This window comes from Streptomyces sp. NPDC028314 (genome assembly GCF_055565795.1).
The window spans coordinates 222273-278006 of record NZ_JBVHTP010000001.1 but is presented as its reverse complement, the minus strand read 5'-3'; the positions used below and the strand labels follow the sequence as shown (position 1 = coordinate 278006).

Genomic DNA, 55734 nt, shown 5'->3' with positions numbered 1-55734 from the left:
CGAGCGGAACCACCGGACCGACGGCGTCGTAGGTCCCGGTGGTACCCGCCTCCGCGGTGTCGAGCAGCCAGCCGGTGAGGTCCCGTACGTCGACGGCCTGTGTGGGCAGGGCGGGCGCGTCGGGCACCAGCATCGGCCCCTGCGGATCGCGTGCGGCGCGGGTCGCCCAGTAGCCGGTCCGTCCGGTGTGATCGCCGGGTCCGCCGATGAGGCCGGCCCGTGCGATGAGCAGGCGGTCGCCCACGGCCGCCCGCGAGGCCTCCTCGCAGGCGGCCTTCGCCTCGCCGTACAGCGCGCGGTCGACCTCGCTCAGAGTGGTCGGGGGGAGGAGGGCCGCGGACTCGTCCGCGTCCAGGGCGGCGTGGGAGGCGTAGGCGCTGACGGAGGAGACGTAGGTCCAGTGCCGCGCCCGGCCGGCGAGGGCGTCGAGGGCTCCGCGCACGAAACCCGGCTGCCACGACACCTCGACCACCGCGTCCCAGGTGCGGTCGAGCAGTGGCGCGTACGCCGAGGGGTCGCGCCGGTCGGCGGCCACCAGCCTGGTCCCTTCCGCCGCCCGTCCGCTTTCGCCCCGGGCCAGGCACGTCACGCGATGCCCGCGCTCCACCGCCTGCCGCGAGATCTCCCGGCCCACCCATGCCGTTCCGCCCAGCACCAAGATTTCCATTCCCGTACCCAAGCACCGCGAGCGCGCGCGGCCCAGACGGGTTCGCTGACGGCGGACCTCCGCTGCACGCGTCGTACGGCACCTGGGGGCGGCGTGAGCGCTCAGGCCGCCGGCGTACCCGTGCCCGGCGTACCTGTGCCCGGCGAACCCAGGGCGGCGACCGCCGCCACCAGCCGGTCCCAGAACAGGTCCGTACGCAGCCCGACGGCGACCCGGGCGTTCACCGGCCGGCCCAGCTGCCCGTGGAGGTCGACCACGGTGGCCCCGCGGGTGTGCCGGCCGTGCAGCTCGACGGCCACGTACGCGTCGACGCAGGCGACGATGCCAGGATCGATGACGCGGGCCACCGCCACCGGGTCGTGGACCGGGGGTGCGGGGAAACCCCACAGCCGCCGGTAGGTGCCCGCGAAGTAGCGCAGCAACTCCACGCAGATCCGGGCGAGTTCCGTGTCCAGCGCCTCGAAACGGGCCAGCACCTCGGGCGTGGCGAGGGCCTGATGGGTGACGTTCAGCCCGCACATGGTCACCGGTACGCCGCTGCGGAAGACGATGTCCGCCGCCTCCGGGTCCACATGGATGTTGAACTCGGCGGCCGGGGTCCGGTTCCCCCGGTCAGTCGAACCGCCCATCAGCACGATCTCCTTGATGTGGCCCGCCACTTCGGGGTGGCGGGTCAGCAGCAGGGCGATGTTCGTCAGCGGCGCGGTCGGTACGAGCGTCACCGGCTCGGGGTGCCCGGTCAGGGTCCGCCGGAGGAGCTCCACGGCGTGCTCGGGGACGGCCGCCACGGTCGGCGCGGGGAACCGCGGGCCGTCGATCCCCGACACGCCGTGCACGTCCTCGGCCACCTTCAGCGGCTCCACCAAGGGGTGCGCGCACCCCGAGGCGACCGGTACGCCGGTGATGCCCGCGACCGTGCACACCCGGAGGGCGTTGAGGGTGGTCTTGTCCACGGTCTGATTGCCCGCCACCGTGGTCACGGCCAGCAGGTCGACCGCGGGATCGCCCGCCGCCAGCATGATCGCGAGGGCGTCGTCGTGCCCGGGATCGCAGTCGATGATGATCGGAACGGCCAACGTCGGCCACCTTTCCTCGGCCCGCCGGCACGGCGGACAGCCCTGGTCTGTCGCCCTGGTCCCAGTGTGCTCCCTCGCACCCGTCCGGCGGCCCACTCGAACCGGCCTTCCGGCGCGAGCCGACCGCCACCGGCGGGGAGACCGGCTGCGGGACCCCGGACCGCCCCCTCGCGGCGCGGGCGCGGCGGCCGCCGGAACCGCCCGGTACCAGCTGACGGACCGCCCGGTACCAGCTGACGGACCCGCCCCGATACCAGCTGACGGGCCGCCGACACCAGCCGCCGGAACCGCCGGCGCCACACGTACGGCCGCCCCCGCAGACCGCCGCCCGGCCACCGGTACCGCCCCCCCGCCACCGGCCGGCCGACGGGCCGTCACCGGACGCTCCGTCACCCCATCGGTGCGCCCGCCTCGCGCGTCCCCCGCCCATCGCCCAGGGTGATGATCATCGGCTGTCCCGGCCCGCCTTCCCGGAGGCGTCCGGCCACGCACTCACTCTCCCTGCTCGGAGGACCTGTTGCACACCCCGCCCTCCCCGCTCTCCCCGCACCACCCCACCCGCCGGACCGTCGTAGCCGCGGGGGCCTGCGCGGCGGCCGCGCTCGCCGTCGGGACTCCCGCCGCCGCGGCCACCGCCGCCACCCCCGTACTTCCCCGGGCCATGCCTCCCGCGGCGCCCCGGGCCGCGGCCCAGGACCTTCCCCTGCGCGCCGACACCACCACCCAGGGCGACATCCTGGCGGGCTTCCGCAAGGACCACGTCTGCCTGCTCCTCGTCCACTTCCACCGGGCCGACGGGGCCCGCCGATGGCTCGGCGGACTGCTGCCCGAACTCTCCACCACCGATCAGGTCGCCCGCTTCAACACCGACTTCAGCCGGGCGCGCAACCTCCGCGGCGGCGTCGACCCGACCACCATGTCCGTCCTGTGGACCGGCGTGAGCCTCACCCACCCCGGCCTGAGCCTGCTCGCGGGCAAGGACCCCTTTCCGGCCGTCCCCGCGGGCAGCACCGCCGAAGCCTTCCGCGAGGGGCCGGCAGCCCGCGCCGAGCAGCTCGGCGACACGGGGGCCAGCGCCCCCGGCTCCTGGCTGTTCGGCGCGGCCGAGGACGACGTGCACGCGGTCCTCACCCTGGCCGCCGACGACTCCGGGCGCCTGGCCGAGGCGGTCGACCGCCACCGCGAGGCACTGGACCGGGCCGACGCCGCGGTCCTCTTCCGCCAGGACGGCGCCACGCTCCCCGGCGACCTGCGCGGGCACGAGCACTTCGGGTTCCTCGACGCGATCAGCCAGCCCGGAGTACGCGGCTTCGACGCGGCCGACCCCGGGAACGCGGCGACCGTACAGGGCAAGCCCGGCACCCGCCTGGTGCCCGCGGGCGAGTTCCTGGTCGGGCACGAGCGGGTCGGAGGGCGCCCCGCAGGTCTGCCCGCCTGGGCCACCGGAGGCTCGTTCCATGTCGTACGGCGCCTCGCGCAGGACGTCCCCGGATGGTGGAACCAGGCCGCCGAGTGCCTCGCCGCACTCAAGAAGTCCGGCGCGGCGCCCGCCGACGCCGACCCCACCTGGCTGGCCGCCCGCATGATCGGCCGGTGGCCCGGCGGGGCTCCCGTCGCCACGTGCCCGGCCGCCGAACGGGTACCCGTACCCGGCCAGGACATCGACGGCGCGCTCGACTTCCACGACGACCTGCAGGGGTGGGTCACGCCGCTGTTCTCGCACATCCGCAAGAGCAACCCGCGCGCGGGTCTCACGCCGGCCCCCAGCCGCCCGGCCGAGCCGGCCGCCAAGATCGACTCCCGCCGCATCATCCGGCGCGGCATCCCCTTCGGCCCCCCGCACCTGCCGGCGTCCGGCTCGCCCGCCGACGGGGACGACGGCGCCTCGCGCGGGCTGCTCTTCGTGAGCCACCAGGCCGACCTCGTCGAACAGTTCGAGTTCATCGCGAAGCGCTGGGTCAACGAGTCGGACTTCCCGCCCGGCCGGCACCCCGTCACGGGCGCGGACCCGGTCATCGGACCCGGTTCCGCGGCCGCCTTCGAATCCCCCTCCGCGAGCGGCGGCCGCGCCACCACCCTCGCCTTCCAGCGGTACATCCGCACCGAGGGTGCCGTGTACGCCTTCACGCCCTCCCTGCCCACCCTGCGCGCCCTGGCCGCGGGCGACCTGGACGATGCCATCGAAGTCCACCCCGGGACGGTGCTGCGCCCCGGCGACACCCTGGACGCCGGAACGGTCCGCCTGAGTCTGGAGACCACCGGCGACCTGGTCGTCCACGACGGTGACGGCCGGGCCGTGTGGCACACCGGGACCGCCGGCACCGGAACCGAGGCGCGCTTCACCGCGGACGGCGAGCTCACCGTCCTCACCGCGGCCGGCACGTCGGCCTGGTCCTCCCGGACCGCCGGCCACAAGGGCGCCCGGCTCCTGATCCGCCCGGCGGGCGAGGTGGTCATCACCCAGGGGGGCAAGAACCTCTGGCGCCTCTCGCGAAGGGGCCAGGAGCGAGGGGGCTCGGTCTGGGGGACGTCCGGGGGCTGAGACCCCGAGCGGTGCGGGGCCGCCCGCACCGCAGCTGTTCCGCGCACCGCACGAGGGGAGGACCCCGGCAGGGGTCCTCCCCTTCTTCGCGCCCGGGGGCGGCCGCCGTGCTCCGTGTCCAGCCGTGCTCCGTGACCGGCGTTGTCAGTGGCCGCAAGTATGTTCAGCCGTGTCCCGCCGATGTGGCGCGGAAACCCCCTCGGTGCATAGGAGATGGTGCGTTGTCAGATTGGGAGAGGTCGAGCACGGCGCGGGTGATTCCGCCCGCACGGCCGCGCAAGCTCGCCAAGGTCCCGTTCGTCGAGCTGGCCGACGGACGCTTGCAGGGTGTGGTGTCCAGCGGCTCGGACATAGAGCGGGTCTACGTCTCGTCGGTCGCGGCCGGCAGCTACGCGTACACCTGCAGCACGAACAACAACCGGCCCTGCGGCGGCGCACGGGGAGGGTTCTGCAACCACATCCGGGCCCTGATCAGCGAGGCGGTGCTGCAGTACGGCGCCGTGCGCGTCGGCCGCTACCTGCGGGTCGAGACGGTGGCGGGGGAGCCGAGCGCGCAGACCGTCACCGCCGGCATGAGCGACACGCGGCCGGCGCCGGGGGACTCCAAGGCGGCCGCCCCGGTCTTCATCCGGTTCCTGCGCCACCTGGCCTACCTGGAACTCGCCCCGACCACCGCTCCGTTGCCGGAGATGCAGTGGTTCCCGCCGACCAGGTCGGTGGCGTGATGCGCGCCGATCTGCTGGGCGAGTCCATCGCCGGGCTCGACGAAGCACTGGCGGCCGTCGACTCCTTCGACCGGGCTCTCGTATCGGGCCTGCTCCGCCCCCACCCGGACAGGGCCGCCGAACTGGCAGAGCTCGCCGACGCCGTCGCGGGGACACCGCTCGCCTCCAGGGTCGCCGAGGCGGCCGCGAAGGCGGCGGGCGCAGCCGCGGGCGAGGACGACTTCCTCGCCCTCGCCGCCGCCCGCATCGCACTGCTCGGCTCCGTTCACGACGCGCTGATCGCCCGCGTCGAGGAGGCGACCGGCCGGGGACACAGCGGCGAAAGCCTTCCGGTGCCCGGCGGGCAGCAGGGCGTCAACCTCCTCGTGGCCGCCCGCGCCTGGCTCTGCGAGCTGGCGCGCTGCGGGTGGCAGGGCATCGACCACGACGTGGTCTCCGGGGCGGCGCAGGTCGTCTCGGCGATGCTCCCGGATCCGGCCCTGCGCCGTCTGGCCACGCTCCTCGACGGCTTCGCCGCCGAACTCGCCGCGTCGTGCCCGGGCGCGGCGCTGGAGATCGTCCCGGCCCGCCGCTGGGCCGATCTGTGGTCGCGGGCGATGCTGCTGACGCTGCCGGGTGCGGCCGACGTGCCCGTGACCGGCACGGCCACCGGCCGACTGCTGCCCCTCGGCGTCGACCTGCACGAACACGCCACCGCCGTACAGGCGCAGGTGCACGCGGTGTTCGAGCCCGCGGACGGCGCCGCCCCCGTCCTGGTGCGGGCCGGCGTGTCCGTGCCGAAGCCGGACACCGTCGTCGGGGCCGGCCTCTGGCAGCTGCTCCGTCCGCACATGTCCCTCCTGGCGGCCTTCAGCGAGGGCCGCGCGATGGCCCTCGCGGACATGCCGATCACCGCCGAGGGCGACCTGATCTGGAGCGACGAGCACGCCCGCCCGAGCGAGCCCGCCGACGCCTTCACCACCGCCCGCGTGGCGCTGCCCACCGCGACCGTCCTGGCCACCGCCGCCCTGGACCGCCACCCGGCGCGGATCGCCGTACCGGTCTTCCTGGAGGGCTATGCCGCGCAACAGGAGGAGGACGACGCCCTGACGCTGACGGTCGCCGGGCACCGGCTGGCCGTCGACGCCGACCGCGTTCCGACCGCCGGGCCGCTCACGCCCGAAGCCGTCACCGCGTCGAACGCGTGCATCGGCCTGCTCCGCTGGGACGCCGGGGCGTACCGGATCCAGCCCCTCGCCGTCGAAACCACCGTACGGAAGAAGGCCGTCGCGATCCACGCCGGAGCGTGGGCCGGAGGTACTGCCGACAAGGCCGGGACCAAGGCCGAGAAGGCCGCCACCGACGCCGCGTCGGTACTGCGCGAGCGCGCCGGAAGGCTGTTGCGGAAATGACCGGACCGAACCCCCTGCCGACCGCGGACGACAACCGCCGGCAGGTCCTGTACTGGCGCCTCCTCGCCCGGCTCTTCGACCCGGAGGAGCAGCCGACGCTGGAATCGGCGAGCCTCGCCGTCGTCGAGGACACCGGCCTGCCGACCGCACTCCTGGACCCGCAGGCCTCCGTCGACTCGATCGTGCAGCGCCACCCCGAGCTGGCCGCCGAGTTCGACGGCCTGATGGTGCCCGAGGCCGAGGCCGGCTCCGAGCCGGACGCCGAAGGCGACGGCGCCGGCGGGCGGGACCGCGCCGCCGAGGTACGGCGCGCGGCACTGGTGTCGAAGGTGCTGCTCAACGTCTACTCCTCCCCCTCCGGCACCGTCACCGCCGGACAGCTCTCGCGCTGGCAGTCCGACGCGGGCTGGCTGGAGCGGGCGCTCGGCTGCAAGCCGGGGGAGCTGCGCGGCGGCCGCGCCGGCGGGCGCGGCGTCAGCCCGACGGGCACCGGCGGCCGCGGCACGGCACCCGACCTCGGCCGGCTGATCCCGGAGATCGGCCCGGAGCTCGGCGCCATCGAAGCGGGCCTCGTCAAGCGGATGCGTCTGCGCGAGGTGCTCTCCGACCCCAGGCTCGCCGCGCAGCTCACACCGAGCATGTCGCTGATCGAGCAGTTGCTGCGCGACAAGGACAACCTGTCGGGCGTGGCACTGGCCAATGCCAAGGCCCTGATCCGCCGCTTCGTCGACGAGGTCGCCGAAGTACTGCGCACCCAGGTGGAGAAGGCCACGGTCGGCGCCCTGGACCGCTCGGTCCCGCCCAAGCGGGTCTTCCGCAACCTGGACCTCGACCGGACGATCTGGAAGAACCTCACCAACTGGAGCCCCGAAGAGGAGCGGCTGTACGTCGACCGCCTCTACTACCGCCACACCGCGCGCAAGACCACCCCACAGCGGCTGATCGTGGTCGTCGACCAGTCGGGCTCGATGGTCGACTCGATGGTCAACTGCACCATCCTGGCCTCCATCTTCGCGGGGCTGCCCAAGGTGGACGTCCACCTGATCGCCTACGACACCCAGGCGCTCGACCTCACGCCGTGGGTGCACGACCCCTTCGAGACCCTGCTGCGCACCAACCTCGGCGGCGGCACCGACGGCACGGTCGCCATGGCACTGGCCCAGCCGAAGATCGCCGAGCCCCGCAACACCGTCGTGGTGTGGATCTCGGACTTCTACGAATGGCGCTCCGAGCCGCTCTTCGAGAGCATGGCCGCCATTCACCGCTCGGGGGCCAAGTTCATCCCGGTCGGCTCGGTGACCAGCTCGGGCCGCGGCAGCGTCAACCCCTGGTTCCGAGAGCGGTTCAAAGACCTCGGTACGCCGGTCCTCTCCGGCCACATCCGCAAGCTCGTTCACGAACTCAAAACTTTTCTCGCTTAGAAAGGCCCCGATATGTCCGACCTGTTGCGCGCCCCTGCCGAAATCAAGTACGCCGAGGAACTGGCCTGGCTGGAATCCGTAGACGACGGCCCCAAGCCCTTCTCCTGGCGGCTGTCCCCGAAGATGGTCCGCCTCTTCATCCTGGGCTCCGAGCGCTCCGACGGCCTCGACCGGGAGATCGCCCAGAAGTGGTACGGCGACCGGAGTTTCGTCGAGCGGTCCATCGTCACGCTGGCCTCCGACCGGGGCCTGCTGCTGATCGGTGATCCGGGAACCGGCAAGAGCTGGCTGGCCGAACTGCTGTCCGCCGCGATCTGCCGCAACTCCACCCTGGTCGTGCAGGGCACGGCCGGCACCACCGAGGACCACATCAAGTACTCCTGGAACGTGTCCATGGTGATCGCCAAGGGACAGTCCAGGGAGTCGATGATCCCCTCGCCGATCATGACCGCCATGGAGTCGGGCGCGATCGGCCGTTTCGAGGAACTCACCCGCTCCACCAGCGACGTCCAGGACGCGCTGATCTCGATCCTGTCGGAGAAGTACATCTCGGTCCCGGAGCTGGACAGCGACAACATCGTCTTCGCCAAGCCGGGCTTCTCGATCATCGCCACCGCCAACAGCCGCGACCGGGGCGTCAACGACCTGTCCTCGGCCCTCAAGCGCCGTTTCAACTTCGTCCGGATCCCGGTGGTGACGAACAGGAAGAGCGAAGCGGAGATCGTCCGCTTCCGCACCGAGGAACTGCTGCGCCGCCACCAGATCGACCTGGACGTACCGCCGACCCTGCTCGACGTACTGCTCCAGAGCTTCGGCGACCTGCGGGCCTCCGCCGCCGCGGCAGGCAGCGACGACGAGAAGCTGGAGTCCGCGCTCTCGACCGCCGAGCAGATCGGCGTGCTCGAAGACGCGATCCTGCACAGCAATTTCTTCGGCGAGCGCGCCCTGACCGCCCACACCCTCGCCTCCTCGCTCGTCGGATCGCTGGCGCGGCGCGAACCGGAGGACCTGGCCATCCTCAACAAGTACCTGCACGGGGTCGTCGAGCCGCGCAGCAAGGAAGAAGGGGGCTCCTGGCCGGAGTTCCTGGAGGGCGGCCGCGACGCGATCGCCACCCTGTCATGACCCCCGTGCACGAGGGGTCGGCCTTCGCAGCGCTGCGCGCGCAGCTGCAGGAGGCGGCCACCGCCTTCGCCGACGGGCCCGACGCACTGGAGGGCATCCTCCTGGGCATCGTGGACGACGTCGACCGCGCGGTGCGCGAACCGCTGGAGGTCTTCCCCGTCTGCCACCACTCGCCGGCCTCCGCGATCGCGATGGCGCGGCGGCTGCGGGAGAAGCAGCCCAAGGTGGTCTACCTGGAGCTGTGCGAGGACATGGCGCCGCTCCTGACCGAGCTGCGCAACTGCCGGCTCCCGGTGGCGGTGCAGGCGTACGCCAGCGAGGTCCAGGGCTTCCCGGCCGAATGGGCGCCGCTGTCGGTCGTCGCACCGATCACCGAGGCCTCCGCCGAATACCAGGCGATCGCCTACGCCCTGGACACGCCCGGCGTCGAGCTGGTCCTGGTCGACCGCTCCTCGGACCACGTGTTCCAGTGGCAGGCACGCGGGATCCACTCCGCCGAACCGGCCGAGGGCGCCGACCCCGACGTGCCGCCGGCCGAGGAGGAGGCCGCGCTCCACGGCGACGCGGTGGGCGTGGAGATCGGCGACCTGCGGCCCCGCTTCGCCGAACTGGAGGAGCACCTGCTGCACCACGGCCGGGTGCGGCACTGGTCGGAGTGGTGGCACCAGTACGTCGAGCTGCCGCTCGGCGACAGCGACCACGACACCTACCGGCAGGTCATGCTGCTGATCGGCAGCCTGTTCCGCCGCCTGGCCCCCGGAGACCCGGAGCGGGTACGGGTGGACGAGGACCGCGAGCGCCACATGTGGACCAGGATGCGCGAACACCTCGCCGCGTCCGGCACCGATCCCGCGGACTGCCTCTACGTCTGCGGCGCGTTCCACGCGGCCAGCCGGGTCGAGGAGTTCGGCGTCCACGGCGCCGACGCGTTCGAGATCAGCCCGCCCAGCGCGAGCACCTGGCAGCACGGCCTCATCCCGTCCAGCCACGCGGCGATCGAGGCGCAGTTCGGCCTCGCGGCCGGCTCGGTGTCGATCGCGGCCACCCAGTGGGCGAAGAACCTCCGGCGCACGCGGGTGCAGCCGTTCCGGCTCGCCGGGCAGGCGGGTGCAAAGAAGGCCGCGAAACCGGGGAAGACCCCGGCGCGGCCGGCCCCCGCGGCCCCGGACGCAGCCCCGGACGTCCCCTCGGACAAGCTCTCCGGCTTCCTGCGGCGCCCGCCCGTCCTCGACCGTCTGGACGAGGCCGAACTGCTCAACTGGTCGGTGGAGATCGTGCGCGCCGCGCGCCGGGCCGGGTACCTCGCCTCCACCGCCGACGCCATCGCCGTGTTCGAGACGTCGATCCTGCTCGCCGGGATGCGCGACCGGGCCAACCCCACGCCGTACGACTTCCAGGACGCGGCGATCACCTGCATCGAGAAGGACACCGTCCCGGGACGGCGCGACGTCCGCCGCCTCGTGGAGATCATGATGGGCGGCGACCGGATCGGCCAGGTCGGCTACGAGGCCCTGCCCCCGCTCGCGCGTGACGTGCACGACCGGCTCGCGCCCCTGAACCTCAAGCTCCAACAGCGCGGTGTCCGGCGGGCCCTGCTGGACATGGCCTCCCGGCCGGAGCTGGAGCAGTGCTCGGACGTGCTGTGGATGCTGCGCCATCTGATGCCGGAGGGCACGGCGCGGCCCATCATGGGCGAGCGCAGGCTCGGCGAGCGGCCCATCCAGGAGTCGTGGGACCTGGCACTGGGCACCCACCAGCGGGCACTGATCGAGCTCGGCTACGAGGGCGTCAGCATCGAGCAGGTCCTGGAACAGCGCCTTCGGCGCACGGCGTACGGCCCGCAGGCCACCACGGCGACCGTCCTGCAGGCCGTCGAGGACGCGACGCTGTACCTGCGCAGCCGCCGCCTCGCCGACGAACTGGGCACGCGCGCCCTGGAGATCCTGGCGACCGAGCGCAGCGTCGACGGCGCGCCGGAAGTGCTGCGCAGGGTACGACGGCTGCTGGCGTACTACCGGACCAGCGAGCCGGTGCTGCCGGCCTGGATCGAGGCCTTCGTCAAGGCCGGCTACGCGCACTACTGCACCCTGCTGCCGACGGCGTTCACCGACGAGGACGCGACCGTGCGCCAGGTCGCCGCGATGCTGGGCTTCCTGTTCAGCATGGAGGGTCTGGCGCTGTCCCTCGGCTGCGACCGGACCCAGCTGGAACTGGCCTTCGCGCAGTCGCACCCCGAGGAGCCGTCCAAGACCGCGCTGCTGTGGGCGGCCCAGGTACAGCTCGGACTGCTCTCGCGTGCGGACCTGCGCGAGCGGTTCGACGACCTGCTGGGCAACCCCCTGGTGGTGCCCGCCTACCCGCGCTACCTCAGCGGTCTCCTGCACGCGCTGGAGCCGGTGCCGCAGCTGGTCGACTTCGTCGTGGAGGCGGTGTCGAACGCCTTCGGACGGCTGCCCGATCCCGTGCTGCTGCCATGGCTGCCCACCCTCATCAGGACCCTGCGGGCCGAAGGCGCCGAGCTGGCCCCGCTGCTGATCCGAGAGGCCGGGCGGATCTTTCCCGGCCGGCTCGCGGCGCTGGACGCCTGGGTGCCGCCGTGGCGGGAGCGGCCGGCGGCGGGGGCGGCGCTTCCCGCGCAGCGCGCGAACAGCGGCAGCGTGCTGCTCGCCGCGCACCCGCAGACGTGCGACGCGGTGGCGGCTCTGCTGGGCTGCGACGGGACGTGGGAGACGGCGGATCCTGCCCCGTCGGGCGCGGCGCTCGCCCATCGCCACCCGGATACGGCGCTGGCGCTGGAGGTGCTGCTGGCAGGCCCCTGACCTCGGCGGGGTCAAGATGCCGTTGTCCGGATTGTGAATATTGGGCTGAGTAGGGGGTGGATAAACGGGCAGAGGCGTGGGTGAAGGCTGCCTCGTGTGCCGGTCCGGCGCACCACAACTGGGAGGGCGCCATGCTCATCATTCTCGGCCTGGTCATCCTGATCGTGGCGGTCGTCGTCGGGCTTGCCGGTGTCCTCGGCAACGCCGGCAGCGGCCACGGGATCGGGGAGGGGTTCGAGGTCTTCGGCTACCACGTCACCGGCTCGACCGGCACGCTGTTCCTCTACGGGATAGTGGTCGGAGCGGTCGTGCTGTTCGGCCTCGGCCTGCTGCTGGCAGGTGCCCGCCGGACCCATCGAAGGGGCCGGGCCGCACGCGCCGAGCTCCGGGACGCCCGCCGGGAGGCGGCCGCCGTTCGAGAGGACCGGGAGGCGGCCGCCGTCCGAGAGGACCGCGACGACCTGGCCGTCCGGCGCGACACCGCCGGGGCGGAGGCCGCGGCGGAACCGGTGAGCGGTCCTCCCCCCGAACCCGTTCCCGTCGACGCCCCTGCCGACCGAGGCGGAGGCCACCGACGGCGGCACCACCTGTTCGGACACTGAAGCGGCGGGGGCCGCACGCCAGAACATCTCGCGAGATCGGAGAACACCGTGATCGTGCTCGGAGTCATCCTGCTCATCATCGCCATCGTGGCCCACATCAGCATCCTGTGGACCATCGGGATCATCCTCATCGTCGTGGGCGTGATCCTGTGGATCCTGGGTGCCATGGGACACGCCCTGGGCGGACGCAAGCACTACTGGTAGGCGCATACCGGCTGCGCCTTCGGGTCCCACCCCTTCGCGGGGGCGGGACCCGCGGCCGTGCCGCGAGGGGGCGGCCGCAGGGATCGTCCCGTGGTCATCGCCGGCCTGAGCGCAACGCCGCCACGGGGTCGCGTACGCGCCATTGAGGGACACATTGCGGCCAAGCGCCGACGGGGTGGTGGCACCCGGGTGGACAGTGGTCCTGACCGAGGCCCTTCGGCCCCGGCGAAACGAGAGGCCGCCATGTCCTACGACGTGAACGTCCGGCTCACCGGCAAGTCCGCCAAACCGTACACACTGACGCTCGAGGGCTTCGGATACGCCCCGGTGATGGACGAATCGGGGGACGGCCGCTACACCGCGGTGACCCTCGGCGAGCACTCCTCCGAAGGCGTGGACATCCTGCACGTCACCGTCCGCGAGCGGTCCTGGCCCGGGCAGGTGGTGGCCAACGGCTCGTTCTACTTCGTCTGGAACGAGGACTCGAAGAGCGTGGACCACAAGGACGTCGGCGCCCTCCCGGAGAACCTCTCGGTTCTCCGCGACGGCCCGTCCTCCTTCACCCTCCAGCTCGACGCGGCGGACTAGACCCCCGCCCGCCGGGGCGCGCCGCGGCGGTAGGTTGGACCGGTGATCGATTTCCTTGTGGACGCCCCGGTACCCGGCAGCCTGGACACCGTCTGGCATGCCGGCTGGCCTTCGCCCAAGCACGATCCGGCCCCGGAGATCCAGGTCCATCCGTACACCGAGCACACGGTGATCCTGCGGCAGAACAAGTCCGTGCACTACGAGGCGCCCTTCCTCTTCCTCCTCTTCGGCAACGAGCGCGCGCTGCTGCTCGACACCGGCGCCACCTCCGACGCCGCCCACTTCCCGCTCCGCGCCACGGTCGACGGCCTCATCGAGGACTGGCTGCTGCGCCAGCCGCGGGAGGACTACGGCCTGGTCGTCGCCCACACCCACGGCCACGGCGACCACGTCGCGGCCGACGGCCAGTTCACGGACCGACCGCACACGACGCTGGTCGGACCGGCCCTGGCCGAGGTCACGGCGTACTTCGGACTCGAGGAATGGCCGGACCGGGCAGGCGAGCTGGACCTGGGCGGCCGCGTCCTGGACCTCGTCCCCGGCCCCGGACACCAGGAGGCGGCGGTGGTCTTCCACGACCGCCACACAGGACTGCTGCTGACCGGCGACTCGCTCTACCCGGGACGGCTCTACGTTCCCGACCGGAAGGCCTACAGCGACACCGTCGACCGGCTCCTGGACTTCTGCGCCACCCGGCCGGTCACCCATGTCCTGGGCTGCCACATCGAGATGACCACCACGAAGGGGGTCGACTACCCCCGGGGCACCACCCACCAGCCCGACGAGCCGCCGCTCCAGCTCACCCCCGGCCATCTGCGCACCCTGCGCCGGGCTCTCGACGAGACCGCGGGCCTGCCGGGCTCACACGCCTACGACGACTTCATCCTGGCGTACACCGACTGACCCGGGCGGCGCCCGGGGCACCGGCCTCGCGGCAGCCGTCAGATCCCGGAGGCGAGGGCCGCGAGTTCGCCGTCGAGCTTGTCGGAGTCCGCGCCCGCCCCCCGGTAGGCGACCTCGCCGTCCTCGTCGAGCAGGACGTAGGTGTTGATGCCCACCGCGCGGAACCGGTCGCGCACGGCGTGGTCGCCGTCGGAGAGGTGCGGGAGCCGGCCCGCGCCGGCGGGGGCGGCGAAGCCCTGCAGGCCGTTCCCCCCGCCCGGTTCGGCGACCGCCACCACGTGCACGCGGCCGACGTAGCGGTCTGCCCTGGCGGCGGTCTCGAAGGCCTGGGCCGGGCACTCCGCGCACGCGGCACCGTAGAACCAGAACAGCACGGGCTTGCCCGCGAGCGTCGAGGCGTCGAAGGACGCGCCGTCCAGGGTCTTGGCGGTGAAGCGCAGAGCGGAGGGGACCGCCCTCTGCGGGGCGGCGGCCGGTGCTCCGGCGGCCCCCCGGACCCCGGGTGCGGCTTCGCCGGTCGAGCAGCCGGCCAGCGGCAGGGTCAGCGCGGCGAGCAGGACGGCGGCGGCGACGCGAGATCCCATGGCACTCTCCCGGGCAAGGCCGGCCCGTACGCCGACGGCCGGAGCGAAGGAGCCGGGCCGGCCGGCCGGAGCTCCCAGGACGGTATGGAATCTACGGTCAGGCCGATAATCGGATGGGATGAAGCGCGGTACGCGCGGCGGCTTCACCCTGATGGTCCCCGCCGGCTCCCGGCTCCCGGCCCCGGCCCTCACCTCTCCCGCCCCGAGGAGTCCCGCGCCAAGTGACTCGTGCGTACTGCACACCCGATCGGTGACAGCGGTGACTGTCGGCGCCCGCGCCCCGCGTGACACCGTCGTTCCTGCCGCCGACCGAGGGAGCAGGAGTGAACAAGGGGTACGCAGCCTTCTGCGACGCCGACCGTTGGTTCTACGACGCTCCGTACCGACGGGCCGACGAGAACTACGGCCCGGCGCTCGCCCCCGTACCGACCGGGTGGCGCTCGCACCGCACCGGGGACTGGTACGCGCTGCGCCCCCTCGGCGACGAACTGCCCTCCCAGGGCTGGAAGATCCACGTCTCGGCCACCCTGGACAATGCCGAGTCGGTACTCACCCGCGTGTACGAGTACTGCGTCGCCCGGCGCATCGCCTTCAAGTTCGTCCCGAGCCGCCACCTGCTGCACCTGCGCAACGCCAAGTACGCCGACCGCTCCGCGAGCGGGAAGTTCATCACCGTGTACCCGGCCGACGAGGAGCAGTGCCGGCGCATCGCCGAGGACCTCGACGGCATGCTGGCCGGCGAGCCCGGACCGTACATCCTCAGCGACCTGCGCTGGGGCGCCGGACCGGTCCACGTGCGCTACGGCAGCTACACCCTGCGGCACTGCTACGACCCGCGGGGCGAACTGGTACCGGCGATCGAGGCCCCCGACGGCAGGCTCGTCCCGGACCCGCGCGGACCGGCCTTCCAGCCGCCCTCCTGGGTCAGCCTCCCCGCCTTCCTCAAGCCGCACCTGGACGCACGCTCCGGTGTGACCCTGACCGAGGTGCCCTACACGATCGAGCGCGCCCTGCACTTCTCCAACGGGGGCGGCGTCTACGCCGGGACGGACGGCCGTACCGGTGAGCCCGTGGTCCTGAAGGAGGCCCGGCCGTACGCGGGCCTCGCCGCCGACGGAGCCGACGCCGTGACCCGGCTGCACCGGGAGCAGGCCGCCCTGGAGCGGCTGGAAGGCCTGGACTGCGTCCCGTCCGTCCGCGGCACCTTCACCGTCGGGGATCACCACTTCCTGGCCCTGCAGTACCTGGAGGGCAAGCCGCTCAACACCTACTTCGCCCGCCGCCACCCCCTGATCGAGGCGGACCCCGACCCGGCCGAGCTCGCGGCGTACACCCAGTGGGCCCTGACGATCCACCGGCGCGTGACGGAAGCCGTGGACGCCGTACACGCCCGCGGCGTGGTCTTCAACGACCTCCACCTCTTCAACATCATGGTGGCGGAGGACGCAGACGGAACGCCCTCGGTCGCACTGCTGGACTTCGAGGCCGCCGCGCACATCGACGAAGGGCTGCGGCAGACCGTCGCCAACCCGGCGTTCGTCGCCCCGCCGGGACGGCGCGGCTTCTCCGTCGACCGGTATGCGCTCGCCTGCCTGAGACTCGCCCTGTTCCTGCCGCTGACCAGCCTGTTCGCCCTGGACCGGGCGAAGGCGGCCCACCTGGCGGACATCGCCGCCGAACAGTTCCCCGTACCGAGGAGCTTCCTCGACGAAGCCGTCGAGGAGATCCTCTCCGACCCGCCGCCCGGCGAACCGGGCCGGCGCCCGACCGCGGCCACCGGACCGTACCTGCCCGTCGAACCGGGCGACTGGCCCCGTGCCCGCGCGTCGATGACCGCGGCGCTGCGCTCCTCGGCCAGTTTCGACCGCGAGGACCGGCTGTTCCCCGGAGACATAGCCCAGTTCGCGTCGGCCGGAGGCGGCACCGGCTTCGGCTACGGCGCCGCCGGGGTCCTCTACGCCCTCGCCGAGACCGGCGCCGAGCCCTGGCCCGAGGCCGAGAAATGGCTGCTCAAGCAGACCGAGGAGACGGCCTCCGGCACCCCCCTCGGCTTCTACGACGGGCTGGCCGGCACCGCCTGGACGCTGGACCGCCTCGGTCACCGCGACCGGGCGCTCGACCTCGCCGGACTACTGCTGCGCCAGCCGTGGCAGACCATCGGCCCCGATCTGCACAGCGGACTCGCCGGAGTCGGGCTGGCACTGGACGCCCTGGGCACCTCGACCGGCGAGAGCAGGCTGCAGAACGCCGCCCTGCGCTGCGCCGAGCTGGTGGCCGGCTCCGCACCGGACCTCACCCGCGCGGGACTCCTGTACGGCAACGCCGGTCCCGCACTGCTCTTCCTGCGACTGTTCGAGCGTACCGGCGACGAACAGCTGCTGGCCCACGCGAGGGACGCTCTCCACCGGGACCTGGACCGCTGCGTGACGAGCGCGTTCGGCACCCTTCAGGTCGACGAGGGCTGGCGCACCATGCCGTACCTCGGCGAGGGCAGCGCCGGAATCGGCATGGTGCTCGACGACTGGCTGGAGCACGGCGCGGACGAGCGCTTCGAGGAGGCCCGGCGCGGGATCGTGCGCGCCGCCCAGGCCACCTTCTACGCCCAGCCCGGCCTGTTCCGCGGCGCCGCCGGAATGATCCTCCACCTCGCCCGGACCACCACACCCGGCCCCGGAACCAGGCCCGACGACATCGCGCGCCAGATCGAGGCCCTGGCCCGGCACGCCGTCCCGTACCAGGGCCACCTGGCCTTCCCCGGCGAGCAGATGATGCGGCTGTCCATGGACCTCGCCACGGGCACGGCCGGCGCACTCCTCGCCCTCGGCAGCGCCGCTCCCGGCGGGCGCGCGCACCTGCCGTTCCTACCGCCGCCGCGCAGCGCCGCGACGGCCCCCAAGCCGGTCCCGCACGGGACCGTGACCCATCGGAACACCCCCAGAGAAGAAGAGGAACCGACATGACGCTTCTTGACCTGCAGTCGATGGAGACCCCCAAGGAAGAGACCACCGAGGCCGCGATGACCGGCGGCGGAAGCCGGGCCAGCCTGCTGCTCTGCGGTGACAGCAGCCTGAGCGTCACGACCTGTAACTGACCGGGTCGGCAGGCCATATCCGGGGCTCGGACGGTTCGCCGTCCGGGCCCCGCACCCCATGTCTGGAGCCGCCGCGGATGACCCCGCACGACGACCCGCCGGAACCGGCCCCCGTCGGCCCCGGGACGCCCGAGGACAAGGACGCGCGCCCGGCCGACCGAGCGCTCCTGGCGGCCGCCAGGCACAGCGCCGGACGCCTCGCGGCCGTCCTCGGATGCGCGACGGCAGCCTCGGCCGCCGCCCTCGCGGAACCCGCGATCCTGGGCCACACACTCGACCTGCTGCTCCGCCACGATCCGTCCGCCCCCCTGTGGACCCTGCTGTGCGCCGGGGTCATCGCGGCCGAGGTACTGCTGGACGCGGGCACGACCCGGCTCACCGGCGGGACGGACGCGCGCTCCACGGCCTGGCTGCGCCGGCTCGGCCTCGCCCGGCTCCTGGACACCGCCCCGCACCACGCGGCCCGGCACGCCCCCGGCGACATCGCCGCCCGACTCACCGCGCACGCCACCGAGGCCGGCACCGTACCGGCCACCCTCGCGACCGGAGCCGCCTCCCTGCTGCCCCCGCTCGGAGGCCTCGTCGCGCTCTTCGTCATCGACGCCTGGACGGCCCTGGCCTTCCTCGCCGGCCTGCCGCTGCTGGTGCTCCTGCTGCGGGCCTTCGCCCGCGACTCCTCCGCCAGCGTCTCCCGCTACCAGCAGGCGCAGCTCGCCACGGCCGGCCGCCTCGTCGAGGCCCTGGCCGGGGCACGCACCATCGCCGCCGCCGGAACCGCAGCCCGGGAACGCGCCAGGATCCTCGCGCGGCTGCCCGAACTCGACACCGAGGGCCGGCGGATGTGGCGGGTCTACGGCGGCACGATGGCCCGCACGACAGCCCTCATGCCGCTGCTGCTGTACGTCGTACTCGGCGTGGGCGGCATCCGGCTGTCCGCCGGAGCGCTCGACGTCGGGGAACTGCTCGCCGCCGTCCGCTACGCCGGCCTCGCCGCCGGCATCGGGGCCGTCACCGGAAAGCTGAGCGCCGCCGTGCGCGGGCGGGCCGCCGCGCGGCTGGCCGCCGGACTGTTCACGCTGCCCGCACTGGAATACGGCGGCTCGCGGCTCCCCGAAGGCGGCCCGGGCACCCTGGAGCTGCGCGGCGTACACGTGGTGCGCGGCGGCTCGACGGTGCTGCGCGGCATCAGCCTGCTGATCCCGGGCGGCACCACGGCCGCCGTGGTGGGTAGCTCCGGCTCGGGCAAGACGCTGCTCGCCGCAGTGGCCGGCCGTCTGGCGGATCCCGATTCCGGTCAGGTGCTGCTGGACGGCGTGCCGCTGCGGGAACTCACCGCCGAGGCGCTGCGCCGCGAGGTCGGACACGCCTTCCACCGGCCCGCGCTCGTGGGCGGGAGCGTCGGGGAGGCCATCGCGTTCGGGGCCGGCCCCGAACCGGGCCCCGAAGCGGTACGGACGGCCGCGCGGGCGGCGGGCGCCGACCTGTTCGTACAGCGGCTGCCCCAGGGATACGGCACACCGGTCGGCGACGCCCCGATGTCCGGCGGCGAGGTCCAACGCCTCGGCCTGGCAAGGGCGTTCTGCCATGCGGGACGGCTGCTGGTCCTCGACGACGCCACCTCCAGCCTCGATACGGTCACCGCCCGGGAGGTCGAGCGGGCCATCGCGGAACAGGTCCGGGCCGGAACCCGGCTCTTCATCGCCCACCGGGTCTCCACGGCGGCCCGGGCCGACCTCGTGGTCTGGCTGGAGCAGGGGCGGATCCGGGCCACCGGCACCCATGCCGAGCTGTGGCGGGACCCGGGATACCGGGCCGTGTTCGCCGCCGACGCCGCCGAGGCCGACGCCGCCGATGCCGATGCCGCGGTCGACCGGGCCGCCCCGAGGAGCCGGGGGGCGGCCCGGTGACGGAGCACGGCGCCTGGCGGCGGATCGCCCCCGACGCCCGGCGGTTCCTGCGCGAACGTACCGGCGCCCTGGGGAGGCTCGCGGGCTGGTCCCTCCTGGAGTCCGCGCACACCTTCCTCACCGGCTACGGCGTGGCCCGGGCCCTCGACGACGGCTTCCTCGACGGCCGCACCGGAACCGGCCTCGGCTGGCTCGCCGTGGCCGGACTCGGCGCGCTGCTCGGCGCGTTCGCGCTGCGGGGGGTGTTCGCCGGACTCGCCGACCTGGTGGAGCCGCTGCGCGACGGACTCGTCCGCAGGGCGGTGCGCCACGCGCTGGACCGGGCCCTCGCCGACCCGGCCAGGGCCGCCGACGCGGGCGCGGTCTCCCGGCTGACCCAGCAGACGGAGATGGCCCGCGACTCCTTCGCCGGCATCGTGCTCACGGCGAGGTCGTTCGCCTTCACGGCCGTGGGCGCGCTCGCCGGCATGGCGGCCCTGGCCCCGGTGCTGCTGCTCGTCGTACTGCCCCCGCTCCTGCTGGGGCTGGGCCTCTTCCTGGCGACCCTGCGGCCCATGGCCGCCGTACAGCGCGACGCCCTGGACACCGACGAGGCGCTGTCGCGCCGGCTGGGCGCGCTGGGCGAGGGGCTGCGGGACATCGTGGCCTGCGGCGGGGGAGCGGCGGCGGGCGCCGGTGTGGAGACACTGATCGCCGCCCAGGAGCGGCTGGCCCGCCGCCTCTCCCGGTGGGCGGCTGTCCGCACGATCGCCCTGGCGGCTGCCGGCCGGCTGCCGGTGATCGCCCTGCTGGCGGCGGCCCCGTGGCTGCTGGGGCGAGGGATCACCGCCGGAACGCTCGTGGGTGCGCTCACCTACCTCGTACAAGCCCTGCTCCCCGCCCTCAACTCCCTGATGACGGCGCTGGGTTCGGCGGGCACCCGCCTGCTGGTGGTACTGGAACGCTTCTGCGAGCCGCCGCCGGAGGCAGCGGCCCGGACGGCGGACCACGGGCTTCCGGCCGAGGCGGCCGCGGACCACGGGCTTCCGGCGGAGGCGGCCGCGCACCACGGGCTTCCGGCAGAGGCGGCCTCCCCGCCCCCTGCGGCCCTCGCCCACGCCGTCGAGCTGCGTGACGTCACTTTCGCCTACGGCCCCCGGGCGGTCCCCCTGCTCGACGGCCTCGACCTGGTGGTCCGCCCGGGGGAACACCTCGCGGTGGTCGGACCGAGCGGCATCGGCAAGTCCACGCTCACCGCCCTGCTGGCCGGCCTGCTGACGCCCGGCCGGGGCACGGTCCTGGTCGCCGGCGCAGCCGCCCGCGCCCGCTCCGGCGCGCCGGGACCGGACCCGAGGCGCACCCTGCTGCCGCAGCAGGCCTACGTGTTCACCGGCACGGTCCGGGAGAACCTGACCCACCTCTGCCCCGGCGACCGGACACCCGACGAGGCCCGGATCAGGAGCGCGGTGGCCGACCTGGGGCTGGACGGCCTCGTCGAACGGCTGGGCGGCCTGGACGGGAACGTCTCCCCGCGCCGGCTGTCCCAGGGCGAGAGCCAGCACCTCGCGCTCGCCGCCGCCCACCTCTCGCCTGCTCCGCTGCTGCTCCTCGACGAGGCCACCTGCCATCTCGACCTCAGGACCGAGGAGCGCGCCGAGCGGGCTCTCGCCGCCCGCCCGGGCACGCTGGTCGTGGTGGCGCACCGCATCTCGTCCGCGGCGCGGGCCGACCGGGTCCTCGTACTGGACGGAACCCGTGCGGTGTGCGGCACGCACGCGGAGCTCCCGGCCCGGTCACCCCTGTACCGGGACCTGGTGGGGCTCTGGGAGGGTGCGGGGGACGGCTGAGGGCGGGCCGCGTGCGGGCCGTGCTCCGCCTCAGACCCAGCCTTCCCTGCGGGATATCCGGATCGCGTCGATGCGGTTGCGCGCACCGGTCTTGCGGGTGACGGCGGCCATGTAGTTCCGTACCGTTCCGCTGGCCAGGTGCAGGGCGCTGGCTATCTCGGCGATCGAGTCGCCCTCCGCCGCCCGGGCCAGCACGCTCAGTTCGCGCGGACTGAGCGGTACCGGATCGGCTTCCATGCAGGCGGAGGCCAGTGCGGAGTCGACGAAGCGCTCGCCTGCCGCGACCCTGCGGACGGCCCGTACGAGCCGTCCCGGCGAGCCGTCCTTGTCGACGCAGCCCAGCACGGGCGCCCGGAACGCGCGCCGCAGCGGTCCCGCGGTACCGGCCGAGGCCAGCACCAGTACCGGGGTGGGCGGGGCGAGGTCATCGCGGTCCCGGCGGTCGGCCCCCGCCAGGAGCTGCGCCGCGCCCGGACAGTCGAGGTCGACGACCGTCACGTCTGGTCGTAAGGCCTCGGCCTCGCGTCCTGCGGCCCTCCAGCCCGCGGAAGCGACTTCGAAGGGTCCTTCGGATCTCAACAGGGCGGCGAGGGAGGACCGGACGAGCCGGACGCTGTGCAGGACCAGGACCTTCGTCATGGCGGATGGGCTCCTTCGGTAGTCGACCACGGCATGATGCGGCTGCCCGCGTACCGGACTGATGGAACGTCACTGTGGGGGTCGCTCTGGGGTGTTCGGTGACGTTGGCCGAGATCCGTACGTGAATCAGGTCCACGTTTGGCGGGGAAGGGGCTTGAGCGCGGCGCGACACCCCGGCGGAAACCAAGAAGGCGGCCCGTGCACTGATGCTGGTGGCGGTGAATCTGCTGGCTGCCGCGACGGCGTCGACCGGGCAGGTATCGGCCGCGACGCTGCGCCCCGTCGGCGTCGAACGGGCGGATTGCCGCAACATCGGAACGGCGTTCGGGGCAGCGCCGAGTTCTCGGGCGACTGGCGGCCCGACTCGCCGTACCTGTCCCTGGAGTCGCAGTTCGGGCAGCTCCGCAAGTACCGGGGCAAGTACACCGGACTGCACAGGACGGGTGAGGTGGGCATCAACAGCAAGGGTGAAGTCTGGATCGCCTACGGCAAGTTCGTGAGCTGCTGAGGCGGGAACCGAAGCGGCAGCTCCTGCACGGCGGTTCGACGCCTGTACGACGCGCGACAGCCTGGGCGAGATCGCCAACAACTGTGTGTCGCCACGGCCGAGGGCGGCGGTCAGGCGCCCCTCTACCAGGAATCCTTCTTCCTGCTGACCGCCGGATCCGAGAATGAGGCCAGGGAAAAGGCCCAGGCTCATGTCCGGGGCCTCGAAACGAGCTACCGGAACGAGAGCGGCGCCCTGATCAATTGGGCGTTCCGGGGAATTGTCGATGTCGCCGAGGTGGCCGAAGACCGCCTCGGCGACGGAACAGACCTCTACACCAGGCACTTTCGAAACCATGCCGCCTATGCGGCGTTCGAACCGCTGTTGTCGGGCGAGGAACTCTGACCCTCGCGGAGCCGCGGATGCTCAGTTGGCGCGGGTGTAGCGGGCGTCTCCGGTCCAGATCCGCTCGAGCCGTACGCGGGTGCCGGGCCGTGGAGCGTGCCAGATCCTGTCCTGACCGGCGTAGATGCCCACGTGGCCTATGGTCGCGCCGGTGGGGAAGAAGACCAGATCACCCGGCGTGCGCTGGGACCGTGAAATGTGGTGTGTGCTCGCGTACTGCTCATCGGCGGTACGGGGAAGCACCCGTCCGGCCTCGCGGAAGGCGTACAGCGTGAGGCCGGAGCAATCGAACTTCTTGGGCCCCGTCGCGCCGTAGGCGTAGGGCGCCCCTCGTTTGGAAGCGGCGATCTTGACGGCTTTGGCGCCGTACGGTGAAGCCGCCTCGGCGGGTGTGGCGCGGGCCGTCACGGTGGCCAGAGAGATTATGAGGAGGAGGGCGGCGGGAGTGGAGAGTCGCCGGGTCTTCCGTCGGTTTTTCGCGGGCTCTTGGTGATCCGTTCTGGAGTGGAGCAATCGTGATACCTCCGCATTAGGGAAAGGAACAGCTCCTGGAAATGCTGTTCTCGACGACATGCGTAACGGCTCTCGATGACGGACAAGTTATCCCCGAAGTGGATGTTTTTCCGGCAATGGGACACGGGAAGAAACGTCTAGGTTAAGCAAAAGAACCCGAGATGGTATGAATTGAATATGGTGCGCCAAGGCGGAGGGGTGAGGGTGGCGCGGGCTCAACAGACGAGCGCCGCAAGGCCGTCCGGCCGGGGACGCGGGTGATCCGGCGCAAGGATCTCCGAGCGGTCCATCCGGCGGAATGGCTGCGTCCCCGGCGCGCACCGGGGACAATCCGTGGGGCTTGGTCAGGCAGCGTCCGCACCACCACACCCCATTGGAGAGCCGGTGTCGTCGCAAGAGATCCCCATCACGCTCACCCCGCAGCAAGCTGCCTTCGGAGTGATCCTCACGGCGACCCTGCCGACCGGCCCCGCCCGCCTGAGGATCCCGTCCTGCAAGGACGGCGACCTCGTCCAGGCCCGCGTCGGCGACGCCCAGGTACTCCTGCGCATCCGGGTGGCCCCCGCAACAGGCGCGACCCCGGCGCAGCCCCGGCCCGCGGGGCCGTCACGCGCACGGGGGTGGCTGGTGGCCCTCGGGGTCCTCGCCGCGGTGGTCGTCGGCCTCGTCCTGCTGAACAGCGGGAACGACGACGACCGAGGCGGTACCGCCTCCTCCGCCTCCTCCGCCTCCTCCGCCACCCCGACGCCCACGCCCTCGCCCAGCACCTGGTCGCCCGCCCCGGCCCCGCCCCCGGCGGACACCCCCACCGGCACCACGACCGACACCGCGCCCGATCCGGTCGCCTCGCCCTCCCAGGCGGCCCCCAGCCCGTTCGACCGGGGGACCTGCCTCAACGGCACCCTGCCGGACTCCACGACGGCGCAGCGGGTCACCGGCGTGGAGGAGGTCTCCTGCTCGGCCTCCGACGCGCACTACCGGGTCATCGAGAGCATCCCGCTGACCTCGGACCTGAACCGCTGCGAGGACAACCCCAAGACGGAGTACGCGTTCTCCTACCGCTACACCCGCAACGGCATCCCCATCAACGAGTACGTGTACTGCCTCGTCGGCATCGGGTCGTACGCCCGCGGATGACCAGGCGGGAGCGGCCGGGAGCGGCCGGCCGCGGGGCCTTTCCGGCGCCGGGCCGGGCCGCGTTCCGCGTGGCGGACACCCAGGGCCGAAGCGTGCGGCCTACGGTGATCCGGTGCGCCACACCACCGCCGTCGTGGCAGCGGTCGCCCTGCTGTGCACCACGGCCCTGTCCTGCACGGCGTCACCGCCCGGGCTTCGCCTTCAGGCCCCGCGCCCGGAACTCGCCACCCGTGTCACCGCCGTGTCCCCGGCCGAACTGGGCGCCACTCACCGGCCGGGCTGCCCGGTGCCGCCCGACCAGCTGCGGCTGATCCGGATGAACCACTGGGGCTTCGACGGGAAGGTCCACCAGGGTGAACTGGTCGTCCACCACCGGGTGGTCCGCCCGCTCCTGCACGTCTTCGGGAAGGCCTTCGAGGCCAGGTTCCCGATCCGGCGGATGCGGGTGACGGCCGAATACGGCGGTGACGACGACGCCTCGATGGCCGCCGACAACACCTCGGCGTTCAACTGCCGCCAGGTCACCGGCGACCCCAGCCGCCTCTCCCGGCACTCCTACGGCGACGCGGTCGACATCAACCCCGTCGAGAACCCGTACGTCGACCGCAACGGCGCCGTACGTCCACCGGCGGCCCGCGCGCACCTCGACCGCGCCCGCGCCACCCCCGGCCTGATCCGCCCGGGGGACGCCCTCAGCCGCGCCTTCCAGGAGATCGGGTGGCACTGGGGCGGGCGCTGGAGCAACCCGGACTACCAGCACTTCTCCGAGGCCGGCCGCTAGCGGCAGCCGCAGCCCGTCGAATGACCGTGCGGGCCGGGTGACCCCGGCCCGCTTCGTCGGCGGTCAGTCCAGGTCGAGGTAGTACACGCCGGCCTTGGCGTCGGCGAAGAGGGTGAACTGGATCTCCGAAGCCGGACCGTCGGTGCCGGAGAGGTCCATCTCGACGGGCTCCGCGTCCACCAGTACGAACTCGTTGTACCCGTCGAAGTCGCCCGGCGCGTCTGCGACGCCGACGTGGATCGGGGTGTTGTCGGGAAGGCCGACGAGGGCGGAGCGCAACTGCCCCGCCGTCCAGACCTGGGGCGTGTGCTCGAACGTCTCTGCCATGCGTCGAGGGTAGTAGCGGTGGTGCGGCGCCGTGCGCATCGCCGCGCCGAGTCGGCGTACGGAGCTTGCACCTGATTGCTGCCGTTATGCACCCACCTTTTCGACCGTTATGGTCCGGGCACGGGCGACCCACGGCCGGGTGGCCACGGTGAGGGCGACGGACACCGCGGCGACCCCGGCGATCGCCGCACCGGAGCCGAGGTACTGGGCGGTGCCTCCGGCGATCGCGGCCCCGAGGCCCTGCCAGGTCATCCTGCCGGCGGCCTCGACACCCTGGACCTGGCCGCGGACCGGATCCGGGGTCAGTTCGAGCAGCTGCTCCTGCAGGGGCAGGGTGGCGGCGAACCCGGCACTGGCGGCGAACACCGCGACCGCCGCGAGCCAGTGGGGCGGGTGGAACGCGAACAGCACGTACGGGGCGGCGAGCAGCAGCCGGAGGGCGAACGCGTAGCGCCGCCGCTGGTCGGCTCCGAGCAGCCGGCCGACGGTCAGGTCGCCGATGAGCATGCCTGCCGAACCGGCGGCCAGGAGGGTGCCCGCGTGGCCGGGGTCGTAGGAGATGAACAGGGCCTCGCAGCCGACGATCAGGCCGTTGGGGACCCACAGGTTCAGCAGGAGGGCCCGCTGGCCGGACCGGGAGAAGAGCGCGCGGTTCGTCGTCCAGGTCTGGCGCAGCCCGGGGCGAGGGGTCAGCCGGACGGAGTGCTCCCGGACGGTGGCCGCCACCACGACCAGTCCGAGTCCCGTCAGGACCGCGGAGACGAGGAAGACCTCTCGCGGGCCGATGTGCCGCAGCAGCACGGCGCCGACGGCGAATCCGGCGATCGCCATGCCGCCGGAGGTGATGTTCATCAGCGAACGGGCCAGCGCGTAGGCGGAGTCCGGCACCACCTCGGCGAGCACCCCCATCCGCGTGCCCGTCCCCAGGGACTGGAAGAACCCCAGCACCAGGAGCAGACCGAAACGCACGGCCAGCGGCAGCCCCGGTAGCGCCTGCGCGGCGATGCCCGCCAGCGACAGGCACTGGAGCACGAGGATGGTGCGGCGCGGGCGGCGTCCGTCCGCGACCGACATCAGCGTCAGCGCCCCGAGCACCGCCGCGAACGTCGCGCCGTACATGCTCACGGCCGTCAGGAATGGTGAGTGGGTCTGCCGGTCGACCAGGGTGCCGAGCGCGAAGCCCGACAAGGTGCCGGAGGCGACGGTCAGCGTGAAGCTCGCGTACAGGCCGGCGAATTCGGGGTTGCGGAGCAGAGTGCGGTAGGTGGCGGTGGCAGGCGCACTGGGCGCGGGGGCGTCGGATGTCATAAAAAAAGCCTCCGGACATCCACGGATGGGAGACGCCGAAGGCCAGCCAGATGATCATAGCATTCGGCCGTCCCCGACCCACACCGGTCCGGCTCGGCCACGATCCACCGGTGGGGCGGGAGCGCGGCGCGCGCTCGGCTGACGGGTGCTGCTGGTGCAATGGCTTCTTCGACTGCGCGGGCCGGGGAGTGTGACGTGGCGGAGCATGACGGGAGGCCCCACGGGCCGGCCGGGGGACATGGCGCGCTGCTCGCGAGGCTCCGGGCGATGGAAGCCGCGGCCGAGGAGATCGGGACGACCCCCGACGCGACCACCACCTGTGAGGAACTGGCCGCTTTCCTGGTCAGGGCCCTGTGCGACGCGGCCGCCGTGGACCTGCGGGCCGCGGACGGCGGGCTGACCCGGCAGGCCACGGCAGGGGCCGTCGGGCTGCTGACCGCCAGCGCGGGGGAGCCCGGGTCGGTACGTGCGATGGACGGCGGGCACCCCCTCGCCGAGTGGGCGGTGGTCTCCGGCGGAGTCCCCGTGCACCTCGTTTCCGTGCCGCTGCTGGCCAGGGACCGGGTCCACGGCGTGCTGCTCGCCGTACGGGCCCGGGACGGCTTCAGCGACCACGAGGCGGCGACGATCCACTTCACGGCCCGGCTCGCCGCGATGCACCTGGCCCATGCCCGACAGCTGGCCGCCGTCGAGGAGACGGTGTCGAACCTCCAGCGGGCGCTGGTGTCGGAGCCGGGCCGGCCGCATCCCAATCTGGAGATGGCCAGCCGCTATCTGCCGGTCGGCCCGCGGGCACTGGTGGGAGGCGACTGGTTCGAGACGGTCCGGCTCCACTTCGGCCGCACCCTGCTGGTGGTCGGGGACGTGATGGGCCACGGACTCGATGCCGCGGTGGACATGAACGCGTACCGGTCCACGCTGCGCGACGTGGCCTCGACGGATCTCGCCCCGCACCGGGTGCTGCGCCAGCTGGACGCACTGGTCGCCGAGGACGCGGCCCGCCGGCCGGCCACCTGCCTGCTGGTCCGCATCGACCCCGCGCGCGGGGTCGCGATGTTCGCCAGTGCCGGCCATCTGCCGCCGGCCGTGTTCGGGGCGGACGGCTCGGCCGTCCTCGTCGACGTTCCGGTCGGGCCCCCGCTGGGCACCGGGCTCGGCGGCTACGAGGCCGTCAGCCGGACCCTCACCCCCGAGGAGACCCTGCTGATGTTCACCGACGGGCTCGTGGAGCGGCGGGGCGAGGACATCGACGTCTCGCTGGCCCGGCTGGCCGGGCTGCGGCCGCCGACGGGCGCGGGGGTCGGGGAGCTGGTGGACGCCGTGGTGGTGGGCCTGGACGCCCGGCACGCCGAGGACGACGTCGCCGTACTCGCCGCCCGCGTCCGGCACCGGCCGCCACAGGCGTGATCCGCCGTCGCTCCGGATGGTCAGCGCGATCGGGCCGGGGCGAGCGATACGACGGCCGAGCAGGTCAGAGGTGGACCAGGCCCAGGGCGACGGCCCCGCCGAAGAGGACGGCCACGTGCGAGGTGAACATGGTGACCCATTCCCAGATGCCCATCCGGAAGCGGGCCCGGACCAGCACCGTCCACTCGTACGAGAGGGCGATGAGCGCGAGGACCAGCAGCGGGGTCCACAGAACCGTCCACCAGCCGTCCGTTCCGCCGAGACGGACCGAGGCGAAGAAGCCCGCACCGAGCAGGCTCACGACGGTCCAACCGGGCTTCTCCGGCCGCGTGTCGAGGTCCTCCGGAGGCTTTTCCGCTGTCGTGTCCATGTTTGGCAAAGATACACGCCGCCCGGCGGCGGGTCGGAGCTCGACGGTCAACCCGCCCTGCGGGTGGACGATCTCGCTCTGGCAGGATCATAAGCAATACATAAGTTCCGGTTGTGGGAGAAGTGAGGAAGAGATGCGTACGTCGACTCGTGCCGTTCCGGCGGCGGTGGGTGCCCTGGCGCTTGCCCTGGCACTGACCGGCTGCAACGACCCGGGTTCGGGGAAGCCGAAGCGGGGCGGCGCCGGTTCCGCCGCTTCGGGCGAGAAGAAGACCTTCCGTCTGGGCGAGGCCAGCCCGCCGCAGGAAAGCACCATGCAGAAGTCCTCGGGTGCCAAGTTCACGGTCACGCCCACCAAGGCGGAGACCGGTACCACGGCCGACATGGACAACTCCGGACTGAAGAAGGACGACAAGGAGGGCCCGCAGGTCCCGGTCTACGTCTGGTCGACGCTCACCCACAAGAGCGGCCCGGCCATGGAGGTCGGGGACATGGACGGCAACCTCGTCCTCAGGACGGACAAGGGCCAGCGCACCCGCGCCCTCTTCGTCCTGATGGGTTCGGCGAAGTGGCCCAACTGCCCGTCGGTGGACACCGCCAAGCAGCTGAGCCCGGGCCAGTCGGAGCAGATCTGCACCGCCTTCCTCATCCCGGAGGGCCAGAAGGCGGCCGCGGTGGAGCTGACGCAGGGCTTCTACAAGGAGCCGCTGGAGTGGCCCGTCGCCAACTGACCTGAACCGCCGGGCGGGGGAGCGGGGCCGGGGTCGGCCTGTGAGAATGGCGAGGTGCCGTTCTCACCTGAACCGATCAGTGTCGAGCCGCCCTTCTCCGTCTCGCGTGCCCTCCTGACGCAGTCCTGGCTCGACCTCGTGTTCCTGCACTGGGCGGCCGATCCGGCGGACGTGGCCCCGTTGCTGCCCGCGGGGACGGTGCCCGACACCCTCGACGGCGTCACGTACGTCGGCCTCATCGCCTTCCGCATGGACCGCGTGGGCTGGCTGGGGCTGCCCGGAGTGCCGTACCTCGGATCCTTCCCGGAGACGAACGTCCGGCTGTACTCGGTGGACCCGCAGGGGCGCCGGGGCGTCGTCTTCCGCTCGCTGGACGCCTCGCGCCTCGTCTCGGTGCTGGTGGGGCGTACGGCGTTCCGGCTCGCCTACCAGTGGTCGCGCATGTCCGTCGCGCGCACCGGTGACCTCGTCACGTACACGGGCACGCGCAGATGGCCCGGCCCTCGCGGAGCCCACTCGCGGATCACCGTCCGGGTCGGCGAGCCGATCGAGGAGCCGACGGAGCTGGAGCACTTCCTGACGGCCCGCTGGTGCCTGCACAACGGCTTCCACGGCGGCACGCTCCAGGTGCCCAACACCCACCCGCGCTGGCCGCTGCGCCGCGGGGAGCTGCTCGAGTGCCGGGAGAACCTGATCGCCGCGGCAGGACTCCCCGCGCCGGCCGGGGACCCGGTCAGCGTCCTGTACTCGACAGGGGTGCCCGTCCGCTTCGGGCGTCCGACCCGCTTCGGTGACCGGTGACCGGTGACCGGGTGAGCGGGGACGGGGCGATCTCGCACGCGCACGGCATCACCCCCGACGACTACCGCGGGCTGTCGGCCTGCTCGATCGCGGCCGGGGTCAACGCCGGTCGACTGTCGGCGCGCGCAGTGGCCTCGGCCGCCCTGGCCCGGATCTTCCGCGACGACGCGGGTCTGCGTGCCTTCAGCGAAGTCTGGCCGCAAGTGGCCGTCGAACAGGCGGACATGGTCGACCGTCGGGTCCGGCAGGGGGAGCGGTTGCCGTTGGCCGGGGTGCCCTTGGCGGTCAAGGACACCGAGGGGCTGGACTCCCTCCAGAGCGCCCGGCTGGTCGCGGCCGGCTGCGTGCCCGTGGGCGCGACCTCGACCCCCGGCCCGGGAACCCGCTGGCAGACCTGGGGCACCACCGGCCGCGGCGCCACCCTCAACCCGCTCGACGCACGCTGGAGCCCGGGCGGCTCCAGCGCGGGTTCGGCCGTGGCGGTGGCCGCCGGGATGGTGCCGCTGGCCACCGGGAGCGACGGGGCAGGGTCGGTGCGCATCCCCGCGGCCTGGTGCGGGGTCGTCGGACTCAAGCCGACCAACGGGCTGGTACCCGCCAGGGACAGGGCGGGCCTGAACATCGCCGGCCCGCTGGCCCGCCACGTCCGGGACGCCGCCGCGTACCTGGACGCGCTCGCCGGGACCACGCGGTCCCGTACGCTCGCGGCGCCCGCACGACCCGTACGGACGGCCTGGTCGCCGACGCTGGGCTTCGCCGGGACCGAGCCCGCGGTCGCGGCGACCGCGCAGGCCCACCTCGGCGTGCTGTGCCGCGCGGGTGCGGTCGACGTCACCGGTGTTCCGGTCCGCCTCACGGACCCCGCCGAGTGCTGGCGGAGCCTGCGCGGGCACTCGGCGGCGGACACGGACCTCGTCGTACGGACCCGAGCCGCCCTCGCACGCGCCCTCGACCGCGTCTTCGCGGAGGCCGACCTCCTGGCGACGCCGACCACCCCCAACGTGCCGCACGGCCACGACGGTCCGGGCGAGACCCTGAGCGTGGCTCTGACCTGGGCGTTCAACATCAGCGGCAACCCGGCCATCAGCATCCCGGCCGGTCTCACCCCGGCGGGCGAGCCCGTCGGGCTCCAGCTGGTCGCCCGCCACGGCCGGGAGGCCGACCTCCTGTCCGTCGCCCTGGCCGCCGAAGCCTGCCGGCCGAGGGTCCGGGCCGGGCTCCGTCAGATGTCCAAGCCGGTCGCCAGGCCCGGGTAGTCGAGGACGAGTCCGGTGGCGTCGAAGAGCAGGTCGCTGGTGAAGGAGCCGGAGGAGTAGCGCACCCGGTGACCGCCCAGCGGGGTGTAGGACTGCGCCGACGCGGTCACGACGAGGTCGGGCACGGACACCCAGGCCATGAGGAACTGCTGCGCCGGGGCGCCCTCTTGGCCCAGGTGGAGGCCGTGCCGCAGTACGGGCATCGTGTTGGTGAGGGGGCACAGCCCCAGGTCGCAGTCGAGGGCGCCGTCGAACTTGGCGCGTGGCGCCCCGTCCACGGTCCAGCGCCCTTCGTCGTCCCGGCGCAGGTCGAGCTCGCGCGTGGTGGGGCCGGGGCCGTCGACGGTGACGTGGAGGGCGCGTGTGACGTAGCGGGGGCCGGTGGCGAGCCGGTACGTCACCCAGTACGGGCCGTTCTCCAGCGCGACGGCCCGCCCCCGCGCCTGGAGGCGGTCCGACGCGAACTGCCCCCAGACGGTGTCGTACCCCTGTCCGGCCGATACCCGCCAGGTGCGGGTGAAGTGTGCGGAATCATCCATGGGGCGATCTTCGCGCAGGTTACGGCCCGGACCTCGGTGTCGTGGAGGCGGATTCCATGGCGGCCTTGAGATTGGCCAGGGTGGTCCGGATGTTGCGGCGCTGGAACACGGCGAAGGTGTGGCCGCGGGTCGCGATCCTGTCGAAGGTGTTCGCGACGAAGTCGGGCCACGAGCGGCGGTCGTCGGTCCACGTCTCCGTCACCCGCGTGCCCTCCGGGACCGCCTCGAACCGGTACTCCCAGGTCGCGATGGGTCCCTTCAGCCGTGGCTGCTTGAGGCCTATCGCGTGGACCCGGAAGCGGAACAGCTCGTCCTGATCGGCTGCGGTCACGGTGCACCGGGTGGTCCAGCGGAAGGAACCCCGCCTGTTGTGGCCGTCGAAAACCGTCCCCACGCGGGCCGGGCCGGGCGCGCCGCCGAGGGTCGCGCCGAGGTTCTCGGGGCTCCAACGGCCCATGAGCGAGGGATCGCAGACGTGCCGGTAGACCGTCGACGGGGTGGCTTCGATGGTGATGCTGTCGGAGACGCTGAGCGTGCGGGCCATGGGACTCCCATCCTTGGAGGCCTGAGGTTACCGCCTGGTAGTAAGGATGGGCGAGGGGCCCCGGCGGCCCTCGGACGGGCGTCAACGCGTGCGGGCGCCGATGCGGGCGGTCAGCAGGGCGATGTCGTCGTCGGCCGAGGCCGGGATCAGCTGGGAGATCAGGGAGTCGCACAGCTGGTCCAGCGATTGCTGGGGGTGGGTGAGGAGGCGGATGAGTTCGGCGAGGCGTTCGTCGATGTCGCTGTCGCGGGATTCGATGAGGCCGTCGGTGTAGAGGACGAGGATGCTGCCGGGCGGCAGGGTGATGTCCGTGGTGGTGAACTCGACGCCGCCCACGCCCAGGGGGACACCGGGCGGCGTGGCCAGCAGGCGCACGGTGCCGTCCGGCAGTACCGCGGCCGGCGGCGGGTGGCCGGCGCGGGTGAGGGTGCACTGACCGGTGGCGGGGTCGCAGACGACGTACAGGAAGGTCGCGAGCATGGGTTCGGCCAGGTCCGCGAGGGTGGCTTCGAGCTGGTTCAGGAGCTCGGTGGGGGAGAGGCTCAGGCGCGCCAGGGCGCGCACGGTGGCGGACAGCCGTCCCATGACGGCGGCGGCGCCGGTGCCGTGTCCCATGACGTCCCCGATGAGGAGGGCGGCCTTGCCGTCGGCCAGGTGCACGACGTCGTACCAGTCGCCGCCGACCTCGTTGACGTCGCTGGCGGGCAGGTAGCGGTGGGCGATGGTGAGGCCGGCCGGCGGGGTGATGTGCTGGGGCAGCATGCTGCGCTGGAGGATGACCGCGGTCTCGTGCTCGCGGTGGTAGAGGCGTGCGTTGTCGATGCTGATCGCGGCGCGGGCGGTGAGTTCGCCTGCGAGGGTGACGTCATCGGAGCTGAAGGGGCCGATGGGGCGGGTGCGGTAGAAGGTGGCGAAGCCGATCACCATGTCCCGTGCGACGAGCGGGGCCATCATGAACGAGTGCACGCCCACGGCCAGGATTTCGGCCGGCTTGCTCGTGTGGCGGGCGGCGGGGGCGACGGACTGCTCGTCCAGATGGGGGATCAGGAAGGGCTGGCGGTCGGCGAGAGCCTGGGTGTACGGGGCGCCGAGCGGGAAGGTCAGGGTTCTGCCCAGCGGGGCGAGGAGTTCGGTGACGGGCGTGCCGGTCAGCGGGGCCTTGCCCACGCGCCGCAGGGCGACGCCCCCGGCGAGCCCGGGGCCGGGCTCGTCTCCGACGGCGAGGGTCTCCAGCACGTCGACGGACACGGCGTCGGCCAGGTACGGAACGGCCACACCGGCCAGTTCCTGGGCGGTGCGCTCCAGCTCGAGGCTGGAGCCGATCCGGACGCTGGCCTCGCTGAGCAGCGCGAGTCTGCGGCGGCCGGCCTCCGCCTCGGTGTGGGCGCGCTGCTGCTCGGTGATGTCCAGGAGCGAAGCGATGACGCCGATCGGCTGCCCGCTCGGGTCCTCCACGCGCACGTAGGAGCAGGACCACACCCGGTCGTGCTCGTGATCCGCCGGTGTCCGGCCCACCCGGCGGCGGTCCAGGACCGGGTGCCCGGTCGCCAGGACCTGCCGCATCGCGTCCTCCATCTCGCCCGCGTTGACCTCGGGCAGCACCTGCGCCAGGCGCCGGCCCAGGTGCGCGGACTCCGGCAGCCCGTTCATCGCCTCGAGAGCCGGGTTGACCTGGAGGAACCGCAGCTGGGTGTCGAGGACGGCGATCCCGACCGGCGAACGGGCGAACAGCCCGTCCCAGACGGCCGACGACCCCCGGATCCGGCGCGCCGCGTGCGCGTCGACGGCGAAGACGAGCACCGCCGAGGCGCGGTGCCACTGCCCGGACACGGGACAGGCCCAGATCTCCACCTCCAGGGGGTGCCCCTCGCGGTGCCACGCGGTCACCGTGCCCATGACCCCCCGCCCGTTCGCCGCGCTCTCCCACAGGGACCGGCCCAGGCTCCGGTCGGCCCCCGGGTGCAGCAGGTCCGAGATGTGCCGCCCCACGATCTGCGGCGGGGTGTACCCGAGGAGCTCCTGGGCCGCGCTGTTCCAGCGGACGATCGTCCCGTCGGCACCGGTGGCCAGCTGCGCCACCAGCAGGGTGCCCAGCCACCCGCCGGCGTCCTGAGCAGCCCCGCTGATCAGCTCACCGATCGGTACCTGCTCGTTCATCCGGCGCACGCTTCCTCTCGGACCGAACGGAGATCAGCACCCGGCTGGACACCTCCTCCTCGGATTCCACGATCCGATCATTTGGAGAAGTGCACAAATGCTGGCAGAGCCGGACCGCCGGGACCCGAGGGGAGCTGGTCCTGCCCTGTCGGCCGGCCCGTACCCCGCTCGCCGCGGCGACCGCCTCGGTCGCCGCGGCGCTGGACGCCCTGGCCGGCCCGGTGGAGGAGTCGGCCACCGGACCGGGGATTCCCCTGCGCCGGTCCGTACTGAACGCCGTGCGGGAGGCGTACGGCGCCGCGCCCGAAGCGGTGGTGGCCGGGACCGAGATCAAGGACGCCGTGGCGCGGCTGCGCGACAGCCCGCTGGCCATCACATACGTCCCGGAGCAGCACGGGAAGCCCATCGAGGCACTGGCCCACCAGTTGCGCCGCCTGGAGATCGTGTCCCAGCTCACCCCGGTCTCCGAGCTGCCTGGCTTTCCCGCGAGCCTGGAGGAGCTGCGCCGCGCCCGCAAACGCTCCGTCGAACTCCCCGGTCCCACCGGGCTGGAGCCGGCCCTGTCCACCGTCGGGGCGGCCCGGCGTCAGCGCGCCAAGGAACTGGAGCAGGCCGCCGCCCGGCAGCGGCGGGCCGGAGAGCTGCTCCAGAGCCACGGACAGCTGCGCTCGGCCATGGCCGAGCTGACCTGCCTCACCGGCGATGTCTTCCACGCCCTGACCCGGCAGCCGGCGGGCACGGTACCGCCGCCCGCCGCCCCCACCGACGAACTGCTCCGGCAGATCGGCTTCCACGGCAAGCTGGCCGCGACCAACCTGCGCCGCGCCCTGGAGACGCGGGCCGGTGGCGGGACACCGGTGGCGGCCGCCGATCCCGAACCGGCGCCCCAGTCGCCTTCGCTGGTGGCCGGGGTGTGCATCTGCGGCCCGACGACACCCTTCTTCGGGGTGGTGCTGCGGGGTGCGCCCACTGCCCCGACGGTGGCCGCCATGAAGGCTCTGCGGCTGAACTTCGAGGTCATGGCCGTGGAAATGACCAACGCCGAGTTCAATGTCGCGGTCAAGGAGATGCTTCCCCTGGCGAGGGAACTGGCGCAGGAGAAGCTGTGAGAGTCCGAGTGGGCCTCGGGCGGGTCCGGTGCTACCGCATCGCGAGCAGTGCCTCCTCCGCGGCGCGGCAGAGTTCCTCGTCGCCGAGGACGTCGCCACCGTAGCGGCGTTCCGAGGCGGTGACGGCGGTGAGCACGGGGGCGGCCGCGGCGGCCGGGCGGCCGATCGCGCCCAGGATCCTGACCGCCCGGACCACGAGCGGGGTGACTGCGTGGTCGGCGAGCGGGCGCAGCTCGGGCAGCAGGACCCTCACTGCGCTCTCGGCATCCCCGGTCAGCCGCCACCAGGCCCCGGCCGCGCCGACCCGCGTCCAGTCCCCGGGCGAGTCCAGCAGCGGCCGCAGGGCATCGGTGTACGGGGCCGCCAGCGGGCCCAGGTCAGCCAGGTGGCTCAGCACGGGACGGCCGAAGCCCGCCCGGGTGGCCGCGCCGACCAGACGCAGCGCGAGGTCCGGGTCGCCCGTTACGCGCCAGTGCGCCCAGGCCGCGGTCTGGGCGCCGTGCCAGCGCCGCGGCACGCGGTGGGTGCCGAGCTCGTCCCGCGGCGGGCGAAGGTCCCCGCGGGCGAGGCCGGCCAACAGCTCACCGGCGGCCCCCGCGGCCGGACCGATCCGCCCCAGCACCTCGGCCGCCCGTCGCGCGTGCGGGGTGTCGAGCAGCCGGACCAGCTCCGGGAGCGCGGGCGCGGCGGCCGGACCCCACCGGGCGAGGGTGCTGAGCACCGCGGGTACGCGGGACGCGGTGACCTCCGTGCCCAGGTGCACCCGAACGGCCGGCAGCAGCGCCTGCGCCCAGTCCACGGGCAGCGACTCGGGGAGCTTCCACAGGTGGGGGAGCTGCCCGAGGTACCAGGGCAGCGCACGAGGGTCAGCCGAGGCGATGAGCGCCCGCCCCGCGTCCTCCGCGGTCGAGTCCTCCCGGTCCAGGAACGGCGCCAGTCGGTCGGCGTAGGGCGCGAACGCGGCACCGCTCTTCACGAGGATGTCGCCTGCGGCGTAGGCGGCCCGGCCCTCTTGGCCGAGACCCGCGACCACCAGCTCCCACACCTCCGCCGGCGGGCGCCGCCATCGGCGAAGCCGCTCCCCGGCCGCCACGACCGCATCCCGGTCCGCGACCACGGCCGTGCCCGCCGTGTCCGCCGTGCCCGCCGAGCCTGCCGTGCCCGCCGTGCCCCCCGAGCCCGCCGTGCCACTCGCCGTCTCCCCGGCAGCCGGTCCGCGCAGTCCCCAGCGGACGTCGGCGGCGCCGGCCACGCCCGCCCCGGCGATCACCTCGCCGACCCTCACCCCCACCCCCTCGGAACGGCCCGCCGCACCCGTGGCCAGCAACGCCGACGCGGCGGCCAGCCGCACGTGCGCGACCGGATGCAGGAGCCACGGACGCAGCCATGCCTCGGGCTCGGCCGTACCGGTTCCTGCCAGGAGCGCGCCCGCCGCAAGCAGCTGCCGGCCCAAGGCGACCGGGTCGGTCTCCACGGCCGCCTGCCGCCTCAGCGCGTCCAGCACTTCGGGGTCGGCGGCACGGATCTCGGCGACCACCCGTGCCGCACACGAACGCACCGCGACGGCGGGATCGTCGAGCAGCGCTGCCGCCTTGGGCTGTCCGGCGGTCAGCACGGCCATCACACCGGGACCGTCCAGGCCCATCGCCCTCCGGTGCGCGGCCCACGCCTTCCTCGCCAAGAGGGTGAGGACCGCGGCCCGGCGCTGCTGGTCCATCCGGGGCAGCAGATCGAACAGGCAGGCCATGACGGGTTCGAGGAGCTCGGGGTCGTAGGACCACTGCAGTTTCGGCCCCAGCCGCGCCCATGAGAAAGCCTGTTGGCCCGGCGCAACCAGCCCGGACAGCAGGGCGGGTATCTCCTCGTGCCCCGCGGGCAGTTTTTCCACCAGGTGCCGGGCCGCATCCGTCGCGCGTTCGTCCATGATCCACACCCTACGGCCGTACGAGTGGCCCCGACCCACCGCGCCACCGTCGGCCGGATGAGCCGAACGGCCGAAGGCCACAGGTGCGCGGTGGCACGACGCATGATGCGCCCGCAGGCTGGAAGCCATGACTCCGCAGCAGCAGGGCCCTGCACCAGAGTCCCAGTCGGTCCTCAGCCCGCTCACCAGCGCGGCGCTGTTCCTGGTGGTGACGGTCGAACCCGGCGGTGAGCCGGTGGCCCGCGATCTGCTCGCCGACCTCAGCGGCCTCCAGCGCACGGTCGGCTTCCGGATGCCCTCTGCCCGGCTCGTCTGTACCACCAGCGTGGGTTCCGCGGTCTGGGACCGGCTGTTCAGCGGCCCGAAACCGGCCGAGCTGCATCCTTTCCGGGAGCTGCACGGCGGCCGGCACCATGCTCCGGCCACGCCGGGAGACCTGCTCTTCCACATCCGGGCCGAGGAGATGGGCGTCTGCTTCGAGCTGGCCTCCTTGATCATGAACCGGCTCGCAGGAGCCGCGAAGGTCGCCGACGAGGTGCACGGGTTCAAGTACTTCGACGAACGCGATCTCCTCGGCTTCGTCGACGGCACGGAGAACCCCACCGGACGGGCCGCCGAAGCGGCCGTGACCATCGGCGACGAGGACGCGGATTTCGCCGGCGGCAGCTACGTCATCGTGCAGAAGTACCTGCACGACCTCACCGCGTGGAACGCGCTCCCGGTCGAGGAGCAGGAGCGGGCGATCGGCCGTACCAAGCTGGCCAACGTGGAACTGGACGACGACGCCAACCCCGCCGACTCCCACGTCAGCATGACCACGCTCACCGAGCCCGACGGAACCCAGTTGCAGATCGTGCGGGACAACATGCCGTTCGGCAGCTTCGGGCGCGGCGAGTTCGGCACGTACTTCATCGGCTACTCCCGCACGCCCGCCGTGACGGAGCAGATGCTGCGGAACATGTTCCTCGGCGACCCGCCGGGCACCCACGACCGGATCCTGGATTTCTCCACCGCGGTCACCGGCACGCTCTTCTTCACCCCGGCCGCCGACTTCTTCGAGAACCTGCCCGAGCCGCCCGCTCCCGCCTCCGGGTGAGCGCCAGCGACGCACCATTGCCTCAGCGGGCGTTACGGCCGCCCCCGCCGGTATGAGTGCGGGGATGCGGGGCACACGGTCGGCACGGTCTCGAAGAGGGAGGGTCCATGCTGGCCATCGGAGCGGCAGTACTGTTTTTCATCGCGTTCGTGATCAATGCGGCGGGCATCGAAACCAACGACGTCCTGTCGTCGGTCAACATCATGCTCCTGGGACTGGCGGTGCTGGCCCTGCACCTGCAGGGCGTCGGCACGGGCACCGGCCGACGGGCGGGCTGGGGGCGCAGACGCTGACCGGCTCGCTCGCCTCGGGTTCACTCGTACGGACCTACGGCCCTGTTTCCGGAAAACCCTTCCCGGAGCAGGGCCGTGCCCGTGGGTGTGACGACCTCGCCACACAGCTCCGGCCGCCGGGAGGTTCCGGCAGCCGGAGTGACGCCGAGCGCGGTCAGCGGCCCGGAGCGCGGCGCCTTACGGCGCGGTGACCTCGCGCGTCAGCTGCGAGTGCCAGGGACACCAGGTCGACCTGGGCAGGAGCGCCCCGCCCACCTCGCTGAGGTGGTCGTTGACGTAGGAGATGTTCGCGTCGCACACCTCCATGGCCATGCCGAAGAACTTCACCGAGTCCGGGGCGAGCTGGAACTTCCAGGGCTGGTTGTACGAGGCGGGGGTCTTCACCACCGTGCCCATGACGCCGCGGTTCTCCGTGTCCACGCCGTTCAGGATGTCGCGGGCCTGCTGGATCCGCACGGAGTCGGTGAGCTTGAAGACGAACGTGTCCGTGCCGTCGGTGAATTCGAAGTAGGCCGCCGACGCGGTGGCGGAGCGCGTGTCCGCGCCGCCGTCCTGCGCCGCCTGGGCGGGCTGGGCTAACGCCACGGCGAACAGCGAGGCCGCCGCGAGACTGCCGGCCTTGGTGAGGGTGCGTCGCATTCCTGAAACCTCCGGTGTCTGTCGGGCCGCGTCCACGACCCGTCTGCAGCGACCGTATTCGGGAAGCTGACGAACTGGATGATTCACGGCCAAAGGTGCCCCAACGGACCCCCAGGAGTGCCCAAAAAACCTCTCGATTCCTCTCAACCCCTGCCCTTTGGGGCTCTTGCTCCGGGGCGCCTGACAGGGGCTGTCCGGTCGGGCATCCTGTCCGGTATGGAGCCGGAGGAGACCGACGCGGCGGAGCCGGATCACGCCCGGCCCCACAAGGAGCGGACCAGTTCCGCGAGAGCGCGGATCACCGTTGCCAGTGCCGTCAGCAGTTGGGCGCGATCACGCGCCGCCGTACCGTGCAGGGCCAGGTGAACGACCAGGACGGCCATCGCCGCTCCGACCAGCAGTCCGGCCACCGGAACCCACTCCACGCCACCCATACGGGCCTCCATCCGCTCCGTGTCGCGTCCCCGGCCGGGTGACCGGGGATGGATGCAGTCCACCCCGGCGGCGCGGGCACCCGGTACCCGGCCGGACGAGACCGGATCCGTGTGCGTACAGGCTGGTCAGGGCGGTGCCCGGGAGCGCCCCGACGGAGCCGTCCGGATGCCGCGGGACCGGAAGCCGCAGGACCGAGGAGGAGAGCGGAGCATGCACGACGAGGCGCAACTCGGCAGTGGACGCCGGTTCCTGATGGCGGAACTGAAGGCGTTGCGGGACGCGTCCGGCCTCTCGCAGACGGATGCGATCAGGAACGCCAACAAGCGCCTGCGCGCGAGCGAGGCTCTCAAGCCGCAAACGGTCAGCGACTGGCTGTCGGGAACCCCCGCCGCGAAGTTCGAGCAACTCTGGGCGCTCGTCGAGACGTTCCTCGTCGTCTGCGAGCACCGTCCGAGCCAGGCGGATCTCGACAAGAGGACCAAGGATCTCCGGGACTCGATACGCGCCTCCTCCCTCGCCGCGCGGAAGGCCGAGGCACAGACCGCGATCCGCGACCTCCAGAACGCCGCCGTGGAGTGGAGGGTCCGCGAGGCACGGTGGAAGGCCCTGTGGGAGGTCGCCCGCAGCGAAGCCGCCCCGGGGCCCGATCCGCGACTTGACTCGTACCTCAAAGCCGCCGCACGCGCCGCCGACCTCCACCCGTACCCCGGTCACGGAGATGACCACGCCCTGCCCCCGCTGGCCGAGGTCTACGTCCGGCGCAGCGCACAGGCGCAGCCCACGCACGGCCCGGCCCAGGCGGGCGGGCCGAGCCCCGCCCAGAGCCTCTTCGCGGGCGAGGAGCGCGTCCGGGTCCTCCTGGCCGGCGCGGGAGTCGGCAAGTCGACACTGCTGCGCCGCCACCTGGCCGACTCGGCCGACCACTGGCTGACCAGGAAGCGGAGCAGCCCGGCCATCACGGCGGTCCCCGTCCTGGTGCGCGCCGTCGACCTCGCCGGTGCCCCCGTGCTGGCGCAGGCGCTGGCGGCGGCCGTGACCGAGGAGCTCGGCCCCCTCGGGCTGCGCGAACCGCTCGCCGAGGACTTCTTCGTCCACCACCCGCGCCCTCAGGTGCCCTGGCTGGTGATGGTCGACGGCCTCGACGAGGTCCCCGACCACGCGACGCGCGTCGCCCTGCTGGACCGGCTGGCCCGCGAGGCGGCCCGGCAGCCTTCGGCGTACCGGTTCCTCGTGGCGACCCGCCCCCTGCCCGACCGGGAACTCGACCGGCTGGGCCCCGCAGCCACCTTCCCGCTGCAGCCGTTCACCACGGCCGAGCTGCGTACGTACGCCCAGGCGTGCTTCGGCCACCTGCCCGACCCCGCCGACCGCGTCCTGGAGTTCATGGCCGGCCTCAGGCGCTCCCGCCTGGACGGCCCGGCCCGCACTCCGCTGATGGCGGCCATGCTGTGCCGCCTCTACGCGGCCGACCCCGCCCGGCCGCTGCCCGAGGGCCGCAGCGGCGCCTACCGCTCCTTCGTGGAACTGCTCTACGAGCAGAACACCCACAAGAGCATCCGCGGCACCCATGCCGAGGCGATCCGCCTCCTGAAGGACCGCCACCAGCTGTCCCGGGACAACCAGGCAGCCGAACAGGCCGCACGACAGGTACGCGACCACCTGCCGGAGCTGATCGACCACCTCGCCCACGAAAGGATCAGCGGGAACACCGCCCCGGCCGTCGACATCCTGGCCCCGCACCTGCGCGCCCGGCGCCCCGACCGGGTCAGGGAAGCCCTCTGGAACGCCTTCCTGGGCGACCTCCTGCGCCCCACCGGGCTACTGGCCGAGCGCGCGGGCGACTTCGACTTCCTCCACCAGACCCTCCTCGAATACCACGCGGCCCGCCACGCGAACCGCGACGAACAGGCCCGCGTCCGGCTCCTCCACGACCTGTTCCCCCCGCACCCGGCGCACACCGCGGACGGCTGGAAGGCACCGGACCTGGACCCCTCCTACCTCGGGTTCCTCCTCGACGGGCTCCTCGCCCCTGGCGACCACATCGCGGCCGCGACCCTCCAGGCCCTGGAACGCCTCCTCACGCCGGGAGGGCACGCCGCCTACGTGTTCCTCGCCACCCAGATCGACCTGGCCACCGGTCTTCCTCCGGACACCACCGCACGCCTGCTCACCCGCTTCGTCCACGCCACCCTCGTCGACGACTACGCCCGTGTGGAGGCCGCCGGGATCCTGGCCCGCACGGACGGGCATCAGGCGAAGGGCATCGCACTGCTCGAGTCCTTCGCCGCCGACACCTTCCTGGAGGACCACCACCGCATCCACGCCGCCGGCATCCTGGGCGTGCTGGACGGGCACCGCGCGCAAGGCGCCGCGCTGCTCGCCGCCTTCGCCACCGACACCGCGTTCGCCCAGAGCCGCCTGGACGCCGCGAGCGATCTCGCCTCGCTGGACGGGTACCGGGCGCAAGGCGCCGCACTGCTGGCCGCCTCGGCCGAGGACCCCGCCCTCGACTACTGGGCCCGCACCGATGCCGCCACGGGGCTGGCCGACATGGCGGGGTACCGGGCGCAAGGCGCCGCACTGCTGGCCGCCTTCACCGGCGACCCCACCCTCGACGCGTTCCACCGCATGCGGGCCGCCCGGGCACTGGCCAGGCTGGACGGGTACCAGGAACAGGCCGCCGGGCCGCTCGCCGCCCTCAGCGCCGATCCCACCTTGGCCGCCCCCCACCGCGTCGCGGCAGCCGGCGTTCTCGGCGGGCTGGACGGGCACCGGGCTCAAGGCGCGGGAATGCTGGTCGCCTTCGCCACCGATCCCGACCTGGAGAACTATTCCCGAGTGACGGCGGCCGAGGCGCTGTGCGAACTCGGTGACGAACGCGCCGCTGCGCTGCTCACCGACTTCGCCGAGGACCCTTTCCTCGACGGACGTCACCGGATCCTGGCCTCCGACGCCCTGGCCGGGCTGGAGGGACACCGGGCGCGCGGTGCCGCGGTACTCGCCGCCCTCGCGGCTGATCCCGCTCTCGACGACGCCGACCGGGTGACGGCCGCTCAGGACCTGGCAGACGCGGTGACGACCGGGGAATCATCCGAGCTGCTGGGGTGGCGGGAGGAGGCCGCCGCCCTGCTGGCCGCCCTCGCGGTCGATCCCGCCCTCGGTGACGACGCCCGGGTGAGGGCCGCGTGGAACCTGGCCAGACTCGATGACGAACGCGCCGCCGCGCTCCTCGTGGCCTTCGTCGGCAACACCGGCCTCCGGGGATACCAGCGCGTAGAGGCCGCGACGGCCCTGGCCCTCATGGCCGGCCATCGGGAGGAAGGCGTCGCACTGCTCGCGTCCTTCGCCGACGACCCCGAGAGCGACATCTGCAGGGAGGCGGCCGAAGCCCTGACCGACCTCAGCCATGGATGACAGCCGGGCCGGCCAGGGGCGCCGGGCCTGACCTGCGCACCCGGGCGACGCCGCCGCGCGCGGTACGGGGTGCGCAGGGGCGATCAGCGCTTGCGGAGCCGGTCGACGAGCCGCCGGGCCTGGGCCCGCTTGCGGGGATCGGCGGCGGCGCGGCGGACGGACGCCTCCGCCCTGACGCCCTGCGGGCTGCGGCGGAACTCCTTCAGCCTGGCGAGCAATCCGGCCATGACGTGCCTCCCTGATACGGACCTGATGCGGAACCTTTTCCGGCTTTTGCCCCGGCGCGCGGCACGTATGCGCGCCGGTCAAGAAGGGTGGACAAGCTGCGCAGAACCCATTTTTCTGCAACTGGCCTGATACGAAGGGCACTTGTGGGAAGACGGAACGGCCTCCGAGTGCCACGATGCTCCAAGCTTCAACCGACAGCCGGGGTGACCACAATCGGTTGTCAGCCTCGGCAGCCCTACGCCACGAAGGGGCGGGACAGACATGAGCGCTACACCATTCGTATCTCCCTTAGGCGGCGGCCAGGGGCTGGACGATGAACAGGTGCGGCTCTACTACAGCCGCAAGACCGCGGACATCCTCCACAAGTACGGCCCGGGACCGCGTGTCCACTTCCACGTAGGCATGTTCCCGGACGGCATGCACCCCCACACCACCGTCCCGCAGAACGTGATCAAGCAGCGCATCATCCGCGCGCAAGAGGCGATAGTCGAGCACGCGGCCCGCTCCTGGGGCGCCTACGAGCGGCCTCCCCGCACCCTTCTCGACATCGGCTGCGGCCTCGGAGGAGGCTCGCTGTACTGGGCCGGGCGGCATCGCGCGACCGTCACCGCTGTCACCGTCGCAGCCGAACACGTCGCGCTGGTCCAGCACTTCGCACGACAGGCCGGCGTCGGTGACCGGGTCCGTGCCCACGCCGCCGACATCCACGACTTCGATGCCGCGCACGCCTACGACGCCGCCTACGCCAACGAGAGCAGCGGCTACATGGACCGGCCCCGCCTCTTCGAGGTGGTCGCGAGAGCGCTCCGGCCGGGCGGCTGGTTCGGCATCCAGGAGCACTTCGTACGCCGGCCCGAATGGCAGGAGTTCATCGACGACTACTACAAGACGCGGCTGGGAACGCGTGAGGAGTACCTGTCGGCCGCTTCGGCGGCCGGACTCGAACTGGAACGGGAGGAAGACGTGACGGACCGGGTGGCGGAGTTCTGGGTGCAGTCCATGGCCTGGAACACCAGCGAGCTCGACCGCGTCCGGGCCGGCGGCGCGCCGGCCGCCTGGACCCTCCGGCGGCTGGGGGAGTCGACCGTCGTGCACAGCAAGCTCTTCAGGCTCTGGCGAGACCACGCGGTCGAAACCCGGCTGCTGATGTTCCGGAACGGCAGGTGAGGGCGGTGCAGCCCGCGCAGCGGCCCTCCCGCATCGGCCGCCCGCTGCCGCCGTTCTACTGTCCCCTCGACACCGGACTCGTACACCCGCGGGCGAAGGAGCTGGAGGCCCGGGCCGTCGAGTGGCTCGACTCGTACGGGATCTACGCCGATCCCGTCGAGCGGGCCTGGGGACTGGCCACGCACAGCGCGGACTTCTCCTGCCGCATCATCCCGCGCGGGGACGAGGAGCCCCTGCTGCTGTTCATCGAGTGGAACTACTGGGCCAATGCCGTAGACGACTGGCAGGACTCCGGAGCGGCGGAGGTGCGTACGGCGGCCGTCGCCGACCACGGCGTCCGGCTGCTGCGGGCCATCGAGTCACCCGGGGCGGGCCTGCTGCCCGACGGCCCGATGACGCGCGCCCTGGACGACCTCGTGAAGCGCACCCACGCGCTGCTCACCCCGTTCGAACTCCGCCGTTTCACCGAGGGGACCCGGGACTGGCTGCTCGGGGCGGCCTGGGAGGCGTCGAACGCCGAGCGGGGTCTGATGCCGGGCCTGGCCGACTTCGCGGCGATGGGCACACTGGCCAACGGCACGCGCTTCTCCCTCACCTGGTCGGACGTGGCCGGCCGGGTCGAGCTGCCCCCCGACGTGTTGTACGCGCCGGGACTGCGGGCCCTGACCGAGGCGGCGGGCTTCGTCGTCAGCGCCGACAACGACCTCTTCTCCTACGACAAGGACGACCACGTGGAGCCGTGGGAGGTGAACCTGGTCAACGTCCTGGCCCATCAGGAGGGTTGTACCCCGGCGGAGGCGGTGCCGCTCGCGGTGGCGCTGAGGGACCGGGCGATGGTCCTGTTCCTGAGGCTCCGGGAGCAGCTGGCCCGGGGCGCGGACGAGCCGCTCGCCCGCCATCTGGAGGGGTTGGGCCACTACATCGCGGGCTGCGTCGAGTGGCAGAGCCGGGCGCCGCGCTACGCCAGTCCGCGCAACCGCAATGAACTGCCCGTCGACGGAGCGCGGTTCGACGTCCGGTACACGACCTCGCCCGGTCACGCGGGGCTGGAGGCCCCGCCGCTGCCCGCCCTCGCCTGGTGGTGGGCGCAACTGGAGGGCTGAGCCGCATACGGGTGCGCAGGGGCCCCGCCGTCCTGGGCGCGGCCCCTGCGCGAACAGCCGGGTGCCTTCTCAGCCGATACCCAGGAGCCTTCGCCACCAGCTCGGCCTGCGGTGGGCGGAGGCGCTGCCGGCCGCGGGCGCCGGCGGTACGTACCCCGTCGCCTGCCGTGGCAGGTGAGCGGCGTGCGGGGGATGGCCGGCCGGCCGCTCCGGGTGGGGATGCGCGCCGGCCTGAGGCATCGCCTCGTCCAACGGGCGCGGAGTGAACCGCACCGGCAGGGCGAGCAGGTGCCGGGACATGAGGGTGCCGCGCCAGCGCAGCTCGCTCGCGTCGATGGCCAGCTCCAGGTCGGGCAGCCGGCCGAGCAGCACCTCGATGCCGGTGTCCGCGATGGCCCGGCCGATGTCCTGGCCCGGGCATTCGTGCGGCCCGCTGCTGAACGCGAGGTGCGAGCGGTTGCCGTGGACGGACGCGGCGGGGTCCGGGCGGATCTGGGGGTCGGCGTTGCCCGCCGACAGGCCGAGCAGCAGCATGTCGCCGGCCTTGATCTGGCGGCCGCCGAGCTGGGTGTCCCCGGTGGCCCAGCGGCCGATGATGGTGTTGATCGGCGGGTCGTCCCACAGGACCTGTTCGAGCGCGTCGGGCAGGGTCATGTGCCCGCCGGAGAGACTGGCACGGAAGCGCCGGTCGGTCAGCACCGTGCGCAGCGTGTTCGCGATCAGGTTCGCGGTCGTCTCGTAGGCCGCGATCAGTACGACGCGCAGGTGCATGAGCACCTCCGTGTCGGTCAGTTGCGCCGGATGCTCCAGCAGCCAGGACGCCAGGTCGCGCCCGGGGACCGCCTTGCGGGCGTGGACCAGCTGCTCCAGGGTCGCGGTGACGTACCGGTCGCTCTCCAGGGCGGTCTCGGTCCCCTGGAGCATGTCGCGCGCCGCCTTGACCAGGCGGGGGCCGTGCTCGTCGGGTGCCCCCAGGAGCTGGGTCATGACCAGCATGGGGAGCTGGTCCGAGAAGGCGGAGACCAGGTCGGCGCGCCCGTCCGCCGCGATCCGGTCGATCAGCTGGTTCGCGAAGCGTGTGACGTAGCGCCGGATGCCGCGCTTGTCGAAGCGCTCCAGGGACTCCATGACGGCGCCGCGCAGCCGCTCGTGGACGGGGCCGTCGGTGAAGTTGCACACGGGCACCCACGCCACCATGGGGCCGAGCGGGGTGTCGGCGGGGACCCGGCCCTCCTTCATGTCGCGCCAGCCCCGGGGGTCGCGGGCGAACCGCGAGGGGGTGCGGGCCACGTCCAGGTTCTCCCGGTGCCCGAGGACGAGCCAGGCGCGCAGCTCGCCGTGGACCAGGACCGGGGCCACCGGGCCGTGTTCCGCGCGGAGCTTCTCGTACAGACCGGCGGGGTCCGCGGCCGCCTCGGGTCCGTCGAGCCGGCGCAGTCCGCCGGTGTCGGCCGCGGCGTGCGCCGGGCACCCGGGTGGCGGGGTGGGGTTGGTACTCACAGTGCCTCCGTGGTGGCTGCCTGGGAATGCAGGTAGCGCATGAGGGTCAGCAGGACGTCCCGGGACGAGTCCCGCCGTCGGGCGTCACAGACGAGGATCGGGACCGCTGGGGGCAGGTCCAGGGCTTGGCGCAGTTCGTGGAGCGGGTGCTCGGGGGCGTTCGGGAAGGAGTTCACGGCCACGACGAAGGGCACTCCGCGCTCCTCCAGACGGCCGATGACGTCGAAACTGGTCTCCAGCCGACGGGTGTCGAGGAGGACGACGGCGCCGAGCGCGCCCTCGAAGAGCCCTCGCCACAGGAACCAGAAGCGCTCCTGGCCCGGGGTGCCGAACAGGTAGAGCACGAGTTCTTCGTTGATGCTGATCCGGCCGAAGTCCATGGCGACGGTCGTGGTGGTCTTCTGACCCACCCCGCTCGTGTCGTCCACGCCGATGCCCGCCTTGGTCATCGTCTCCTCGGTGGTCAGCGGCCGGATCTCGCTGACCGCGCCGACCATGGTCGTCTTGCCGACGCCGAACCCGCCGACGATGACGATCTTGACGGCGGTGGCCGCCGACTGGGGGAGTATGTCCTCGTGCCGGGGCCCGGCGAGGGCCGCCCGGTCAGAGTTTCTGTAGTCCATCGATCACGGCCTCGATCAGAGCGATGTCGGGAAGTTTGGCGACGGGCACCGGAGGGCGCACCAGGACCCGTTTGTCCGCCAGCAGGTCGCCGATCAGGACGGTGACCACGCTGACGGGCAGGCCGACATAGGCCGAGATCTCGGCCACCGACAGCGGCGCCTGGCACATCCGCAGGATCGAAGCGTGCTCCGGCTGCATCTCCGGCAGGGCGGCGGCCCTGGCCACCACCAGCGTGACGAGGTCGAGCCGGGTGGAGGAGGACGGCCCGCTGCGGCCGCCGGTGATGACGTAGAGCCTCTCGGGCCTGTCCGCCTCCCAGCCCGCGGGTGGCTCGCTCACGCGGTATGCCCGTCATGTCGAGGCGGAGTGCTCAGGTGTTCTCCAATCCGGCTCACCAGGGCGCGCATCTGCGCTCCCATCAAGCCCGCGTCGACACCCTCGTCCGCCAGTACCGCCAGGTAGGAGCCCGAGCCGGCGGCCATGAGGTAGAAGAACCCGCCGTCCATCTCGATGACGACCAGTCTCATCCGGCCCTCGGAGTGCGGCAGTTCCGCGGCGACGGCTCCGGCCAGGCTCTGCAGGCCGGCGCACGCCGCCGCCAGGCGGTCGGCCGTGTCGGTTTCCGCTCCGTACTGGGCGACGCACAGGCCGTCCGAGGACAGCACGATCACGTGCCGCGTCTGTGGAACTCCGGAGGCCAGATCCTTGAGCATCCAGTCCAGGCTGCTGATTCGCTGTTGCATCACTGCTTAAGTCCCTTTGTTCGCTGAGCCCGTGGCCTCGTCCTCGCCGCCCGACGGGCCGGACAGGCCGCTGTGGAAGGCCTCCAGCCACATGCCGGGGGCCGCCTCCTCCGCCGGGGTCCGGGAGGGAACCGCGTACGGGGCTTCGAACGCGGTCGCCCGGTCCTTGCGCCGCCGCTGCGGCAGGCCGGTGGCGGTCCGCTCGGTGACGGGAGGACCGTCGTCGCCGTGCAGGGGACGACCCGGGCCGTGGAGCGGGGGAGGCGGTGGCGCGGAGGCGTACGCCGTGAGGTGGTCCACGGGGTGCTGCCGCGGCGCCGGCGAGGCGGCCCGGGGACCGGAGGAGGCGCCGATGCCGTGGGCGAGCCCGGTCGCGGCCGAGGTCGTCGTGATCAGGTCCTGGGGGACGATGAGCACGGCGCGCACCCCGCCGTAGGCCGAGGACCGCAGCGAGATCTGGAACCCGTACGCCTGGGCGAGCCGCCCGACCACCGCGAGGCCCAGGCGCGGCGTCTCGCCGAGGTCGTTGAGGTCGATGCCGGTCTGGGCCTGGGCGAGCATGCGCTCGGCCCGCTTGCGGGCCTCCTCGCTCATGTTCACCCCGCCGTCCTCGATCTCCACCGCGATGCCCGACTGCACCTCGACCGCGGTCAGGTGGACCCGGGTGTGGGGCGGCGAGTACCGCGTGGCGTTGTCGAGCAGCTCGGCCAGGGCGTGGATCAGCGGTTCCACAGCGGGACCGACGACGGCGACCTCGGTGACCGAGTGCAGCTCGACGCGCTGGTAGTCGATGATCCTGGACATCGCCCCGCGCAGGACGCTGTAGAGCGGGACGGCCCGGCTCCACTGGCGGCCGGGGCGGGCCCCGCCGAGGACGGAGATCGAGTCCGCGAGCCGGCCGACCAGGGCGGTGCCGTGGTCGAGCCGCAGGAGGTCGCCGAACACGTCCGGGTTGCTGCCGTGCCGGTCCTCCATCTCCCGCATTTCCTGGGCCTGCTGATGGACGATGGCCTGCACGCGGCGGGCGATGTTGACGAATGCCCGCTGCGCCGACTCGCGCAGGTTCTCCTCGGCGTCGACGGCGTCGACGACGCGGGCCAGCACGGTCCGCAGGGCCGTTCTGAACTGCGGCGTCATCGAGGTGTCGGTGCTCCAGCGCGTGGCGTGTCTGCCGTTGCCGACGAGCGCGTTCACCACCTCTTCGGGGAACTCGCCCCGGCGCAGCCGGTCGATCGCCTCGGGCAGGACCACTTCGGCGAGGTGGTTGGTCTCGGTCTCCTGGCGCTGCAGGGCGGTGAGGAGGGTCGAGATCTGCGCACGCTGAGCGGCCGCCGCACGTCCGCGGCGCACTGCTTCGACGATGGCCGCGACGGTACAGGCGCTGCCGACCGTGATCCAGACGCCGGGAGCGGGCCCCGGTGCGGAGACCAGCGCGCCGATCAGGCAGACGGCGGCCGCAGCCGCGATCGCGGGCAGTGTCCAGCTTATCCCCGCCTCGAATGAGGCGGCTGTGGGTGGGGAATCTTCTTGCGCCATCAAGTTCCTCGAGCCATCGAAAGAGGGGATCTTATGACCGATGGGCGGGAGCATAACGGGGTCAACTCGGCTGTTCCTGAGTTTCGTTGGGGTTCATCGTAAGGAGGAACGATTACTCGCCATGATGCGGGCGAGAGGGGAATCCGTTCGAAAGGGTCACCCTTTCGAAGGGTGCTGTTGAGAAAGCCGCGGAGGAGGCGTCCGGTTGATGTCTCCAGATATTTATTCGAACGTTTATCGCGGGGAGTTCAGGCCATCCCTCCGCGGCGCCCGGCGGGGGCTCGGCCGCTTGCGGTAAGGGCGGTCCGGGAGAGGGGCGGCGCGCCGCCGCAGGAGCGCGTCGAGGGAGAGCGCGGGGGCGCCGGCGAGCAGCAGAGGGGTCCAGGCCATCAGGTAGGCCAGGTCGTTGCCGTAGTAGTACGGGGTGGTCGGCCAGCTGATGGTCAGCCACAGGCTCAGGGAGATCAGCGCGCCGCCCAGTGCCGCGGTTCGGGTCAGCAGGCCGGCCAGGACTCCCAGTCCGACCGCCAGCTCACCGGCGGCCAGTGCGATGGCGAAGCCGACCGGGTTGGTCAGGGCGAGGTCCACCAGTCCCGGTACGGCCGCCGATTCCCGTACGGCCTCCATCTGCAGGCCGATCGAGCCGTCACCGGTGGCTGACAGGAATGCCGGATCGGCCAGCTTGTCGAGACCGGCGTAGACGAACGTGATGCCGAGGAAGAGGCGCAGCGGCAGGAGTGCGTGCCGGGCGGCGGTGGCGCGCAGGCCGGAGGGTGTTGTGTTCACACCCGGCACACGGCGGTGCGCCGCCATCGGTTCGGCCGTTCCTCGTGTTCGGCCGAGCGTTCATTCGCCCGGAGAGTGGCGGGCCGATACGTGTACGACCTCGACGCAGCGGGCCAGCTTGGCTCTGGCGCGGTGTGCGTGGGCAGCGGGAACGACGATCTCGCAGACCGAAAGGGCGCTCTCCCCGGCCTTGAAGGACAGCTCCTTGACGCACAGGCTGTTCAGCACGGTCACGATGCGGGAGAGCGCGTGGCCGCCGTCCCGCAGCGTGACGGTGAGCCTGTGATGGGCAGGGTCCACATCCGCCACGGCCGGTGGCTCTTCGCGTCCAGCGGTGTCGAGGGGGCGGAGAGTGCTGGTGAGAGTCATGTGCGGGGGCTCCTGTCCTGGCGGGGTCGGGGTCGGGGTCGAGGTCGGGGACGGTGCGGACTCGGGGAGTGGATCGGGCCGGAAACGAAAAAGACCCCTCGCGGTTGCGAGAGGTCTGCGTGCGGGCGGTGGGCCGACGGAGGGATGCTCGGTCAGGCCAGGGCCGGCACGCCGCGGCTAATGATCAGCTGGCGCAGCATGCGGGCGAGTCTGGCACGGCGCCGCCGGTCGGCGGTGCCACGTCTCAGCATGCGGATGGACCACGCCGTCGAACGTGCCGCTGAACAGAAGCCGCCTTCACCCGAACGGGCGCACCCGCATGGCGGCGCCCCGGGCCCCGACTGACACTCGAAGTCCCTTCCGCGACCCCGCGGGCAGGCCAACGCAGGGGAGATCCCATGGCTCAGGCAGCGCAGTCTCCGAGGTCGTCGCCGTCCAGGCCGACAGCCGATCCGAACCCGGGCTGGGTCGCGGGCGGCATCGTCTTCGCCGGCGTCCTCATGCTCTGCACCGGTGTACTTGCCGTTCTGCAGGGCATCGCCGCCATCATCGAAGACGACGTGTACGGCAACGTCGGCGGTTACGTGTACCGGATCAACCTCACGGGCTGGGGCTGGATCCACCTGATCATCGGCCTCTGTGTCGCGGTCACGGGCTGGGGTGTGCTGAAGCACGCCCCCTGGGCGCGCTACGCGGGCATCTTCTTCGCCGCGCTGAGTCTGATCGCCCAGTTCCTGTTCCTCCCGTACTCCCCGGTCTGGGCGTTCATCATGATCGCCATCGACGTGTTCATCATCTGGGCCCTGGCCGTCTACCAGCACGGCGCCCCCCGCCCGAACGCGGTCTGAACCGGGCAAGGTCGTCCGGCTGGGCCACGCCACGCCGCTACGCCATCGTCGCCGCCCCGCTCCCCGGGTGCGGTGACGATGGCGGTTGCGGGGTACGGGCCCCGTACCGGCGGCGCGGTGAGGGGTCAGCCGGCGGTTCGTTCGCCGGTCCGGCCCTCCCATCTGTGTCCGATCGCCCGGAGCATCGCCGGATAGACCCCGAGGTACCGGAACGGCTTGATGCCGGCCATGTACACGGAGCCGAGCAGGCCGTTCGGCTTCACGAGGACGGTCATCTGGCCGCGGTACCCGCCGCTGCCGTCCGGGACCCAGCCGATGTGCATGACCCCGTGCACGGTCCGGTTGACGATCTCGGACACCCATTCGTCGTGGGTCAGGTACACGGAAGTGAAGGGAACCCTGCCGAATGCGGGCCCCCGGGGACCCTCCCGGAGATCCGCCGGCAGCCGGTCCCGCAGTGTCGGCGCCTGCCCGCCGACCCGAGGCTCGTCCCAGCCGAGCAGGGCGCCGAGTTTCCAGCGGACCGCGAAGAGCAGGCGCGCCACCGGCGAGGAAACGTGCGCACCCGCCCCCGGCTCGTCGGCGCTCACGAACTGCCGCACCAGTCGCGCGAGGTCGTCGGGACCGCCCGGTGTCGGTAGCGCCCACACGTCCTCGACGTGGAAGTCGCCGGCGATCTCGTGGATGCGCCAAGGACGGGACGTGTGGGCGGTCTTGGGGAGTCTCATGCGCGTGCCCCTGTCTATACGCTGTCGTATGGAACAAGGTTAGACCCATCCATACGGCCCCGTATAGACGGGGGGAGCGGTGAGGGGAGACACACCATGGGCGCGACCCGCACGCCGCGCGAACGGTGGATCGAGGAGGGGCTGCGAGCCCTGTCCGCCGGAGGCCCGGAGGCCGTCCGGATCGAGTCCCTGGCGCAGGCGCTCGGCGTCAGCAAGGGCGGCTTCTACTGGTACTTCGGCAATCGGGACGCGCTGCTCACCGAGATGCTCGACGCCTGGGAGCGCGAGGTCACCGAGGAGGTGATCGAGCGGATCGAGAGCGAGGGAGGAGACGCCCGGACCAAACTGGTGCGGCTGTTCACGATCGCCTCGTCCGACGACGGGCCGGTGACGGGCATCACGGCAGACCTCGCGATCCGCGACTGGGCCCGGCGCGACGAAACCGTCGCGGAGCGGCTCAGGCGGGTCGACAACCGGCGCATGGACTACCTGCGCAGGCTGTTCGGCTCCTTCTGCCCCGATCCGGACGACGTCGAGGTCCGCTGCCTGCTCGCCTACTCCCTGCGGATCGGCAACCACTTCATCGCCGCCGATCACGGCGGTCGCAGCCGCGCGGAGGTCATGGCCCTGATCAGGAGCCGGCTCCTGGAGTAGCCGCCCGGCCCGTGAGGAGCTCCGCCAACTGCCGGGCCGGTCCGGTGGGGTTGGTCGGGTGCACGAGCTCGGTGCGGTGGATCAGCCTGGGCTCTCCCACCGGAACGGCGGCGATGCCGGGCAGTCCGGCGGCCAGCGGCAGGGGGAGCGCGGCCAGGCCGTGACCGGCGGCGGCGAGTACGGCGAGGCCGTGCAGGTCGGTTCCGCGGTGGCGGATGCGGGGGCGGAACCCGTCGGTGCGGCAGACGGCGCGCAGCTGGTCGAGGGGGACGGCGGTGTCGGGGGCGTCGATCCACTGCGCCTGCGTCAGGTCGGTCAGCCGTACCGAGGGCCGCCGCGCCAAGGGGTGGTCGACGGGGAAGAGCACGGCCAGGCTCTCCTCGGCCGCGGCGAGGGTGGTGGTGGGGCCGAGGTCCGGCATGGGGAGCGGATCGCTGGGGGCGGCCGCGCCGTCGACGAGACCGAGGTCGGCGCGGGCGGTGAGCACGTCCTCGATCACCGCTGCCCGGCTCAGGACCCGTACTTCGAGGTCCAGGCGGGTGGTGGCGTGCAGGCGGGCGAGGGCCTGCGCGAGGGCGGGGCCGAGGGCGGCGGGCGAGCAGGCCAGGGTCAGCCGGGCGGTGTGGGCCTGGTGCAGGCGGGCGATGTCGGCGCGGGCGATGTCCAGGCGCAGCAGCAGGGCCGGCGCGTGCTCCATCAGCCGCGCTCCGGCCGGGGTGGGGGCCACGGGCCGACGCTCGACCAGCCGGGTGCCCAGATCGGATTCGAGGGCGGCGATGTGCTGGGAGACGGCGGACTGGGTGTAGCCCAGGGCCGAGGCGGCGGCGGAGAAGGAGCGGTGGTCGAGGACCGCGACGAAGGTGCGCAGCAGATGCGGATCCATGTGCATCAGTTTCGCTTATGGAAGCACCACGGATCATCGTTGGACCTGATGCCGAATGGTCAGCAAGATGGCTGCCATGAACCACATCGCACGCATCGCCCTCGTCGGGGACCGCTCCGACGCCGTCCGCTCCCACACCCGCATCCCCGGCCTGCTCGAGGCACTGCGCGTACGGGACGGGCTGGACCTGGACGCCTACTGGATCCCCACCGAGGACGCCGGCCAGGGCATGGACGGCTTCGACGCGGTCTGGGTCCTGCCCGGCAGCCCCTACCGCAGTGAGGCCGGAGTTCTGGCGGCGATCCGCACGGCCCGCGAGAACGGCATCCCCTTCCTGGGCACCTGCGGCGGCTTCCAGCACGCGCTGCTGGAGTTCGCCCGCAACGTCTGCGGTCTGGAACGCGCCGGCCACGCCGAGAACGACCCGGCGACCGACGAAGCGGACGCGGTCGTCGTCCCGCTGGCCTGCTCACTGGTCGGCCACGAGGGAGCCGTCCGCGTCCTTCCCGGCTCCCGGGCCGCCGGCCTGCTCGGCGCCGACCGCACCCAGGCCCGCTACCACTGCAACTACGGCCCCAATCCCCGCCACCTGGACATCCTGCGTGCGCACGGACTGGCCTTCACCGGTACCGACGAAGCCGACGAGATCCGCATCGCCGAACTGCCCGCCCATCCCTTCTTCCTGGCGACCCTCTTCCAGCCCGAACTCGACGGCGACGGCACCCGCGCCCACCCGCTGATCACCGGCCTGGCCGCGGCCGCCGTCGACCACGCCCGCACCCG

55 protein-coding genes (2 of these 55 running past the window's edge) are annotated in these 55734 nt (G+C 72.7%); 31 read left to right on the top strand and 24 right to left on the bottom strand.

Annotated elements, in window-relative coordinates; genetic code table 11:
- Together ACZ4TG_RS01325 and ACZ4TG_RS01320 are read right to left on the bottom strand one after the other, a co-directional pair.
- Positions 1-667, bottom strand: partial view of an NAD-dependent epimerase/dehydratase family protein gene (locus ACZ4TG_RS01325; RefSeq protein ID WP_468159242.1) — the 5' portion only. 320 nt of this gene lie to the left of the window's left edge; the window shows 667 of its 987 coding nt (coding positions 1-667); it begins with the start codon at positions 665-667; its stop codon lies off the left edge, out of view.
- Between the two features lie 101 nt (positions 668-768).
- The gene (locus ACZ4TG_RS01320) at positions 769-1743 is read right to left on the bottom strand and encodes a nucleoside hydrolase (protein ID WP_468159241.1); all 975 of its coding nucleotides are present in this window, start codon (positions 1741-1743) and stop codon (positions 769-771) included.
- A 517-nt stretch (positions 1744-2260) separates the two neighbouring features.
- Here ACZ4TG_RS01320 and ACZ4TG_RS01315 point away from each other — a divergent pair.
- The 10 genes from ACZ4TG_RS01315 to ACZ4TG_RS01270 all read left to right on the top strand — a co-directional run bounded on the left by ACZ4TG_RS01315 (position 2261) and on the right by ACZ4TG_RS01270 (position 14063).
- Positions 2261-4285: a Dyp-type peroxidase gene (locus ACZ4TG_RS01315; protein WP_468159240.1), complete on the top strand. Its 2025-nt coding sequence runs from the start codon at positions 2261-2263 to the stop codon at positions 4283-4285.
- A 254-nt stretch (positions 4286-4539) separates the two neighbouring features.
- Complete coding sequence (locus ACZ4TG_RS01310) at positions 4540-5010, top strand: hypothetical protein (protein WP_468159239.1); 471 nt, start codon at positions 4540-4542, stop codon at positions 5008-5010.
- On the top strand, positions 5010-6401 hold the full coding sequence (locus ACZ4TG_RS01305; RefSeq protein ID WP_468159763.1) for a hypothetical protein: 1392 nt from the start codon (positions 5010-5012) through the stop codon (positions 6399-6401). The genes ACZ4TG_RS01310 and ACZ4TG_RS01305 overlap by 1 nt, the downstream gene beginning before the upstream one ends.
- On the top strand, positions 6398-7822 hold the full coding sequence (locus tag ACZ4TG_RS01300; RefSeq protein ID WP_468159238.1) for a vWA domain-containing protein: 1425 nt from the start codon (positions 6398-6400) through the stop codon (positions 7820-7822). The genes ACZ4TG_RS01305 and ACZ4TG_RS01300 overlap by 4 nt, the downstream gene beginning before the upstream one ends.
- A gap of 12 nt (positions 7823-7834) precedes the next feature.
- On the top strand, positions 7835-8947 hold the full coding sequence (locus ACZ4TG_RS01295) for an ATP-binding protein (protein WP_468159237.1): 1113 nt from the start codon (positions 7835-7837) through the stop codon (positions 8945-8947).
- Positions 8944-11766: a DUF5682 family protein gene (locus ACZ4TG_RS01290; protein WP_468159236.1), complete on the top strand. Its 2823-nt coding sequence runs from the start codon at positions 8944-8946 to the stop codon at positions 11764-11766. The genes ACZ4TG_RS01295 and ACZ4TG_RS01290 overlap by 4 nt, the downstream gene beginning before the upstream one ends.
- 131 nt (positions 11767-11897) lie before the next feature.
- Positions 11898-12368, top strand: a complete 471-nt coding sequence (locus tag ACZ4TG_RS01285) for a hypothetical protein (protein WP_468159235.1) — start codon at positions 11898-11900, stop codon at positions 12366-12368.
- A gap of 48 nt (positions 12369-12416) precedes the next feature.
- Positions 12417-12572, top strand: a complete 156-nt coding sequence (locus ACZ4TG_RS01280) for a DUF6131 family protein (RefSeq protein ID WP_468159234.1) — start codon at positions 12417-12419, stop codon at positions 12570-12572.
- Between the two features lie 243 nt (positions 12573-12815).
- Complete coding sequence (locus ACZ4TG_RS01275; protein ID WP_468159233.1) at positions 12816-13160, top strand: hypothetical protein; 345 nt, start codon at positions 12816-12818, stop codon at positions 13158-13160.
- A gap of 42 nt (positions 13161-13202) precedes the next feature.
- Complete coding sequence (locus ACZ4TG_RS01270; RefSeq protein ID WP_468159232.1) at positions 13203-14063, top strand: MBL fold metallo-hydrolase; 861 nt, start codon at positions 13203-13205, stop codon at positions 14061-14063.
- Between the two features lie 38 nt (positions 14064-14101).
- Here the strand turns inward: ACZ4TG_RS01270 and ACZ4TG_RS01265 are convergent, their stop codons facing one another.
- Positions 14102-14647: a TlpA family protein disulfide reductase gene (locus ACZ4TG_RS01265; protein ID WP_468159231.1), complete on the bottom strand. Its 546-nt coding sequence runs from the start codon at positions 14645-14647 to the stop codon at positions 14102-14104.
- Positions 14648-14970: 323 nt separating this feature from the next.
- Here ACZ4TG_RS01265 and lanKC point away from each other — a divergent pair, with 323 nt between their 5' ends.
- The 4 genes from lanKC (at position 14971) to ACZ4TG_RS01245 (ending at position 21471) form a co-directional block, all read left to right on the top strand.
- Positions 14971-17607 carry a class III lanthionine synthetase LanKC gene (gene lanKC / locus ACZ4TG_RS01260; RefSeq protein ID WP_468159230.1) on the top strand — a complete coding sequence of 879 codons (2637 nt, stop codon included), beginning with the start codon at positions 14971-14973 and terminating at the stop codon, positions 17605-17607.
- On the top strand, positions 17604-17738 hold the full coding sequence (locus ACZ4TG_RS01255) for a SapB/AmfS family lanthipeptide (protein WP_376196603.1): 135 nt from the start codon (positions 17604-17606) through the stop codon (positions 17736-17738). The genes lanKC and ACZ4TG_RS01255 overlap by 4 nt, the downstream gene beginning before the upstream one ends.
- Positions 17739-17815: 77 nt before the next feature.
- Positions 17816-19645: an ABC transporter ATP-binding protein gene (locus ACZ4TG_RS01250; RefSeq protein ID WP_468159229.1), complete on the top strand. Its 1830-nt coding sequence runs from the start codon at positions 17816-17818 to the stop codon at positions 19643-19645.
- Positions 19642-21471 (top strand): ATP-binding cassette domain-containing protein, encoded by a 1830-nt coding sequence (locus ACZ4TG_RS01245; protein WP_468159228.1) that lies wholly within the window; start codon positions 19642-19644, stop codon positions 21469-21471. Before ACZ4TG_RS01250 ends, ACZ4TG_RS01245 begins: the two co-directional genes overlap by 4 nt.
- Positions 21472-21501: 30 nt before the next feature.
- Here the strand turns inward: ACZ4TG_RS01245 and ACZ4TG_RS01240 are convergent, their stop codons facing one another.
- Positions 21502-22110: a response regulator transcription factor gene (locus ACZ4TG_RS01240; protein ID WP_468159227.1), complete on the bottom strand. Its 609-nt coding sequence runs from the start codon at positions 22108-22110 to the stop codon at positions 21502-21504.
- Between the two features lie 301 nt (positions 22111-22411).
- Here ACZ4TG_RS01240 and ACZ4TG_RS01235 point away from each other — a divergent pair, with 301 nt between their 5' ends.
- Positions 22412-22618, top strand: coding sequence for a hypothetical protein (locus ACZ4TG_RS01235; protein WP_468159226.1), 207 nt, complete (start codon positions 22412-22414; stop codon positions 22616-22618).
- Positions 22619-22660: 42 nt separating this feature from the next.
- Complete coding sequence (locus ACZ4TG_RS01230) at positions 22661-23002, top strand: DUF4288 domain-containing protein (protein WP_468159762.1); 342 nt, start codon at positions 22661-22663, stop codon at positions 23000-23002.
- Between the two features lie 21 nt (positions 23003-23023).
- On the opposite strand, the gene ACZ4TG_RS01225 is transcribed toward ACZ4TG_RS01230, so the two are convergent.
- Positions 23024-23410: a C40 family peptidase gene (locus tag ACZ4TG_RS01225; protein WP_468159225.1), complete on the bottom strand. Its 387-nt coding sequence runs from the start codon at positions 23408-23410 to the stop codon at positions 23024-23026.
- Between the two features lie 489 nt (positions 23411-23899).
- On the opposite strand from ACZ4TG_RS01225, the gene ACZ4TG_RS01220 reads away from it, so the two are divergent.
- Both ACZ4TG_RS01220 and ACZ4TG_RS01215 read left to right on the top strand, forming a co-directional pair.
- Positions 23900-24652: an LppU/SCO3897 family protein gene (locus ACZ4TG_RS01220; RefSeq protein WP_468159224.1), complete on the top strand. Its 753-nt coding sequence runs from the start codon at positions 23900-23902 to the stop codon at positions 24650-24652.
- A gap of 112 nt (positions 24653-24764) precedes the next feature.
- Positions 24765-25433 carry a M15 family metallopeptidase gene (locus tag ACZ4TG_RS01215; RefSeq protein ID WP_468159223.1) on the top strand — a complete coding sequence of 223 codons (669 nt, stop codon included), beginning with the start codon at positions 24765-24767 and terminating at the stop codon, positions 25431-25433.
- Positions 25434-25496: 63 nt separating this feature from the next.
- On the opposite strand, the gene ACZ4TG_RS01210 is transcribed toward ACZ4TG_RS01215, so the two are convergent.
- Both ACZ4TG_RS01210 and ACZ4TG_RS01205 read right to left on the bottom strand, forming a co-directional pair.
- On the bottom strand, positions 25497-25760 hold the full coding sequence (locus ACZ4TG_RS01210; RefSeq protein ID WP_468159222.1) for a DUF6225 family protein: 264 nt from the start codon (positions 25758-25760) through the stop codon (positions 25497-25499).
- A gap of 84 nt (positions 25761-25844) precedes the next feature.
- Complete coding sequence (locus ACZ4TG_RS01205) at positions 25845-27068, bottom strand: MFS transporter (protein ID WP_468159221.1); 1224 nt, start codon at positions 27066-27068, stop codon at positions 25845-25847.
- Positions 27069-27335: 267 nt separating this feature from the next.
- On the opposite strand from ACZ4TG_RS01205, the gene ACZ4TG_RS01200 reads away from it, so the two are divergent.
- The gene (locus ACZ4TG_RS01200) at positions 27336-28475 is read left to right on the top strand and encodes a PP2C family protein-serine/threonine phosphatase (protein ID WP_468159220.1); all 1140 of its coding nucleotides are present in this window, start codon (positions 27336-27338) and stop codon (positions 28473-28475) included.
- A gap of 64 nt (positions 28476-28539) precedes the next feature.
- Here the strand turns inward: ACZ4TG_RS01200 and ACZ4TG_RS01195 are convergent, their stop codons facing one another.
- Positions 28540-28845 carry a hypothetical protein gene (locus ACZ4TG_RS01195; protein ID WP_468159219.1) on the bottom strand — a complete coding sequence of 102 codons (306 nt, stop codon included), beginning with the start codon at positions 28843-28845 and terminating at the stop codon, positions 28540-28542.
- Positions 28846-28978: 133 nt separating this feature from the next.
- Here ACZ4TG_RS01195 and ACZ4TG_RS01190 point away from each other — a divergent pair, with 133 nt between their 5' ends.
- The 3 genes from ACZ4TG_RS01190 to ACZ4TG_RS01180 are packed head-to-tail and all read left to right on the top strand — an operon-like array spanning position 28979 to position 31632.
- Positions 28979-29575 (top strand): hypothetical protein, encoded by a 597-nt coding sequence (locus tag ACZ4TG_RS01190; RefSeq protein ID WP_468159218.1) that lies wholly within the window; start codon positions 28979-28981, stop codon positions 29573-29575.
- A gap of 54 nt (positions 29576-29629) precedes the next feature.
- On the top strand, positions 29630-30376 hold the full coding sequence (locus ACZ4TG_RS01185) for a YqjF family protein (protein WP_468159217.1): 747 nt from the start codon (positions 29630-29632) through the stop codon (positions 30374-30376).
- An 11-nt stretch (positions 30377-30387) separates the two neighbouring features.
- A complete protein-coding gene (locus tag ACZ4TG_RS01180) occupies positions 30388-31632 on the top strand; it encodes an amidase (protein WP_468159216.1) in 1245 nt (414 codons plus the stop codon).
- On the opposite strand, the gene ACZ4TG_RS01175 is transcribed toward ACZ4TG_RS01180, so the two are convergent.
- The 3 genes from ACZ4TG_RS01175 to ACZ4TG_RS01165 all read right to left on the bottom strand — a co-directional run bounded on the left by ACZ4TG_RS01175 (position 31599) and on the right by ACZ4TG_RS01165 (position 34872).
- Positions 31599-32171, bottom strand: coding sequence for a putative glycolipid-binding domain-containing protein (locus tag ACZ4TG_RS01175; protein WP_468159215.1), 573 nt, complete (start codon positions 32169-32171; stop codon positions 31599-31601). The two genes, ACZ4TG_RS01180 and ACZ4TG_RS01175, sit on opposite strands and share 34 nt — an antisense overlap.
- 19 nt (positions 32172-32190) lie before the next feature.
- Complete coding sequence (locus ACZ4TG_RS01170) at positions 32191-32715, bottom strand: SRPBCC family protein (RefSeq protein ID WP_468159214.1); 525 nt, start codon at positions 32713-32715, stop codon at positions 32191-32193.
- Positions 32716-32796: 81 nt separating this feature from the next.
- Positions 32797-34872, bottom strand: coding sequence for a SpoIIE family protein phosphatase (locus ACZ4TG_RS01165; protein ID WP_468159213.1), 2076 nt, complete (start codon positions 34870-34872; stop codon positions 32797-32799).
- An 89-nt stretch (positions 34873-34961) separates the two neighbouring features.
- On the opposite strand from ACZ4TG_RS01165, the gene ACZ4TG_RS01160 reads away from it, so the two are divergent.
- Complete coding sequence (locus tag ACZ4TG_RS01160; RefSeq protein WP_468159212.1) at positions 34962-35981, top strand: hypothetical protein; 1020 nt, start codon at positions 34962-34964, stop codon at positions 35979-35981.
- A 31-nt stretch (positions 35982-36012) separates the two neighbouring features.
- Here ACZ4TG_RS01160 and ACZ4TG_RS01155 read toward each other — a convergent pair whose 3' ends face one another.
- Positions 36013-37905, bottom strand: a complete 1893-nt coding sequence (locus ACZ4TG_RS01155; protein WP_468159211.1) for a hypothetical protein — start codon at positions 37903-37905, stop codon at positions 36013-36015.
- A 127-nt stretch (positions 37906-38032) separates the two neighbouring features.
- Here ACZ4TG_RS01155 and ACZ4TG_RS01150 point away from each other — a divergent pair, with 127 nt between their 5' ends.
- Positions 38033-39001, top strand: coding sequence for a Dyp-type peroxidase (locus tag ACZ4TG_RS01150; RefSeq protein WP_468159210.1), 969 nt, complete (start codon positions 38033-38035; stop codon positions 38999-39001).
- Between the two features lie 107 nt (positions 39002-39108).
- Positions 39109-39294: a hypothetical protein gene (locus tag ACZ4TG_RS01145; protein WP_468159209.1), complete on the top strand. Its 186-nt coding sequence runs from the start codon at positions 39109-39111 to the stop codon at positions 39292-39294.
- A gap of 177 nt (positions 39295-39471) precedes the next feature.
- Here ACZ4TG_RS01145 and ACZ4TG_RS01140 read toward each other — a convergent pair whose 3' ends face one another.
- Positions 39472-39933 carry a BP74-related protein gene (locus ACZ4TG_RS01140; RefSeq protein ID WP_468159208.1) on the bottom strand — a complete coding sequence of 154 codons (462 nt, stop codon included), beginning with the start codon at positions 39931-39933 and terminating at the stop codon, positions 39472-39474.
- 251 nt (positions 39934-40184) lie between these two features.
- A complete protein-coding gene (locus ACZ4TG_RS01135) occupies positions 40185-40367 on the bottom strand; it encodes a hypothetical protein (RefSeq protein WP_468159207.1) in 183 nt (60 codons plus the stop codon).
- Between the two features lie 211 nt (positions 40368-40578).
- Here ACZ4TG_RS01135 and ACZ4TG_RS01130 point away from each other — a divergent pair, with 211 nt between their 5' ends.
- Positions 40579-43782, top strand: a complete 3204-nt coding sequence (locus ACZ4TG_RS01130) for an NACHT domain-containing protein (protein ID WP_468159206.1) — start codon at positions 40579-40581, stop codon at positions 43780-43782.
- An 83-nt stretch (positions 43783-43865) separates the two neighbouring features.
- Here ACZ4TG_RS01130 and ACZ4TG_RS01125 read toward each other — a convergent pair whose 3' ends face one another.
- Entirely contained in the window at positions 43866-44009 is a 144-nt protein-coding gene (locus ACZ4TG_RS01125; RefSeq protein WP_468159205.1) for a hypothetical protein, read from the bottom strand.
- Between the two features lie 262 nt (positions 44010-44271).
- Between ACZ4TG_RS01125 and ACZ4TG_RS01120 the strand changes: the two genes are divergently transcribed.
- On the top strand, positions 44272-45177 hold the full coding sequence (locus ACZ4TG_RS01120; RefSeq protein ID WP_468159204.1) for an SAM-dependent methyltransferase: 906 nt from the start codon (positions 44272-44274) through the stop codon (positions 45175-45177).
- Between the two features lie 5 nt (positions 45178-45182).
- A complete protein-coding gene (locus tag ACZ4TG_RS01115; protein WP_468159203.1) occupies positions 45183-46280 on the top strand; it encodes a terpene synthase family protein in 1098 nt (365 codons plus the stop codon).
- Between the two features lie 69 nt (positions 46281-46349).
- Here ACZ4TG_RS01115 and ACZ4TG_RS01110 read toward each other — a convergent pair whose 3' ends face one another.
- The 7 genes from ACZ4TG_RS01110 to ACZ4TG_RS01080 form a co-directional block, all read right to left on the bottom strand.
- Positions 46350-47780, bottom strand: coding sequence for a cytochrome P450 (locus tag ACZ4TG_RS01110; protein ID WP_468159202.1), 1431 nt, complete (start codon positions 47778-47780; stop codon positions 46350-46352).
- Positions 47777-48403: a GTP-binding protein gene (locus ACZ4TG_RS01105; RefSeq protein WP_468159201.1), complete on the bottom strand. Its 627-nt coding sequence runs from the start codon at positions 48401-48403 to the stop codon at positions 47777-47779. The genes ACZ4TG_RS01110 and ACZ4TG_RS01105 overlap by 4 nt, the downstream gene beginning before the upstream one ends.
- Entirely contained in the window at positions 48384-48743 is a 360-nt protein-coding gene (locus tag ACZ4TG_RS01100) for a DUF742 domain-containing protein (RefSeq protein ID WP_468159200.1), read from the bottom strand. Before ACZ4TG_RS01100 ends, ACZ4TG_RS01105 begins: the two co-directional genes overlap by 20 nt.
- Complete coding sequence (locus ACZ4TG_RS01095; RefSeq protein WP_468159199.1) at positions 48740-49147, bottom strand: roadblock/LC7 domain-containing protein; 408 nt, start codon at positions 49145-49147, stop codon at positions 48740-48742. Before ACZ4TG_RS01095 ends, ACZ4TG_RS01100 begins: the two co-directional genes overlap by 4 nt.
- Positions 49148-49153: 6 nt before the next feature.
- Positions 49154-50683, bottom strand: a complete 1530-nt coding sequence (locus tag ACZ4TG_RS01090) for a sensor histidine kinase (RefSeq protein WP_468159198.1) — start codon at positions 50681-50683, stop codon at positions 49154-49156.
- 234 nt (positions 50684-50917) lie between these two features.
- Positions 50918-51496 carry a DoxX family protein gene (locus tag ACZ4TG_RS01085; protein ID WP_468159197.1) on the bottom strand — a complete coding sequence of 193 codons (579 nt, stop codon included), beginning with the start codon at positions 51494-51496 and terminating at the stop codon, positions 50918-50920.
- A 33-nt stretch (positions 51497-51529) separates the two neighbouring features.
- Positions 51530-51838, bottom strand: a complete 309-nt coding sequence (locus tag ACZ4TG_RS01080; RefSeq protein WP_468159196.1) for a hypothetical protein — start codon at positions 51836-51838, stop codon at positions 51530-51532.
- A 398-nt stretch (positions 51839-52236) separates the two neighbouring features.
- Between ACZ4TG_RS01080 and ACZ4TG_RS01075 the strand changes: the two genes are divergently transcribed.
- Positions 52237-52686 (top strand): DUF7144 family membrane protein, encoded by a 450-nt coding sequence (locus ACZ4TG_RS01075; protein WP_468159195.1) that lies wholly within the window; start codon positions 52237-52239, stop codon positions 52684-52686.
- A gap of 125 nt (positions 52687-52811) precedes the next feature.
- On the opposite strand, the gene ACZ4TG_RS01070 is transcribed toward ACZ4TG_RS01075, so the two are convergent.
- On the bottom strand, positions 52812-53414 hold the full coding sequence (locus tag ACZ4TG_RS01070) for a DUF2867 domain-containing protein (protein WP_468159194.1): 603 nt from the start codon (positions 53412-53414) through the stop codon (positions 52812-52814).
- Between the two features lie 96 nt (positions 53415-53510).
- Between ACZ4TG_RS01070 and ACZ4TG_RS01065 the strand changes: the two genes are divergently transcribed.
- The gene (locus ACZ4TG_RS01065) at positions 53511-54068 is read left to right on the top strand and encodes a TetR/AcrR family transcriptional regulator (RefSeq protein WP_468159193.1); all 558 of its coding nucleotides are present in this window, start codon (positions 53511-53513) and stop codon (positions 54066-54068) included.
- Here ACZ4TG_RS01065 and ACZ4TG_RS01060 read toward each other — a convergent pair.
- Positions 54046-54951 carry a LysR family transcriptional regulator gene (locus tag ACZ4TG_RS01060; RefSeq protein ID WP_468159192.1) on the bottom strand — a complete coding sequence of 302 codons (906 nt, stop codon included), beginning with the start codon at positions 54949-54951 and terminating at the stop codon, positions 54046-54048. The two genes, ACZ4TG_RS01065 and ACZ4TG_RS01060, sit on opposite strands and share 23 nt — an antisense overlap.
- 67 nt (positions 54952-55018) lie before the next feature.
- Between ACZ4TG_RS01060 and ACZ4TG_RS01055 the strand changes: the two genes are divergently transcribed.
- Positions 55019-55734: the 5' portion of a CTP synthase C-terminal region-related (seleno)protein gene (locus tag ACZ4TG_RS01055; protein ID WP_468159191.1), read on the top strand. It continues 4 nt past the right edge of the window; the window shows 716 of its 720 coding nt (coding positions 1-716); its start codon is at positions 55019-55021; its stop codon lies beyond the right edge, outside the window.

Bases quoted from the DNA above. Each gene is read 5' to 3' on its own strand.
- ACZ4TG_RS01305 (WP_468159763.1), top strand. From the start codon at position 5,010: ATGCGCGCCGATCTGCTGGGCGAGTCCATCGCCGGGCTCGACGAAGCA.
- ACZ4TG_RS01300 (WP_468159238.1), top strand. From the start codon at position 6,398: ATGACCGGACCGAACCCCCTGCCGACCGCGGACGACAACCGCCGGCAG.
- ACZ4TG_RS01295 (WP_468159237.1), top strand. From the start codon at position 7,835: ATGTCCGACCTGTTGCGCGCCCCTGCCGAAATCAAGTACGCCGAGGAA.
- ACZ4TG_RS01290 (WP_468159236.1), top strand. From the start codon at position 8,944: ATGACCCCCGTGCACGAGGGGTCGGCCTTCGCAGCGCTGCGCGCGCAG.
- ACZ4TG_RS01285 (WP_468159235.1), top strand. From the start codon at position 11,898: ATGCTCATCATTCTCGGCCTGGTCATCCTGATCGTGGCGGTCGTCGTC.
- ACZ4TG_RS01275 (WP_468159233.1), top strand. From the start codon at position 12,816: ATGTCCTACGACGTGAACGTCCGGCTCACCGGCAAGTCCGCCAAACCG.
- ACZ4TG_RS01265 (WP_468159231.1), bottom strand. From the start codon at position 14,647: ATGGGATCTCGCGTCGCCGCCGCCGTCCTGCTCGCCGCGCTGACCCTG.
- ACZ4TG_RS01255 (WP_376196603.1), top strand. From the start codon at position 17,604: ATGACGCTTCTTGACCTGCAGTCGATGGAGACCCCCAAGGAAGAGACC.
- ACZ4TG_RS01250 (WP_468159229.1), top strand. From the start codon at position 17,816: ATGACCCCGCACGACGACCCGCCGGAACCGGCCCCCGTCGGCCCCGGG.
- ACZ4TG_RS01240 (WP_468159227.1), bottom strand. From the start codon at position 22,110: ATGACGAAGGTCCTGGTCCTGCACAGCGTCCGGCTCGTCCGGTCCTCC.
- ACZ4TG_RS01210 (WP_468159222.1), bottom strand. From the start codon at position 25,760: ATGGCAGAGACGTTCGAGCACACGCCCCAGGTCTGGACGGCGGGGCAG.
- ACZ4TG_RS01205 (WP_468159221.1), bottom strand. From the start codon at position 27,068: ATGACATCCGACGCCCCCGCGCCCAGTGCGCCTGCCACCGCCACCTAC.
- ACZ4TG_RS01200 (WP_468159220.1), top strand. From the start codon at position 27,336: ATGGAAGCCGCGGCCGAGGAGATCGGGACGACCCCCGACGCGACCACC.
- ACZ4TG_RS01195 (WP_468159219.1), bottom strand. From the start codon at position 28,845: ATGGACACGACAGCGGAAAAGCCTCCGGAGGACCTCGACACGCGGCCG.
- ACZ4TG_RS01190 (WP_468159218.1), top strand. From the start codon at position 28,979: ATGCGTACGTCGACTCGTGCCGTTCCGGCGGCGGTGGGTGCCCTGGCG.
- ACZ4TG_RS01175 (WP_468159215.1), bottom strand. From the start codon at position 32,171: ATGGATGATTCCGCACACTTCACCCGCACCTGGCGGGTATCGGCCGGA.
- ACZ4TG_RS01170 (WP_468159214.1), bottom strand. From the start codon at position 32,715: ATGGCCCGCACGCTCAGCGTCTCCGACAGCATCACCATCGAAGCCACC.
- ACZ4TG_RS01165 (WP_468159213.1), bottom strand. From the start codon at position 34,872: ATGAACGAGCAGGTACCGATCGGTGAGCTGATCAGCGGGGCTGCTCAG.
- ACZ4TG_RS01155 (WP_468159211.1), bottom strand. From the start codon at position 37,905: ATGGACGAACGCGCGACGGATGCGGCCCGGCACCTGGTGGAAAAACTG.
- ACZ4TG_RS01150 (WP_468159210.1), top strand. From the start codon at position 38,033: ATGACTCCGCAGCAGCAGGGCCCTGCACCAGAGTCCCAGTCGGTCCTC.
- ACZ4TG_RS01145 (WP_468159209.1), top strand. From the start codon at position 39,109: ATGCTGGCCATCGGAGCGGCAGTACTGTTTTTCATCGCGTTCGTGATC.
- ACZ4TG_RS01140 (WP_468159208.1), bottom strand. From the start codon at position 39,933: ATGCGACGCACCCTCACCAAGGCCGGCAGTCTCGCGGCGGCCTCGCTG.
- ACZ4TG_RS01135 (WP_468159207.1), bottom strand. From the start codon at position 40,367: ATGGGTGGCGTGGAGTGGGTTCCGGTGGCCGGACTGCTGGTCGGAGCG.
- ACZ4TG_RS01130 (WP_468159206.1), top strand. From the start codon at position 40,579: ATGCACGACGAGGCGCAACTCGGCAGTGGACGCCGGTTCCTGATGGCG.
- ACZ4TG_RS01125 (WP_468159205.1), bottom strand. From the start codon at position 44,009: ATGGCCGGATTGCTCGCCAGGCTGAAGGAGTTCCGCCGCAGCCCGCAG.
- ACZ4TG_RS01120 (WP_468159204.1), top strand. From the start codon at position 44,272: ATGAGCGCTACACCATTCGTATCTCCCTTAGGCGGCGGCCAGGGGCTG.
- ACZ4TG_RS01105 (WP_468159201.1), bottom strand. From the start codon at position 48,403: ATGGACTACAGAAACTCTGACCGGGCGGCCCTCGCCGGGCCCCGGCAC.
- ACZ4TG_RS01095 (WP_468159199.1), bottom strand. From the start codon at position 49,147: ATGCAACAGCGAATCAGCAGCCTGGACTGGATGCTCAAGGATCTGGCC.
- ACZ4TG_RS01090 (WP_468159198.1), bottom strand. From the start codon at position 50,683: ATGGCGCAAGAAGATTCCCCACCCACAGCCGCCTCATTCGAGGCGGGG.
- ACZ4TG_RS01085 (WP_468159197.1), bottom strand. From the start codon at position 51,496: ATGGCGGCGCACCGCCGTGTGCCGGGTGTGAACACAACACCCTCCGGC.
- ACZ4TG_RS01080 (WP_468159196.1), bottom strand. From the start codon at position 51,838: ATGACTCTCACCAGCACTCTCCGCCCCCTCGACACCGCTGGACGCGAA.
- ACZ4TG_RS01075 (WP_468159195.1), top strand. From the start codon at position 52,237: ATGGCTCAGGCAGCGCAGTCTCCGAGGTCGTCGCCGTCCAGGCCGACA.
- ACZ4TG_RS01070 (WP_468159194.1), bottom strand. From the start codon at position 53,414: ATGAGACTCCCCAAGACCGCCCACACGTCCCGTCCTTGGCGCATCCAC.
- ACZ4TG_RS01065 (WP_468159193.1), top strand. From the start codon at position 53,511: ATGGGCGCGACCCGCACGCCGCGCGAACGGTGGATCGAGGAGGGGCTG.
- ACZ4TG_RS01060 (WP_468159192.1), bottom strand. From the start codon at position 54,951: ATGGATCCGCATCTGCTGCGCACCTTCGTCGCGGTCCTCGACCACCGC.